Genomic DNA, 57,070 nt, shown 5'->3' on the forward strand with positions numbered 1-57,070 from the left:
CGAACTCACGCTGCCGGCACCGGCGGACCCCGCCGACCTCTACGCCGCACTGTGCGACGCGATGAGCAGACGCCGCGGCCGTCCCGTCCAGTACCGCACGGCCGCGTTCCCGCCCGGGACCGCGAGCGGGCTGTGGCTCGACATGACCGAGCAGGACCTCGTCGTCATCGAGGAACGCACCGCCCCCGACCACCAGCTGGTGATACTCGGCCACGAACTCTGGCACATGCAGGCCGGGCACTGCGGGCACCACGTCGAGGGTGCCGCCGTCGCCGCCCGCTTATTGAACGACGACGCGGATCTCCGGGCGACCGTACGGAAGGTCGCCGCGCGCACCCGGTTCGACCTGGCGGACGAGATGGACGCCGAGAGCTTCGGACTGCTGCTGGCGAGCAAGTGCCGTACCTGGCTGGCGGGTTCGTCGCTGCGCGGTCCCGTACGGCGCGACCATCTCGCGGGCCGGATGCAGGCCTCCCTGGGCTATCGCGGGCCCCAGGGCTGACCGGCGCCGTATGGACGGGTCCAGCTACTACGTGCCGGCCGTCGCGATGGCGGTCGCCCTCGCCCTCAAGACCCCCGCGCTGCTGCGCAACTGGCGTGACCCGCTGCTGCGTTCGGTGTGCGCGCTGCTCGCGCTCGCCAGCCTGGTCTTCGGCTTCGCCGCCCCGCCGACGATCTCGGCGGTCAACCGTTTCACCGATGTCACGAACCTCTCGGCGCCCCTGGTCTACGTCCTGCTGTGCGCCTTCAGTGCCTCCTGTCTTGTGCTCATCGTCAACTGGCGCGGCGGTTCGCCCGAGGTGACGCGCAGGCTGTCCCTGCGCTGGGTCGTCGGGTACGGCGCGGTCAGCGTGGCGATCGTGGTGCTGTTCGTCCTCGGGGACGCGCCGGACGAGCGGCTGCGGGACTTCGACACGTACTACGCCAACACGCCGTACATCCGCTCGATGGTCGTGCTCTACATCGCCGCGTTCACCTTCGCGGGCGTCGCGATGAACGTCATGTGCCTGCGCTGGGCGATGCAGGTGCGCGGCTGGCTGCGCGCCGGGCTGATGATCATCGCGCTCGGCTTCCTCGTGAACGTCCCGTACGCCGCGTCCAAGCTGATCGCCGTGGCCGCCCGCTGGAACGGCCGCGACCTGGACGACCTGAGCACCTATGTGGCCCCCGCGCTGGCCTCCGCCGGCGCCCTGGTCAGCGCGATCGGCTTCTGCCTGCCACTGGCCGGCCAGCGCATCGGCGACGCCTGGTCCTCGTGGACGACGTACCGACAGCTCGGGCCGCTGTGGCGGGAGCTGAGGCCCGTGTCCGTCCCCGCCGACCGCGCGGTGCGGATGTCCTGGTGGTCGCCGGCCGAACTGCAGGTGACCCAGCGGGAGTCCGACATCCACGACGGCATGCTCAACCTGTTTCCCTACTTCGACTCCGAGATACGGGCGACGGCCTACGACGCGGCCGTCCAGGCGGGCTCGCAGCCCCTCCAGGCTCGGGCCGAGGCCGACGCGGCGATGGTGACGGCGGCGGTGCGGGCCAGGGTCGCCGACCCGGAGGGCAGGGTTGTCGGCGACTCGGCGGAGTCCGACGCCACCCCGACCACCTCGTCGGACGGCCCACGTCACCTCGTGCGCATGTCCATCGCGCTACGTGAGTCCCCGGTCGTCGCGGCGGCCAGGGAGCGGGCCGCGAACGGGGTGGAGAGTGAGTTCCACGAGCGGATCCGCTGATCGCTCCGCGGGGGCCGCGACGGGTCGTCGATCCTCTGCGGGCCCGTCGTGACTGGGCGCGCCCACGCGGCGGAGCCGCACGATGTCACAGCCCCGCGCCCCTTCGGGGGCGCGTGCCCTCACGTAGCGCTGCGTTCGCCGGCCTCTCTCGCCCGAAGCGTGCGGATGAAGGCGCCGCGGGAAGTGTGGTCGGGCAGCGCGTCCACGAGGGTCAGCAGCTCCGGGGCGTCCTGGCCGAGATCGGTGTCCAGGAACCTCATCAGACGGGCGAACAGGCCCACTTGGAGTCGCATGCCGGGCAGGCGCACCGTGGACAGCATCCGTCAGGTGGGCGCGGCGCCCCGCCGAACGAGTGCCCGAGCGGGGAGAACTGCCTCAGAGCCCTCGCCGACCTTGCGGTAGGCACGCCGTTGGCGTCCTCCCCGGCCCGAGGACAGGAGATTCCGGTCCGTACCGCTATGCGGTACCACCATGGGTTCCTGCTTCGCTGACCCCTGCCGATCGGTGAGGACCGGTCTTACGAAGTCTCCACAGGCTTCAGGTCCCGCCCGCCCGGCGGTAGGTCCGCCAACTGCCGTGGCGGACAAGGCGGCTTCAGCGATGACACTGCGCCCATACCGGCCACCGGGGGAAGATACCTCTCACCTCCACCCTGAAGGGTGGAGAGCTGGACAAGTGTGCGGTAGCCGTGCACGACGCGGTACTGCAACTCAGGTTCCCCGTCACCCACCGAGCGCACCTTGGCGCTGCGCGGGGGACGCCGGTGCGGGACGTCGGCCCACGGGCTCGCCTCCCGGTTCCACGGCCACCCGGACGGTGGCCGAAAGACCTTCACTCCAGCGTAGAAGGCGCTGCCCACAGGGCGTTTCCGTGAGGTTTCGCCTCCGCTGACCGGGCGAACCGGAACGCGCGGAAACCGGATTGTCAGTGGTGGACGGCAAGCTGGTGGTGTGTCACCGCCGTGCCGGTGGCGTACGTGCCGTTTCGCTCAGCCGACCAGGGGAGAGCCGTCCGATGCCGACCGCAGTACTGACCGACCACGAACGCGCCGCCGTGCAGGCCTATCTGCGGCTCCTCCAGACCGTACGAGCCGGCTTCGACGGCCCGCCGCACGGACGCCGACCACCCGTGGTGCCGACCGCCGCGCTCGCCGAGGCGGAGCGTGCCCTGGCGGCGGCCGGGCTCTCGGGCAACGAGGAGGCGTTCTTCCGGCTGCTGCGGAGCTGGTGTCCGGAGGTCTGAGGGACCCTGAAGGCCCTGAGGGTCCAAGGAGTGCTCCCCGGCGGCGGTTGGCCGCCAGGGAGCCGTCGGGAGCCGTCCGGCGGCTGGGAGCCGCGAGCGCCGTCCGGCGGCCTCAGAGAGCCTTGGAGGCGGCCTCCAGATGCATCCCGGCCGCCTGGTCCACCAGGTCCCGAAGCGCCGTCAGATAGGTCTCGTCGCCGCCCAGTTCGCCGAGCAGGCGATGGGCCTCGTCGCGGAAGGTCCCGAGGTCCTTCCGGTAGCGGCGGAGCACGGCCGGTGCCAGGAGCACCTTCGTGAGGTCCTGCCTCGCCCGCCCGGACGTCCGCGCGGCGGCGCACAGCGCGAGCACGTGCTCCGTCGCCCCGGACGCCGCCTCCTCCACGGCGCACGCGAGCAGATAGGTCACCGTGCCGTTCCGCAGATCCTCGTTGCGGCCGGACAGAATGTCTTCCTGGTCGTTGAACAACTGCCACAGAACGCCGAAGACATCGCCGAATTCACGCCACAGCTGAATGCGCCGGCCATCCGCACCCGCCCATATGGCGGCCATCGCCGTGATCATCCGGAACGGCGCTCCGGACTTTCTCCGGTACGCGTCGGCGACCGAATTCCGTCCGGCGCCCTCCAGGTCACCCCGCATGTCCCTCATCTGCCCTTCGACGGCGTCGATCCAGCCGCCTGCGATCTCGGCCGTCAGGGCGTTGCGCATGGTCTCCGGGAGCCGCTGGGACTGGACGACACGGAAGGCCAGCGACTGGCCCATGATGACGGCGGCCAGCAGCGCCGCGTTCCCGTCGAGGCCGTCGGGCGTGCGAACCTCCTGGCCGTCGGCCAGGTCGTCGAGGTAGCACGCCGAGGTCCACCAGAGCAGGTGCACGGCCGACAGCGGGGCGGCCGGTCCGGGATCTCCCCGGTCCACGGCGTGCACGAGCATCGGCAGGACGGACAGGGGGTACTTCATCTGCTGGTGCCGCAGGAGTCCGGACATCGCGTTCCGGACCGATTCCGACGACGGTCCGAGGCTTTCGAGAACGGCGTCCATCTCCGCGTCGATGTCCGTGACGAACTGTCTGTGCAGATCCACATAAGACATGGCATTCACGTGGCGACCTCATCCTGGGAAAAGAGTTCCTACGGGGAATGTCACACGCAAAGAAAGGCGCAATGAAGGCGGGAAGGAGACGGGGCGACAAGGGGGACCGTCACATGCGAAAGGGCACCGTGACCGCCGTCGCCACCAGCCCCTGGCGCACGGTCCAGCGCCCGTCGAACACCCCGGCCGGGCGGCCCTCCACCAGCGGTCCGGGGACGAGGAGTTCGGCCCGGAAGCCGCCGGAACGGGCGTCCGCGTCCACGGACACCTCGATGTCGGCCTCGGAGAAGTCCAGCCACTTCCCGGTGAGCGGGAACCACGCCTTGTAGACGGACTCCTTGGCGCTGAACAGCAGGCGGTCCCAGTGGACCGAGGGGTGGCCGGCAGCCAGGCGGCGCAGGCGGTCCTCCTCCGGGGGGAGGGCGATCGCGTCGAGGACGCCGTCCGGGAGCGGCAGATGGGGCTCGGCGTCGATGCCGAGGGAGGCCAGGTCGGTGGCGCGGACCAGCGCGGCCGCGCAGTAGGCCTCGCAGTGCGTCATGCTGCCGGCCACTCCGTCCGGCCAGACGGGCGCCCCGCGCTCACCGGGCAGGACGGCCCGCGGGGACACGCCGAGCTTCTCCATGGCCCGGCGGGCACAGCCGCGTACGGCGGTGAACTCGCGCCGCCGCTTGTGCACCGCCCTCGCTATGACCGCCTCTTCCTCGGGGTACAGCACGGTGCCCCCGGCCGCGCCGTCGACGCCGTCATCACCGTGCGCCTCCACGACCACGACCGACTCCGGGAGCAGCTCCTCGATCACCGACTCCGACCTCCATGGGCAGAATGCGGCGCAGCTTCCCCGGCGGTCCGGGGCGCGGGCGCCACTCGCGGGGGTAACCCACCGACACCTCTTCGAAGCGGACCCCCTCGTGCCAGGTGGTCCGGGGGATGTGCAGATGGCCGTAGACCATGACCTCGACGCGGAACCGGCGGTGCCAGTCGGCGGTCAGGCCGGTGCCGCACCACATCGCGAACTCGGGGTAGCGCAGGATGTCCGTCGGGTGCCGATCCAGCGGGTAGTGGTTCACCAGCACCGTGGGCAGGTCGGCGGGCAGCTCCGCGAGTCTGCGCTCGGTCTCGGCGACCCGGGCCCGGCACCAGGCGTCGCGGCTCGGGTACGGGTCGGGGTGCAGCAGCGCCTCGTCGCTGCACACGATCCCGGTCTCGTGGGCGTAGGCCAGCCCCTCTTCCTTGGTGGCGCAGCCGCGGGGCAGGAACGAGTAGTCGTAGAGCAGGAAGAGCGGGGCGACGGCGACGGGGCCGCCCGGGCCCTCCCACACCGGGTAGGGGTCCTCGGGGGTGGTCACGCCCAGTTCGCGGCAGACGGCGACGAGGTGCTCGTACCGCTCGACTCCGCGCAGGGTGACGGTGTCGCTCGGGTGGGTCCACTGCTCGTGGTTGCCGGGCACCCAGACGACCTTGCGGAAGCGGCCGGCGAGGGTTTCGAGGGCCCAGCGGATGTCGGCCACGGTCTCGGCGACGTCGCCGGCGACCAGGAGCCAGTCGTCGCCGGACTCGGGGTGCATCTTCTCGACGAGTTCGCGGTTCTCGGGATAGGCGATGTGCAGATCGCTGATGGCCAACAGGTTCCCGAAGCGGCCCTTCGACTCCACCCTCGCTCCTTCCGAGCACCCGAATGGAAACACGAGAACACACGTGTGTACCGCCGGACAAGAGCGATCCACCACGCTCTTGATCATCTTATCGGTAAATCTCTGTACATCATTAACATGCGCGTGACAGTGAGAGGGGCCACTCTGGCCTTATGATCGCCCCAACACCACCGCCACGCTCCTACGTCCGCGTACGGCGGTTCGGCGTACCTCCATCTTCCCTGGCCGGGCACGGCCTGCTCAGCCCTGCCCGCGAACCGTGAAAGGCGGCCTGCATGGTCTCTCGCGTACGCGTCTGGCTCAACCGCACGTACGCGGAGAACGTGTTCTTCCTGGATCAGCTGCGGAGTAATCCGCACGGTCGACCGGTCGAGGTCCATGCCACCCACGGCGACCCCGACTCCCCCGTACTCGCCGCCGCCGACACCGCCGATCTGGAGCCGGAGGGCCTGTCCCCGGCCGCGTACGTGGAGTACGCCCTCGACCAGTGCATGCGGCGCGGTATCGACGTGTTCGTGCCCCGGCTGCACCAGGCGGTCGTCGCCGCGCACCGCGAGGAGTTCGCCGCCGTCGGCACGGCCCTGCTGGCGCCGCCCGCCGAGGCCGTGCAGGTCTTCGAGGACAAGGTGACGGCGTACGAGGCCGTGGAGGCGCTCGGGGTGCCGGTGCCGCCGTACCGACGGGTGCGTGACGCGGATCAACTCGTCGCCGCGGTCGAGGAGTTGGAGGCGGGCGGCCACAGGGCGTGCTTCAAGCCGGCGGCGGGGGCGGGCGGGGTGGGCTTCCGCGTCGTCACGCGCGCCCCCTTCTCGCTCATGCACCTCAACGGATTCCCCACCCCCTACGTGCAGTTGGACCTGGTCGTGGAGGCGATGCGGGCCGCCGAGGAGCCCGTCGACTGGATGGTGATGCCGCGGCTGGAACAGCCCGAGGTGTCCGTGGACTGTCTCACCGGGCCCGACGGCCGGGTCCGTATGGCGGTGGGCCGCACCAAGAACGGCCGCCGCCGGGGCTTCACCCTGCACCCCTCCTGGATCGAGCCGGCACGCGTCATCGCGGAGGGCTTCGGGCTGCACTATCTGACGAACATTCAGTTCCGGATGTACGGCGACCAGCCGGTCCTCCTGGACGTCAACTCCCGTCCGGCAGGCGGTCTCCACCAGCTCGCCCTGTGCGGCCTCAACGCCCCGTGGGCGGCCGTGCAGCTGGCGCTCGGCGAGGACCCGGGCGACCTGGTGCCGCCGCGCCTCGGGCAGGACTACACGGTGGTGTCGGGCCCGCGTGCGGTACGGCCCGTCAACCTGCCGCCCCAGCGCGCGGAAGCACCCACGGTCGCACGGGAGCCGCAGGAGGCGCCCGCGGTCACCCTCACGCCGGTCGACGCACCCACAAGCCCCCGGGAGCCCGCCGAGACCCCGGCGATCACCCCGACCCCGACTACGGCTTCGGCTCCCGCTTCCGCCCCCGCCCTTCGGACGCAGCCCACGGACAGGCCCCTGACCGTCTGACCGGCCCACACGAACCGGAGGCGGATCCGGGACCGGGCGAACTCCCGCCGCCTCGCCCGTCCCGCCTTCCGGTCGGTCAACCGCGACCGGCCGTGCCCCGGTGAGGGGCACGGCCGGTTTCACCTGCGGACACCGACAGCGGCGTGGAGGTACCGGTCCGGACTAGTCCGTGTACCCCCACGACTCAGCGATCTCCTTGAGCCGCGGCGCGAGTTCGGCGTTCGGGTCGGCCGTGCGGGCGGCCTGGATGCGGCCGGACTTGATGTTGCTGGACCAGTCGCCGAGCTGCGGGCGGAAGGCGCCGTGGTCCTTCTCGCCGTAGTCGAGCATGCCGATCTCCCACGGGACGCCGAGGTAGTCGCAGATGGCCCGGGTGACCTTTTCGGGGTCGGCGGTGAGCTCCTCGTACTTGACCACGTGGGCGTTGGGGAGCTCGCGGCGGGCCTCGTCCAGCTTCTCGCTGTAGTTGAGGACCTCGTTGTAGATGGACTCGTGGTTGGGGTTCGCACGGCGGCTCGTGAGCGACTGGGTGATCGCACCGGGGTGGCGCAGCAGGATGAGGTACCGGGCGTTCGGCCAACAGCCGTGCAGCCGCTGCCAGATGAGGGTGTTCGCCGGGGTCTTGTCGACGATCACCTCCTTGCCGCTGCGCGTGAGTTCGAGGTGCAGCAGCCGGTCCCACAGGACATGCTCGAGTTCGGGCCGGTCCAGTTCGAGCGCCTGCATGGCCGCCGGGGTGAAGTCGCGGGACATGCGGACGTGAACGGTGCGCAGGTGCATCTCGTGCGGGGCGCGGATGAGGCTGTGGCTGTTCAGCAGGACACGCAGGAGCGTCGAGCCGGAGCGCACGGAGGACAGGACGAAGACCGGCGACTCCACCAGGCGCGGAGCGGGCGGCGCGACGTAGACGTCCTTCTGCTCCTTCTTCTTCTCTGCCTGCGGCTTCGGCTGCGGCTGCGGCTTCGGCTGCGGCTGTGTCTCCGGCTGCACCTTCTTCTCGCTGACCCGGGGCGTGGGCACGGCATCGAGGTTCCGGCGCGGCGGGCTCACCGCCTGGACCATCAGTCTGCCGCGACGCTTCAGCCCCTTGCCGAGCGCGGACATGCGCGGGTCTCGCACGGTGACACCTCTTCTTTCTCTTGCGTTGCCCCACATCACAAGGGCAGTGAGGGAATTTTAGGTGTCCTGGAAGTAGCCTGCCAGGGCCGCGGTGGGCCCTGAACCCGCCGCGACCAGGCAATTTACCGCTTTCTTAAATCTTGATGGGAACCAAGCCCCGGTGAAAGCGGAAACCTCGCACTGAGACCTCCGTCACTTCTGCCCCACGGCCAGCCGCAGGGTCCGCACCTCGAAGGGGCGCAGGCCCACGGAGACCGTGTTCCCGTCTGTCTCCGCCGTCTCCAGCGGACGCTCCAGCAGGTCGGTGACCTTGGCCCCGGCAAGCGGGAAACCAGTACGAAGAATACCGGTGCCGCGGCCTCCACGAGACTCGTACAGCCGTACGACCACATCGCCGGAGCCGTCATCGGCGAGCTTGACCGCCTCGACGGTCACGCCCTCGCCGTCCACCGACACGACCGGCTCCGGCGCACCCGCGGCCTCGGCCACCCGCAACGGCAGATTGAGCGCGTACCCCTCGGCCACCGCGTCCTCGATGCTCGCGCCCGGCAGCAGGGAGTAGGTGAACCGGTGCCTGCCCTGGTCGGCGCCCGGGTCCGGGATCCGCGGGGCGCGCACCAGGCTGAGGCGGACCGTGGTGGTCGTACCGCCGTCCTCGCGGACCGTGCGGGAGACGTCGTGGCCGTACGTCGAGTCGTTGATCACCGCGACTCCGTAGCCGGGCTCGGCGATGTGCACCCAGCGGTGACCGGAGACCTCGAAGCGGGCCGCCTCCCAGCTGGTGTTGGTGTGGGTGGGCCGCTGGACGTGGCCGAACGCGATTTCGGCGGACGAGTGCGGCGCCCTGATGTCGACCGGGAAGCCCGCCTTGAGGAACTTCTCGGCCTCGTGCCAGTCGATGTCCGTCTCGAAGTCGATGCGGGGGCTGCCGGCGCGGAGGCTGATCGTCTGGGTGATCCGCGAGCCCTTGCCGAAGGAGCGCTCCACCCGGATCGCGCCAAGGAGGGGGTCCTCCTCGACCACGGTGACGGACTCGGCGTCCAGCAGGTCCGTGTAGCGGTTCTTGTAGTGCTTGTCGACGTCCCAGGCGTCCCAGTAGTTCGGGAGGTCGGTGTGCAGGCGGAGCAGGTTGCCCTTGTCGGCGAGGACCTCGCGGCCACCGGCGCGCAGGTCGCGTACGGAGGCCAGGGTGCCGTCCTCGGCGACCTCGACGCGGACGAGGCCGTTGTCGAGGACGCGGCCGGTGACCGTCACCGGCTCGGTGACCTCGCCGGCGCCGAGCGGCGCGCTGCCGTTCGCGGGAACGACGGTGTGGACCAGGGCGCCGTCGGCGGTCCGTACGACTTCGCGGCGCTCCAGCGGGCTCGTGTTGAACACATGTGCGTCACCCCCGCCGAGTGCGGCGATCGCCTCGGTGGTGAGCGCCTCGACCTCCTTGGCGACCCGCGCGTACTCCGCCTCCGCCTCCCGGTGCACCCAGGCGATGGACGAGCCCGGCAGGATGTCGTGGAACTGGTGGAGCAAAACCGTCTTCCAGAGCCGGTCGAGCAACTCATGCGGGTAGGAGTAGCCCGGCGCGTGCAGCGCGGCCGTGGTGGCCCACAGCTCGGCCTCGCGGAGCTTGTGCTCGCTGCGGCGGTTGCCCTGCTTGGTGCGGGCCTGGGAGGTGTAGGTCGCGCGGTGGAGTTCGAGGTAGAGCTCGCCGACCCAGACCGGGGCGTCCGGGTACTCCTCGCGGGCGGCGGCGAAGAACGCGTCGGGGTGCTCGACGACGACCTTCGGTGAGCCCTCCAGGTCGGCCAGGCGCCGGGCCCGCTCCATGATCTCCCTGGTGGGGCCGCCACCGCCGTCGCCCCAGCCGAAGGGGGCGAGGGAGCGGGTGGCACCGCCCTTCTCCTGGTAGTTGCGGACCGCGCGGGACATCTCCGCGCCGCTGAAGCGGGCGTTGTAGGTGTCGACCGGCGGGAAGTGGGTGAAGATGCGGGTGCCGTCGATGCCCTCCCACCAGAAGGTGTGGTGGGGGAACTTGTTGGTCTGGTTCCAGGAGATCTTCTGGGTGAGGAACCACTCGTTGCCGGCGAGCTTGGCGAGCTGCGGGTAGGCGGCGTTGTAGCCGAAGGAGTCCGGCAGCCAGACGCCCTTGGTCTCGATGCCGAAGTGCTCGATGAAGAACCGCTTGCCGTGGATGAACTGGCGGGCGAGCGCCTCGCCGCCGGGCAGGTTGCCGTCGGCCTCGACCCACATGCCGCCGACCGGCGCCCACTGGCCCTTCTTCACGGACTCCTGGATGCGGGCCCACACCTGCGGGTAGTTGTCGCGCACCCACTCGTACTGCTGGGCCTGCGAGCAGGCGAAGATGAAGTCGTCGTACTCGTCGGCCAGCGACGTCACGTTGGAGAAGGTGCGGGACGTCTTGCGCTTGGTCTCGCGGATCGGCCACAGCCATGCCGAGTCGATGTGCGCGTGGCCGACGCCGGAGATCACATGCGCGCTCGCGTTCGCGGGCTTCGACACCACCGGCCGCAGCGCGGCGCGGACCTCGGCCGCCGAGCCGGAGACGTCATCCAGGTCCAGCAGGTCCATGGCCCGGTCGAGGGCGTGCATGATCTCGTGCCGGCGCGGGTCGTGCTCACCGAGCTCCAGCATCAGCTCGCGCAACACCTGGACGTCGAGGTCGAGGTGGAAAACCTCCTCGTCGAGGACGGCGAGGTCGGCGCGCTGGAAGGTGTACAGGGGCTTGTCGCCCGCCGTGAGGACATCACCCATCGGAGTGATCCTGGAGAAGTTGTCAGCGAGGATGTCCGGGTTCGAGGCCGCCTCGACGAGGTAGTCGATCCGCTCGCCGCCCGTCGCGGGGTTGGCGATCGGCACGTACTGGTTGAGCGGGTTGACCGCCTTCAGGGGCGTCCCGTCGGTGAGGTGGACCAGCGCCTCGGCCTGGTTGCCGGGCCAGTCCCCGATGAAACCGAGGTCGATCACCGCCTCGACGCGCTTCCCGGCCCACTCGGCGGGCACCTGCCCGCGCATCCGGAACCAGGTCGTGCCCCAGGGCGGGCCCCAGGGGGTGTCCATCGCGAAAGGCTCGTACGGGGCGGCCGCGGCCTCCTCGAAGGGGACGGGCTCACCCGGTGCCTGCCATGCCTCGACCTCGAAGGGCACGGTGGCGGCATAGATCGCGGTCTTGATGCGCTGGTCGTGAAGGCGCTGGACGCGCTCCTCGATCCGCCTGCGTTCGTCGTGCATGAAGAGTCTCCAGGAAGGGAGGGGGAAGCGCTTACTTAAGGTACGCCAGACCAGGGTGGACCGCCGTGTAACCATCGACCAGTCTGCGGGCCACGTTCACGGAGTCCACCAGCGGGTGCAGGGCGAAGGCCTTCACCGCGGTCGTGCGCGCGCCCGACTCGGCGGCGGCCAGGACCTCCCGCTCGACGGCCTTCACCGCGCACACCAGGCCGGTGGCGTGGTCGGGCAGCGGGTCGACGGCGACCGGGTGGGCGCCGTTGGCGTCGACGAGGCACGGCACCTCGATGACGGCGTCGGTGTCGAGGACCGAGAGGGTGGCGCGGTTGCGGACATTGAGGATCAGGGTGGTGCGCTCGTCGCGGGCGATGGCCCGCATCAGGGCGAGGGCGACCTCCTCGTAGCCGCCGGAGAGGTCGTCGGCGTCACGCGCACCGGCGCCCGCCGTCTCCCGGTTCTCGGACATGTACGTGGCCTCGCGCTCGGCGCGGGTGCGGTCCCAGGCGGTGAGCGCGGAGGCGTCGGGGCGCTTCATCTCCTCGTAGAACGTGGCCTGCTGGTCGCGCAGGAAGGCGCCCCGGGTCTTCTCGGCCGCCTGGTAGGCGCGTACGGCTTCCCGGTTGAAGTAGTAGTAGTGCAGGTACTCGTTGGGGACCGCGCCCAGCGACTGGAGCCAGTCGACGCCGAAGAGCTTGCCCTCCTCGAAGGAGCCGAGCAGGCCGGGGTCGGCGAGCAGGCGCGGGAGTTCGTCGCGGCCGGCCACGCGCAGGCCGCGGACCCAGCCGAGGTGGTTGAGGCCGACGTAGTCGATCCACGCCTGGCTCGGGTTCTCCACGCCGAGGACACGGGCGATACGGCGGCCGAGGCCGACCGGGGAGTCGCAGATGCCGATGACGCGGTCGCCGAGGTGGCGGGACATGGCCTCGGTGACCAGTCCGGCCGGGTTGGTGAAGTTGATGACCCAGGCGTCGGGGGCGAGCCGGGCCACGCGCCGCGCGATGTCGACGGCGACGGGGACCGTGCGCAGGCCGTACGCGATACCGCCCGCGCCGACCGTCTCCTGGCCCAGCACGCCTTCGGCCAGCGCCACGCGCTCGTCGTTCGCGCGGCCCTCCAGGCCGCCGACCCGGATCGCGGAGAAGACGAAGTCGGCGCCGCGCAGGGCCTCGTCGAGGTCGGTGGTGGCCGTCACCCCGGGTGCGTCGGGGACGCCCGCCGCCTGCTCGGCCAGGACACGGGTGACGGCCGACAGGCGCTCCGCGTCCAGGTCGTGCAGCACGACGTGGGTGACGCGGCCCTCGGCGTGGTCCCCGAGGAGTGCCCCGTACACGAGCGGCACGCGGAACCCGCCACCGCCCAGAATCGTCAGCTTCACGCCGTTCCCGCCTCTCCTGCCGTGATCAACTCGACGCCCGCCTCCTGAAGCGGGGAGGCCGTCGCCGCGTCCACCGGCCCGTTCGTCACCACCACGTCCAGCTCCTGCGGACCGCAGACCCTCGCCATCCCTGTACCCGGGAACTTCGCCGCGTCCGCGAGCAGGACCACTGTGCGGCTCGCCCTGATCATGGCGCGCTTGACCGGCACCTCGACGACGGTCGTGTCCATCACCTGCCCACCCGGCCGCACCCCGCTGGTGCCCAGGAACAGCCAGTCGGCGTGCAGCTGGCGCAGATTGTCCTCGGTGAGGAAGCCCACGAGGGAGCGGTACTCACGGCGGACCATGCCGCCGAGCAGCACCAGTTCGATGTCCTCGTCGTCCGCGAGCTCCTCGTAGACCACCAGATTGCTGGTGATCACGGTGAGCCGGCGGCCGTGCAGATGCCGGGCCAGCCGGTAGGCGGTGGTGCCGATGTCGAGCAGAACCGACTGGCCGTCCCGGACCATCGACGCGGCCCGCGCGGCTATCGCGTCCTTCTCGGCCACGCGCACCTCGGCGACCTCGGCGAAGGGCTGGTCCCCCTCCTCCACGACCGCGCCGCCGTGCACGCGCGTGAGCAGCCCGTCCTCCTCCAGCTTGACCAGGTCGCGCCGGACGGTGGCGGGGCTCACCCCCAGTTGCTCGGAGAGATCGGTCACGGCGGCCGGTCCGCCCGAGCGCAGGGCCCGCAGGATGAGTCGGTGTCGTCGTTCTGCCAGCACGACGTGAACAGTACTCGTCATTCGCAATCATTTCTATGCTCACTTCTGCTCGACTCTTGCCAAACTTCCGGGATGGGCGCACGATTCCGTGCACAGAATTTGAGAGATTTTGACGAGAGGATGTGCGCGTGGACGACGACCGGCCGGATGTGCTGCTGACCGGGCTGCTCTTCTACGACCTCGTCCTCACCGGGCTGGGCAGGCCTCCGACGCCCGGCGAGGAGATCTGGACCTCCGGGATGGGCTGCGGCCCCGGCGGCATCGCCAACCTGGCGGTGGCCGCGTCCCGGTTCGGCCTCAAGACCTCTCTCGCCACGGTCCTGGGCGACGACTTCTACGGCGCCTACTGCCGTAATGTCCTCGCCGACCAGGAGGGCGTCGACCTCTCCCTGTCCCGCACCGCGGAAGGCTGGCACACCCCGGTCACCGTCTCCCTCGCGCACGCCCACGACCGTGCCCTGATCACCCACGGCCAGGAGCCCCCGTACTCGCAGGACGAGCTGATGGGCGACCCGCCCGAGTCCCGCACGGCCCTCGTACACATCGAGGCCGAGCCCCGCGCCTGGCTCGCCAAGGCGGCCGCGAACGGCACCCGCATCTACGCGGACGTCGGCTGGGACCCCACCCAGAAGTGGTCCCGTGACCTCCTCGACCAGCTCTCCCTGTGCCACGCCTTCCTCCCCAACGAGACCGAGGCGATGGCGTACACCCGCACCGACAGCGCGGTCGCGGCGCTCGGCACCCTCTCCGAGCTGGTGCCGGTGGCCGTGGTCACCCGTGGTGGCGAGGGCGCGGTCGCGGTGGACCAGACCACGGGCGAGTACGCCGACGTGCCCGCCCTCGACGTGGACGTCCTGGACGCGACCGGTGCCGGGGACGTCTTCGGGGCGAGCTTCGTCGCCGCCTGTCTCGGCGGCTGGCCGCTGGCGGAGCGGCTGCGCTTCGCCGTCCTGTCCGCCGGGCTGTCCGTACGCCATCACGGCGGAGCCCTGGCGGCGCCCGGCTGGTACGGCATCGACCGGTGGTGGCGCTCGGTCACCGATCCCGAGCTGCGGCGCGCGTACGGCTTCCTGGCCGACCGTCTGCCGAAGGACCCCGGGCCGCCGGTCGCCCACGCCCCCGTCACTCCTCCTGGCACCACCCCCCGCTGACCCCACTGACCCCCCACTGATCGCTCGCACTTGAGACATCCGAAAGGCGGTGGGAGCTGTGCGGCTCTCACGAAGGGGCCTGCTGCGCGCGGGCCTGGCCGGTACGGCCGCCACGGCGCTCGGCGGCCTGGCGTCCGGCTGTACCGTTCCGACCGGGTCGACCGGCCGGAACATGGTCCTTTGGTACTGGAGCGGCGGCCTGAGCGACACGGTCATCGAGAAGGCCGAGGCACGGTACGGCAGCGGCGGCGTCCGGCTGCGGCCGACCCAGATCGGCGGTTACTACCGCTCCAAGCTGATCACCACCATGACCGCCCGCGCCCACATCCCCGACATCGCGGGGCTCAAGGGCGAGGACATGGCGTCGTACCTGCCGAACTCCGCCCAGTTCGTGGATCTGCGGACGCTCGGTGCCGACCGGTACAAGGACCAGTACCTGGACTGGAAGTGGGAGCAGGGTCTCGCCCCGGACGGGAGCCTCATCGGCTTCCCCATCGACGTGGGTCCGGTCGTGCAGTACTACCAGCCCGCCGTCTACGAGAGGGCCGGGCTGCCGTACGAACCCGACGACGTGTCCGCGGAGATGGACACCTGGGACAAGTTCTTCGCGGCGGGCGAACAGCTCAGGCAGCGGGTTGCCGGGGCGTTCATCCTCACCGACGTCGGCAGCGTCTTCGAGATGTCGATCGGCCAGGGCACCCAGCGGTTCGTCGACGAGGACGAGCACTTCATCGGCGACCAGGAGCATGTGCGCGTCGCCTGGGACCGCGCCGTGGAGGCCAAGCGGCGCGGGCTCGTGTCGAGCATCGTGAGCGGGACGCCCGACGCGATCTCGGCCACCGAGAAGGGGCTGCTGCCCAGTCAGATCAACGCCTCCTGGGCAGCCGGCGATCTGAAGCTGGAGGTGCCGAAGACCAAGGGCGAGTGGCGGGTGGCGAACTGTCCCGGCGGGCCCTCCAACGTGGGCGGCTCGTTCCTGTCGATCACCCACGCGTGCCGGGAGCCCGAGAATGCCTTCGAGATCATCACCTGGCTGCTCAACGCGGACAACCAGGCCCAGGGCTTCGTCGACGCCGGTCTCTTCCCGTCGACGCCCGCCTCGTACGAGATGAAGCAGCTGCGCGAGCCCGACCCCTTCTTCGGCGGCCAGATCACCATGGACGTCTTCGGACCCGCCGCCGAGAACATCCCGGTCGCCTTCAACAGCCCGTACGACGTGGCACTCGGGCAGCCCGTCCGGGACGAGATCAAGAACGTCGGCGTCCTCGGCAAGGACCCGGACGACGCCTGGAGGGACGCCATGAGCAAGTGCCGGCGTATCGCGGACCACCTGGGGGTGAGCGTCTGATGGCCACCGCACCCGTGGTCGACAAGCCGCCGGCGGCCGTGATCGAGCCCCCCGCCGAGCAGCCCAGGAAGGGCATCCTCAGCCACTGGCGGCTCTACGTCGCGATCTCGCCGTTCTATCTGCTGTTCCTCGCCTTCGGCCTGATCCCGGTCGGCTTCTCCCTCTACCTGTCCTTCCACCGCTGGGACGGCCTCGGCTCGATGGAGTGGGCTGGCCTGTCGCAGTACCGCTATCTGCTGAGCGACAGCGACTTCTGGAGCTCGATCGGGAACACGCTCGTCATCTGGGCGCTGGCCACCTTCCCCATGATCTTCCTGGCGATGGTCACGGCCGTGATGCTCAACTCGGCGGTCCGCTTCAGGAACGTCTACCGCTTCGCGTACTTCCTGCCGAACGTCACCTCGGTCGTCGCGGTCGCGATCATCTTCGGCTCGGTGTTCTCCACCAACTTCGGCCTGATCAACGCCCTGTTGCAGGCGGTCGGCCTGGATCAGGTGGCCTGGCTGAACACACCGTGGGGCATCAAGGTCGCCGTCGCCACACTGATGACGTGGCAGTGGACCGGCTACAACGCGATCATCTTCCTCGCCGGGCTCCAGACGATCCCGGGCGAGCTGTACGAGGCCGCGCGCGTCGACGGGGCCGGGCCCGTGCAGACCTTCTTCCGGGTCACGCTGCCGCTGTTGCGGCCGGTGCTGCTGTTCGTGCTGGTCGTCTCGACGGTCACCGGACTGCAGAGCTTCTCCGAGCCGCAGGTGCTGCTGCAGACCACGGCGAACGAGTCGACGTTCTCGGGCGGACCCGACCACGCCGGCCGGACGATGGTCCTCTACTTCTTCCAGCAGACCTTCGACAACAACGACTTCGGCTACGGCGCCGCCGTGGCCTGGGGCATCTTCCTCGTCGTCGTCCTCTTCTCGATCATCAACTGGCGCCTGGTGCGGCGCCGGGGCGAAGAACAGTGAGGCCGGTCATCATGGCATCCACCAAGCTCAAGCCCCAGCGCATCGAGGGCACACAGCGCAGGGGCATCGCCCTCCACGCCACCCTGATCGCCGGCCTGCTGCTGTCGGCCTTCCCGTTCTACTGGGCCGTGATCATGGCGACGCACACGTCGACCGAGATCTTCTCCTACCCGCCGAAGCTGCTGCCCGGCCCGCACTTCCTGGAGAACGCCCGCAACCTCTTCGACAGCATCGACTTCTTCGGGTCGATGTTCAACTCCGTGCTCGTCGCGACCACCGTGACGTTCCTCGTCCTGTTCTTCGACTCGCTGGCCGCGTTCGTGTTCGCCAAGTTCCGGTTCCCGGGACGGCGGATGCTGTTCGCGCTGATGATGGCGATCTTCATGGTGCCGATGCAGCTCCAGGCGATCCCACAGTTCGTGATCATGGCGAACCTCGGCTGGATCGGCACGATGACCTCGCTGATCGTCCCGGCGGCGGCCAACGCGTTCGGCATCTTCTGGATGCGCCAGTACATGAAGTCGGCCATCCACGACGAGCTGCTCGACGCCTCGAAGCTGGACGGCTGCGGCTTTATGCGCCAGTACTGGCATGTGGCGCTGCCCGTCGTACGGCCCGGTCTCGCGTTCCTCGGCATCTTCACGTTCATGGGCCAGTGGAACGACTACGCCTGGCCGTTGATCGCCCTCACCAACCCCGACAACGTGACCCTCCAGGTCGCCCTGTCCCAGCTCAACGGCGTCCACGGCACGACCGACTACGGGATGGTCATGACCGGCGCGGTCCTGGCCCTCATCCCCCTGCTGATCGTCTTCGCGATCGGCGCCAAGCAGATCATCGCAGACCTCGGCAAGGGAGCCATTCGCTGATGCCTCGCGATCCACTGATCGCCCTGCGCCCCTGGGAAGCGCCCGAGGTGACCTCGTGGGGGCGGCTGCCCATGAACGCGGTGGACCGGCGCGCCGGGGCGCTGTCCCTCGACGGCCGGTGGCGCTTCCAGCTCCTGCCGTCGCCCGGCCTGGAACCCGGACCCGCGTGGTCCTGGTCCTCCGTCCCCGGCTCCTGGACCCTTGAGGCCACGGACGACCTGCCGCAGTACACCAACGTCCGTATGCCCTGGGACGAGTTCCCGCCGCAGTCCCCGCCCGCGAACCCGACCGGCGTGTACGAGCGCGACGTCGACGTACCCGCCGACTGGGCCGGCCGCCGGATCGTGCTCCAGGTCGGCGCCGCCGAGAGCGTGCTGCTCATGCATGTGAACGGGCGGCCCGTCGGCATCTCCAAGGACTCCCACCTCGCGGCCGAGTTCGACCTCTCCGACGCCGTACGCCCCGGGGAGCGGGCCACCGTGCGGCTCACCGTGGTGAAGTGGTCCGACGCCTCGCACATCGAGGACCAGGACCAGTGGTGGCTCGGCGGCATCACCCGCCCGGTGCTGCTGTACGCCACCGACCCGCTGTATCTCGCCGACGTGACCGTGCGGGCCCGGTGCGACGGGGAGCTGCGCGTGGACTGCCGGGTGCGGTGCGCGTCGGGTGCGCTGCCCGACGGGTGGTACGTCACCGGGGAGCTGGACGGCCGGCTCCTCGCCCGGGACACCGAGTTCGACCGGATCAACGCCGAGGACGAGCGGGTGTCCGACTTCCTCGGCGAGGCGCGCCTCTCGGCCACCGTGGCCGACGTGCGCACCTGGAGCGCCGAGACGCCCGAGCTGTACGACCTCACCGTCCGTCTGCACCGCGCGGACGGTTCGGTCGCCGACACGTCGTCGCAGAGGGTCGGCTTCCGCGAGGTCGAGATCCGCGGGCGGGACCTGCTCGTCAACGGCGAGCGGATCTACATCCGGGGCGTCAACCGGCACGACTTCCATCCGCTGACGGGCCGGACGGTGACGCACGAGGACATGCGCGCGGACCTGGTGACGCTGAAACGCTTCGGCTTCAACGCCGTCCGCACCTCCCACTACCCGAACGACCCCGCGTTGTACGACCTCGCCGACGAGCTCGGCTTCTACGTCGTCGACGAGGCGGACATCGAGTCGCACGACCACGCCCACGAGATCGCCGACGACCCCCGCTACCTCAACGCCTTCGTGGACCGGGTCTCCCGCATGGTGCTGCGGGACAAGAACCACCCCTCGGTGATCATCTGGTCGCTGGGCAACGAGTCGGACTACGGCGCGAACCACGACGCGGCGGCGGGCTGGGTCCGGCGCCACGACCCGACCCGGCCGGTCCAGTACGAGGGCGCGGCCAAGCTCGACTGGGCGGCCACGGACGACGCGTCCGACATCGCCTGCCCGATGTACGCGCCGATCGAGGACTGTGTCGCGCACGCTCTGTCCGGTGAACAGACCAGGCCGCTGATCCAGTGCGAGTACTCGCACGCCATGGGCAACAGCAACGGCACGCTCGCCGACCATTGGGCGGCCATCGAGTCCACCCCGGGGCTTCAGGGCGGGTTCATCTGGGAGTTCTGGGACCACGGCATTCTCCAGCGGGTGAGCGACGGAAGACCGGCCGGACGCGATGGCGTCGGGCTGTACGGCAACGGTGTCGCCGCGCCCGGCCATCGCTGGGCGTACGGCGGCGACTTCGGCGAGGCGGTCCACGACGGCGCGTTCATCGCCGACGGGATCGTGTTCCCCGACCGCACGCCCAAGCCCGTGATGTACGAGCACCGGGAGATCGCCGCGCCGGTGCGGCTGTCCGTGGAGGGCGAGGGCACCTGGCGGGTGCTGCGCGTGCACAACAAGCAGCACTTCCGCGATCTGTCGTGGCTGGCCGCCGAGTGGGAGTTCGCCGCGGCGGACGGCGGCACCTGGACGGTGCCCGCCGTGCTGCCCGACGTGCCGCCCGGCGGTTCGGCCGTCATCGACCGGCCCGAGGTGCTCGACGGGGCGGGCGAGATATGGCTGACGCTGCGGGTCACCACGGCCGCCGACGAGCCATGGGCGCCGCGCGGCACCGAGGTGTGCTGCCCGCAGACGCGCTGGTACGAGGCGGACGAGACGGACGGCGCGGAGCCGGTGGTGGGCGCCGACGCCGGGGCGGACGTGGGGGACGAGCTCGCGGACGACTTGCTCGGGGACGGCTTGGACGACACCGTCCGGGACAGCTTCGGCCGGGTCGTCCCCGGGGCGCGGGGACCGGGTGCCCGGGGCCTGCCCGAGACCGACCCCGACGGCCTGCTCCGGCACCCGTTGCTCGCCGCCCCGCCCGTGCTGAGCCTGTGGCGCGCCCCCACCGACAACGACGTCCTGGGCGGCATGGCCGAGCGCTGGCGGGAACTGGGCCTGCACCGCCCGGAGCGCGAACCGGTCTCCGTGGAGCGCAAGGGCCCCCGGGTCCAGGTGCGCTCCCGCTGGGCGACGGCCGTGGGGCCGGTCGAGCACGAGCAGACGTTCACGGTACTGACCGACGGCCGCACCCTCGTCGAGGAGACCGCGGTGCTGCCGGAGGAGCTGACGGACGTGGCCCGGGTCGGCACCGTCTTCGAGACCGTCCCCGGCCTCGACCGCTTCGCCTGGTACGGCCAGGGCCCCTGGGAGAGCTACCCGGACCGCGCCTCCGGGGCTCCCGTGGGCCACCACTCGGCCGCCGTGGACGAGCTGTTCACGCCCTACCTGCGCCCGCAGGAGAGCGGCGGCCGCCACGGCGTACGGCACTTCTCGCTCACCGGGGGCGGCCACACCCTGGCCGTACGGCTGGACCGGCCCCGCCAGGTCTCGGTGACCCGCTACCGCGCCGAGGACCTGGCCGCCGCCGCGCACCACGACGAGCTGGTGCCCCGGCCGGGCTGCGTGGTGCACATCGACGCGGCGCACCGGGGGCTCGGCACGGCCTCCTGCGGCCCGGACACCTCACCGTCGTACCTCATCGCGCCGGGCATCCACCGCTGGAGCTGGACGCTGCGAGCGCTCTGAACCACGAGCCTTTCCCACGCCTTCCTACGCCTTTCTACGCCTTCCTACGCCTTCCTACGCCTTCCTACGGAGACACTGTGTGCACCTCGCACGAACCGGGGCAGGAGTCCGCCCACGCCCACGCGGGCAGACGTCACTTCCTCCGCGCCACGGCCCTCATGGGCGCGACGGCGGCCGCGCTGCCCGTGGCCGCCGCACAGGCCGCGCCCGCCGAAGCCGTTACCGCACGCCGGCGCCCCGACCCCGACAGCCGCCGTTTCACTCTCGCCGTGATGCCCGACACCCAGTACCTCTTCGACGGGCCGAGCATCGACAAGGCGCCTGTGGAGGCGTCCCTGCGCTATCTGCTGGAGGACGGGCGGGACGAGAACATCGTCTTCCTGTCCCACCTCGGAGACCTCACCCAGAACGGCACCGAGGACGAAGTCGCGGCGATCGGCGAGGCGTTCCGGCTGCTCGACCGGCGGGGCGTGGGCTACAGCGTCCTCGCCGGCAACCACGACGTCCGCTCGTCCACCGACGACCAGCGGGGCGCGTCCCCGTACCTGGACGTCTTCGGGCCGGACCGTTTCGAGGGGAAGGCCACGTTCGGCGGCGCCTCCCCGGACGGCTACAACTCCTTCCACCTGTTCCGCGCGGCCGGGCGGGAGTGGATGGTGCTCGCGCTGGACTGGCGGCTGTCGGCGAAGGGGGTCGCGTGGGCCGAGGAGGTCATGGCCCGGCACCCTCAGGCGCCCGTCATCCTCACCACGCACGAGCTGGTCCACGAGGACGACGCGCTCTCCTCGTACGGGCAGAAGCTGTGGGACCGGCTGATCAAGGACCACGACCAGATCTTCCTCACCCTCAACGGGCACTACTGGCCCGCCGCCCGCGCGACGCGCGAGAACGCGGCGGGACATGAGGCCCACCTGCATCTGACGAACTATCAGAACCGTTACTTCGGCGGCGCGGCGATGATCCGCCTCTACCGCTTCGACCTCGACCGGAACACCATCGACGTGGAGACGATCTCCCCGTGGATCCTGGGCCGGGCCGCCAAGGGGCTCAACGAGCTGGAGCGGCAGGAGATCGAACTCACGGGTGACGCCGACCGGTTCTCGGTCCCGATCGACTTCGAGGACCGCTTCTCGGGCTTCGCGCCGGTGCCCGCGCGCCCGTCCCGGCCCGCCTCTCAGATGCTCGTGCGCGGCACGGTGGCGTACTGGCGCTTCGACGGCGGGCAGGACGGGGCCGTGGTCGACGGCACCGTCCGGGACCTGTCCGGGCACGGCAACGACCTCGCCCTGGTCACGGTCGGCGGCTCCAGCCTGACCTGGTCGGCGGACCACCACCCGGACCAACCCGGCCACGGCAGCCTGGAGTTCCACGGCGGCAAGCCTCCGCTGCGGGGCGCGTACCTGCGGACGGTCGACGGGGCGCCTCTCAACTCGGCCACGTTCGGGGCCGGTTACACCATCGAGGCCTTCTACCGCCTCCCCGCCGACTGGAACCCCTCACGCCACGCCTGGGCGGGACTGATCAGCCGCACCGGCACCGGCGGCGGCGCGGGCAAAACCGAGGACGACCCCGACGAGCCGCTCGCCACGCTGTCGCTCTCGAACGACCGCGAGCCCCAGTGGGCCGTGCGCCCGCTCAACCAGCAGGGCATCGCGACCAACTGGGGACAGGAGACCCCGCTGGAGACCTGGTGGCACCTCGCGGTCGTCAACGACGGCCGGCGGACCACGCTGTACGTCCAGGGCTGCCCCGTCGTACGGAACCCGAAGGCGGCGGCCGTCGGGCTGACCTCGCTCGGGCTGCCGTGGCTGCTGGGCGGCTACGAGTACGGGGGCCGGATCGACCAGATCCTGCACGGACGGCTCGGCGACGTCCGGATCGTCGAACGGGCGCTGCCCGTCACGTCCTTCATGACCCACTGAGCCCGGAGAGCCATGAGTCAGCAGCTGCCCACCTGGGCCGACCCGTCCGTCTCCCCCGCCGCCCTGGACGCCCAGGGCGTGTCGAGACGCCAACTCCTGTGCCGCGCGGGCCTGTTCGGAGCCGCCTTCGCGCTCGGCCCCGCGGCCACCCCCGCCACTGCCGCCGGCCGGCGCTACGGCGGCAACGACCCCCGCCTCGCCTATCTCGTCGGCGACCACCACATCCACACCGTCTACAGCCACGACGCCAAGTACACGTTCTCCCAACTCGCCGAAGCGGGCGCGAAGTACGGCCTCGACTGGATGGTGTTCACCGAGCACTCCAACATCGGGCACGCCAAGTACGGGGCCCCACTGGAGCACGAGGAGATCCTCAGGGCCCGTGCCGAGAACCCGCGTCAGCTGATCTTCCAGGGCCTGGAGTGGTACATCCCGGCCGCCGAGCACTGCACGGTCTTCGTGGCGCCCGGCCCGCACGAGGTCGACGTCCTCACGAGGTTCGAGAACGCCTACGACGGCAAGCTGCTGGGCTACGACAAGGGCGGCCCCGGCGACGCGGACACCGCACGCAACGAGGCACACGCCGTCAAGGCCATCCGGTGGCTGGCCGAGCAGCGCCGCTCCGGGTACGTCGACGACGTACTGGTGCTCGCCAACCACCCCATGCGCCTGGGCATCGACTCCCCGCACGAGATGCGGGCCTGGCGAGACGCCGGGCGGGGTGGAGGGAAAAATGCGGCCCCCGAGATCATGATCGGCATGGAGGGCGCGCCGGGTGCCCAGGGCGCGGCCATACCCGGCTGGCGCGGAACGACCTCGATCCGGGGCGAGTACGAGAACAAGCCGTCCGCCCAGTCCTGGCCCGGCTACCCGGCGGAGGCGTACCTCACGTACGGCGGCTTCGACTGGGCGACCGCGACGGTCGGTGGCCTGTGGGACTCGATGCTGGCAGAAGGCAGCCTGTTCTCGATCACCACGAACTCCGACGCGCACCGCATCGTGTTCGACACCTGGCGGAACGGCGACTGGCCGCCCGGCCAGAACTTCGACAACACCGGCCGACTGCCCGACCCGGTGAACACCGACACCCCGCAGCCGGGCAGCGACTTCTGGCCGGGCCAGTTCAGCCGCACCCACGTCGGCGTCACGCGCTACGGCTACCGCGCGGTCATGGCGGGCCTGCGCGCGGGCCGGGTCTGGCTCGATCACGGGCATCTGCTCGACGGCCTCGACGTCCGCCTGAAGCGGGACTGCGACCGGGGGCGCGGAGTCACGCTGGGCGGGCGGCTGCGCGTCCGCCGGGGCGAGAAGCTCACCCTGTACATCACCGTGACGAGCGCCTCCCGCCCCAACCCCTGGGGAATCCTCCCCGAGCTGGCCCACGTGGACGTGATCCGCGGCACGGTACACGGCCCGGCGGCCGACCAGGACACGTGGCAGGCACCCGACACCCGGGTCGTCCGCGCCTTGGACGTGAGCGGCCGGAAGGGGACGTACACCCTACGCATCCCACTGGAAGCGGGCGACGACCCCTTCTACGTCCGCCTACGCGGCAGCGACGGCAACCACAACGGAACGGGATATCTGGGGGCCACGGTCGACCCCCATGGCCCGCTCCCCCACGAGCCGGGCAACGGCGACCCGTGGGCGGACACATGGTTCTACTCGAATCCGGTGTTCGTGGACGTTGCCTGACTGTTCACATCCCGGCGCAGTACCGCGCCCCTCAAGGGGCGCGGGGCTGTGACATCGTGCGGCTCCGCCGCGTGGGCGCGACAAGCCACAGACGGCCCGCACCCGCCATACGACATTGCAGCCGAGCTCTCAGGCGTAGAACCGCGACAGACTCTGAAGCACCGCCGCCGGCTTCGCACCCCCCTCGATCTCAATCGTGCCGTCAACAGCGATCTGCACCCCACCGGGCACATCCTCGACCGACGCCAGCTTCCCGACCAGCCGAATCCGCGACCCGACCTTCACCGGCGAGGGGAACCGCACCTTGTTCAGCCCGTAGTTGACCTTGGTCGTGACCCCCTGAACATCCAGCAGCTCGGTGAACAGCGGGATGAAGAGGGCAAGCGTCAGATACCCGTGCGCGATAGGGGCACCGAACGGCCCCTCCTTGGCCCGCTCGGGATCAACGTGGATCCACTGGTGATCCCCGGTGGCGTCTGCGAACGTGTTGATCCGCTCCTGGGTGATCTCGATCCACTCACTGGTACCGAGATCGCTGCCGGCCAGCTTCTTCAGCTCGTCGAGGCCGTTCACGGTGATGCTCATATGGCGTTCCTTAACTAAGAGTTGTTGCCGAAGCGCTTACGCACCCGGGACTTCAGAAGCTTGCCGGAGGCGGTCCGCGGGAGTTCGTCCGCGATCACCACCGACTTGGGGATCTTGTACTTGGCGAGCCGTCCGGCCAGGGACGCGAGGACCTCGTCCGGGTCCAGCTCGGCGCCCTCGCGGGGGACGACGACCGCGCGCGGTACCTCGCCCCACTTGTCGTCGGGCACGCCGATGACCGCGCACTCGACGACGCCGGGGTGGGAGAGGAGCTGGTCCTCGATCTCGGCGGGGTAGATGTTCTCGCCACCCGAGATGATCATGTCCTTGATGCGGTCGACGATGTAGACGTAGCCGTCCTCGTCGACCCGCGCGGCGTCCCCGCTGCGGAACCAGCCGTCCACGAACACGGCGGCCGTCTCCTCGGGCAGCCCCCAGTAGCCGGGCATGACGTGCGGCCCGCGCACGGCCACCTCGCCCGTCTCGTCGACGTCGACCGGTGTCATGTCCGGCCGGACGACGCGTACGTCGCTGAAGAAGTGGGGTACGCCCGCCGAACCCGCCTTGCCGATCGCGTGCTCGGCGTCCAGGAAGAGCGTGCCGGGGGCCGCCTCGGTCATGCCGTAGCCCTGGAGGAAGGTGAGCCCCCGCTCCTGGTACCTGGCGATCAGCGGCGTCGGGACCGGTGAACCGCCGCACGTCAGGATGCGCAGCGACGACAGGTCCGCGTCGGCCCAGCGCTCGTGCCGGGCCACCTGGTCGAACATGGTGGGCACCCCGAACATGAAGGTGATCCGGTGCCGTTCGATCAGGTCGAAGGTGGCCGACGGGTCGAAGGCCTCGACGAGGACGCAGGTGCCGCCCTTGAGCAGCACGGGCAGGGTGAGCATGTTCAGCCCGGCCGTGTGGAACAACGGGGCGGAGACCAGGGCGCGTTCGTCGGTGATCAGGTCGGTGTCGACGAGGACGTTGACCGCGTTCCAGGTCAGGTTGCCATGGGTGAGCATGGCGCCCTTGGGGCGGCCGGTGGTCCCCGAGGTGTACATGACGATGCAGGTGTCGTCGGGGGTGACGGGCTGGTCGATCGGCTCGTCCTCGGCTCCGGCGAGCAACCCCTCGTACTCCCCGCCGACCTCGACGTACGTACGGACGTCCGTGCTGCCCGGCAGGCCCGCGACGAGCCCCGCGTGCGAGGGCGCGTAGACGAGGATCCTGGCGCCCGAGTCGGCGAGCTGGTAGGCGATCTCGGGTCCGGCGAGGCGGGTGTTGAGCGGGACGAAGACCGCGCCGAGGGTGCCCGCGGCGAACAGTGTCTCCAGGTAGGAGGGGTGGTTGGGGCCCAGGTAGGCGATCCGGTCACCGCGGCGCAGGCCGGCGGCGCGCAGGGCGTGGGCGAGGCGCGTGGTGCGCTCGTACAGCTCCGCGTACGTGATGCTGGTGCCCCCGTGGATCAGGGCGGTGCGTCCGGGGGTCTTGCGGGCCCGGCGTGCGGGCCATGACCCCAGTCCCTCATTGCGCATCTGTCCGCCCCTGTCCGTCTTTGCACATGGGGTGCCCCTTACGGTTTCGTCAGCCCGAGCAGGCGGGCCGCGTTCTCCTTGAGGATCTTCGGCTTGACCTCGTCCTTGATGGACAGCTTGTCGAAGTCCGCGAGCCAGCGGTCGGGCGTGAGCACCGGGTAGTCGGAACCGAACAGCACCTTGTCCTTGAGCAGCGTGTTCGCGTACTGCACGAGCTGCGGCGGGAAGTACTTCGGCGACCACCCGGACAGGTCGATATGAACGCCCGGCTTGTGCGTGGCCACGGCGAGCGCCTCGTCCTGCCAGGGGAAGGACGGGTGCGCCAGGATGATCTTCAGGTGCGGGAAGTCGGCGGCCACATCGTCCACGTGCAGGGGGTTGGAGTACTTCAGACGGATGCCTCCGCCGCCGGGCACGCCGGCGCCGATGCCCGTCTGGCCCGTGTGGAAGAGGGCGATGGTGCCGGTCTCCTCGATGACCTCGTACAGGTCGTACGCCACCGACCTGTCGTTGGGGAAGAAGGCCTGGATGCTGGGGTGGAACTTGAAGCCCTTCACCCCGTACTCCTCGACCAGGCGCCGGGCCTGCTTCACTCCGGCCTTGCCGCGGAACGGGTCGATGGAGGCGAAGGGGATCAGTACGTCCGGGTTGGCAGCCGCGGCCTCGGCGACCTCCTCGTTGGCGATGGGCTCGGTGCCGGTGGCGGACTCGGCGTCGACCGTGAAGATCACGGCGGCCATCTTCCGCTCGCGGTAGTAGGCGGCCGTCTCCTGAAGGGTGGGCTTCCGCTTGCCCTCGACCTTGAAGTAGGCGGACGACGCGTCGTGCAGGTCGTCGTCCAGCGAGGACTTGCCCTTGGAGGAGACCTCGGCGTGGGTGTGGACGTCGATGGCCACCAGGTCGTCGGGGTTCATCACGCCTCCGGGAACTTCGGGGCGGGCACTCCCACGGTCTGCGGCTCGGCGCCCAGCGAGTTCGGCCAGACGTCGGCGAGCGCCTGAGGGGTCCAGCCGCCGTCCGCGTACGCCGCCTTGATCTCCTGCGGATGAGACCAGAGTGACACCTTGTCGCCGCCGATGCCGATGGCCTGGCCGGTGATGCCGCGGGCGGCCTCGGAGGCGAGGAACGGGATCAGGCCCGCGCAGTCCTCGGGGGTGCCGAAGCCCTCGCCCTTGCGGAGGAAGTCGGGGAACGGCTTGCCCTCGCGCAGGGCCTCCACGTACGGGGCGAAGACCGGGATGGTCTCGGTCATGGCGGTGGCCGCGATCGGCACGATCGCGTTGACGGTGATGTTCGCCCGGCCCAGCTCCATCGACCAGGTGCGGGCCATGGCGGCGATGCCCGCCTTGGCTGCGGAGTAGTTCGTCTGGCCGAAGTTGCCGCGCTGTCCGGCCGGGGAGCCGACCAGGATCAGGGTGCCGCCCTCGCCCTGCTCGCGCATGCGGACGGCGGCGGCGCGGGCGCAGGTGAAGGTGCCCTTGAGGTGGGTGGTGATCACCGCGTCGAAGTCGTCGTCGGACATCTTCCACAGGACCTTGTCGCGGAGGATGCCCGCGTTGGTGACCAGGATGTCGAGGCGCCCGAACTCGCTCACGGCGCGCTCGACCAGCCGGTCCGCGGCCTCGGACGTGCCGACGGCGACCACCTCGGCCACGGCCTTGCCGCCCGCCTCGGTGATGGACTTCACGGCCTGCTCGGCCACGGCCTCGTCGATGTCGTTGACGACGACCGAGGCGCCGTGGGCGGCCAGGGCCTGAGCGTAGGCCAGTCCGAGACCACGGCCGCTGCCGGTGACGACGGCGACCTTGCCGGTGAGATCAGTGCTGGGCACGAGGGGTCCCTTCGGTGCGACTTCGTGTGCGGGGGTGACGTCGGGTCCGTCTGCGGCCACGATGTCGAGATAGAAGTTAAGAGCAATAATTGTTGACGTCAATAGTTGTTGCCGACTCGCCCGTGCGTCATGCTGGGGGCAGTACGTCCGCACCGCCCCGCCCGGGGCCTCGACCAGGGAGCCCGCCATCGCCAGCCGGCCGACCACCCACCATGCCGCAGGCCCTGCCCCCATCGACGCGCACGAGCCGTGGATGCGCGGGCTGCACGCGGACACGGGCTATCTGCTCTACCGCCTCGGCCTGCGCTCCGGCCAGCTGTTCAACGCCTCCCTCCAGGAGTCGGGGCTGCGCCTGCGCCACTACGCCCTGCTGCGCTTCCTCACCACCTCCCCGGGCGCGCTCCAGCGCGAGCTGAGCGCCTCGCTCGGCTACGACCCGAGCGCGATCGTCGGTCTGGTCGACGACCTGGAGAAGCTGGGGTTCGTCGAGCGCCGCCCCTCCCCCGACGACCGGCGCAGCCGGATCATCGTCCTGACCGAGGACGGCCGGGCCTTCCTGCGCGACTCGGACGAGGCCGGGCAGCGCGCCACGAACGAACTGCTCCAGCCCCTCGACGCCACGGAGCGCGGCATGCTCCACTCGCTGCTGCAGAAACTCGCCGAGAGCGGGCTCGGGTGACGCCATGCCGATGACCGCCGACGCCGTGCCGCCCCGGGCGGCTCCGGCGGCGCGCTCCGCGCCGGACCGGCTGCTCGCCGTGCTCGCCGCCTTCGACCACGACCACCCGGCGCTCACCCTCACCGACATCAGCCGCCGGGCCGGGCTCACGCTCACCACCACGCACCGGCTGGCCGGCGCGCTCACCGAGTGGGGCGCGCTGGAACGGGACGCGTCCGGCCTCTACCACGTGGGGCTGCGGCTGTGGGAAGTGGCGGCCCTCGCCCCGCGCGGGCTGGCGCTGCGGCAGATCGCGCTGCCGTACCTGGAGGACCTGTACGAGGCGACGCACGAGAACGTGCAGTTGGCGGTCCGTGACGGCGGCGAGGTCGTCTACATCGAGTGGCTCTCCGGGCGTTCGGCCGTCGGCGTGCACATCCGGGTCGGCGCCCGCTGGCCGCTGCACGCGACCGGCGTGGGTCTCGCGCTGCTCGCGCACAGCGAGCCCGGCTTCCAGGAGGCGTACTGCGAGGGGCCGTTGGCCTCCTTCACGCCGTACACCATCACCGAGGAGGCGCGCCTGCGGCGGGTGCTGGCCGAAGTGCGGCGCACGGGGGCGGCGGTGAGCAGCCGTCAGGTCACCGACGACGCCCTGTCGGTAGCGGCCCCCGTACGCGGCCAGAGCGGGGAGGTCGTCGCGGCCGTGTCGGTGGTCGTGCCCCAACGCGGCGCCCAGGTCCCGGCGTTGGTCCCGGCCGTGCGGCTGGCGGGGCTCGGGATCTCCCGGGCCCTGGGCTGGCAGCCGGACGCTACGGGATGAGGCGCTTGGCGCCCACGGTCGTCCGCGTCGCGTACGTCACCATGGAGCCCGCGTGCGTGGCCGTCCCCCGGCAGATCAGCCGGCCGCGCCCCGCGTCCTTGGCGGGCAGGACCATCCAGCGGGCGGTGAGCCGGCCGCCCACGGGGATGCGGTCCGCGGTCACGGTGTCGAGGGCGCGTACCTGCCACCGGACGGGTGCCTGAAGGGCGAGCCGGGCGCCGGTCCAGGGCCGGGAGGAGCCGTTGGCGAAGGTGGCGGTCACGAGGAACTGCCCGTTCCGCCGGGTCACCTGGAGGGTGACGCCGAACGGCTCGCGCTCGTAGGTGTCGGACCACGAGGACCGCATGAGCCGCACCATCGCGTCGGCCTCGGCGGGCCGCGCCGCCGCGAGGTCGTCCTGCTCGCCGGGGTCCTTGGCGAGGTCGTACAGCTCGACATCCCACAGGTCGTCGGGCACGCTCCGGCTCCGGCCCGGCGCGAACCGCACCGCCTTCAGATCGCCCCGCCGCACCGCCTCGGCCAGGCTTCGCTGCCGGCCGCCGTCCTCGGCGGCGGCGGTCGGGGTGAACCCGCTGTGGTTGCGGTAGAAGTACAGGTGGTCGTGGCGGGCGGCATGAGCGCCGCCCTGCAGCAACGGGGCGATCGAGAGGCCGTCGATGTCCGACGGGGCGGGCGCGCCCGCGAGTTCGGCCAGGGTCGGCAGCAGGTCGGTCAGCGGGGTCGGCCGGTCGCTGACGCCGACCGGGACGCGCCCCGGCGACCAGGCGATGAGCGGTACGCGGATGCCGCCCTCGTAGAGATTGCGCTTCAGGCCGCGCAACGGGCCGCTCGCGTCGAAGAACCCGGGATCGGTGCCGCCCTCCTCGTGCGGGCCGTTGTCGCTGGTGACCAGGACCACGGTGTACTCGGCGATGTCGAGGTCGGTGAGCCGGTCGACGACACTGCCGACGAGGTTGTCGAAGGAGCTGACCTGGGCGGCGTGGGCCTTGTTGGGTCCGGTCCAGGGCTGGGCCGCGTACGTGCCGAGGTGCGGGTCGGTGCTGGGGGCGTGCGGGACGGTCGGCGCGAGGTAGAGCAGGAACGACTCGTCCTGGTGCGCGTCGATGAAGTCCAGCGAACGCTGCTGGATGAGGTCCGGCGCGTACACCTTGCGGGCCCCGCGCCGGTTCTGGGGGATCTGCCGCCGGGTGCCGTTGTCCCACAGGAACTTCGGGTAGTAGTCGTGCGCGTGGTGGTGCCCGAGGTAGCCGTAGAACTCCTCGAAACCACGGGCGTTGGGGTGGCTCGGCTGGTCCGGCCGCTCGGGCCCGAAGCCCCACTTGCCGATCAGGCCGGTCCGGTAGCCGCGGGCTCGCAGCACCTCCGCGAAGGTGAAGTCACGGTCGCTGAGGCTGGCCTGGCCCCCCGGGCCCCACGGGTTCTCACGCACGGTCGCGTGGCCGCTGTGCAGGCCGGTGAGCAGGGAGCAGCGCGCGGGCGCGCAGACCGGGGCGTTGGCGTAGGCGTCGGTGAAGCGCAGGCCCTCGGCGGCCAGGGCGTCCAGGCGCGGGGTCTGGATCAACTTCTGCCCGTACGAGCCGAGTTCGCCGTAGCCGAGGTCGTCCGCGAGGATCACCACGAAGTTCAGCGGGCGGTTCGGGGACTGGGCGGCGGGCACGACCGAGGCCGACGGACGGGCCGCCTCCGGGCCCTTGCCCCCCTTGCGGCTCTCGTGCGCGGTGCATCCGGCCACCGCTCCGGTCACGCCAACGGCGGCGGATCCGGCGAGGAATCGGCGGCGGCTGGGCATACGGGCTCCTGTTGTGGTTCGGCCGCGGGTGGTCAGGTCCGCGGCGGGTGGTCGTGCACGGTCGTGAAGAGGGCACTTGGGTGCACGACCCTGCACAGGGTACGAACACCGGGTTGCGGCAGTTCACCGGGGTGCCCTTGGGGCTCCGTACGACTCTGGACGGCGCCCGACCCTAGAGAGGGACAATCCAGCGATCCGGTTCCATCGGGCGAGGGCGAGCTTCGTCATCCGGCCCTGGAAATCCCTCGCACCGGTGAGGTCTTGGCCGTTCGCGCCCCGGATACTGAAACGGCCCTGGCCCCGAGGAGCCGCCGATGCCCGCCCAGTCATGGATCACACCCGTCGCCACACGGCTGCGGACGACGAACCCGTACGTCGACACCGCGCTCGCCGCGCTGGTGCTGTTCGCCGCCTCCCTGCAGTGGATCTTCCCTGACGAGAGCGACGACCGGCTCTCCTGGCAGGGGTTCCTCCTGGGGGCCGCCACCGCCGTGCCGCTCGTGTGGCGGCGCCGGGCGCCGTTCACCTCGGCCGTAGCCGTGTCCGCGGCCACGGTCGCCATGGCGCTCTACCACGCGCCACCGCCGGACGTGGCGTACGGCGGTCTGGTCGTCCTCTACACGATGGCCGCGCTCTCCCCGCCCCGGCAGCGGCGGTTCATGCTGGTGGGCTGGCTGATCGGTGCCTCGCTGACCATCCTCCACAAGGAGGACGCCCACCCCTTCGCGTACGCCTTCCAGTTGCTGACCTTCGTCGCCGCGTACGCGGTGGGCATGCTCAGCCGGGTCCAGCGCGCGTACGCCGGTGAGCTGGAGGACCGGGCCCGCCGTCTGGAGCGGGAGCGGGCCGCCGACACCGCCCGGGCCATGGCGCAGGAACGCGCCCGTATCGCCCGGGACATGCACGACATCCTCGCCCACGCGGTGAGCCTGATGGTGGTCCAGGCCGAGGCCGGGCCGGTGGTCGTACGCAGCGATCCGGCGCGCGCCGAGGCCGCGTTCGACGCGATCGCGGCAAGCGGACGCGACGCGATGACCCAACTGCGGCGCATCCTCGGCGTCCTCAAGGAGGAGCAGGTGAACGGGACGTCGGTCGCGGCCCTGCTCCCGCAGCCCGGCGTCGCCGCCCTGCCCGAACTGGTCCGCCAGGTCGAGGAGTCCACGGGACTGCGGATCGAGCTGCGCGGGTCCGGGGAGCCCCGCCCGCTGCACCCCGACACCGAGGTCGCCGCCTACCGCGTGGTCCAGGAAGCCCTGACCAACACGGTGAAGCACGCGTACGCTTCCTCTGCCCGGGTGAAACTGGACTGGACGGAGCACGAATTGACCCTCACGGTGACGGACGACGGTCGCGGCCCGGCGGAGGCCGGCCAGGGCGGCGGCCACGGTCTGATCGGGCTGCGTGAACGGGCCGCCGCATGCGGGGGCACCGCGTCCGCGGGCCGTGGGTCCGACGGCGGTTTCCGGGTCCTCGTCCACCTCCCGGCCGCCGTGGACCGGCAGACGGCGCTGGGGTGAGCATCCGGGTGGTCGTCGCCGACGACCAGGAACTGGTCCGCAGCGGCTTCAGCATGATCCTGGAGGCGCAGGACGACATCGAGGTGGTGGCGGAGGCCGGGGACGGCGAGGAGGCCGTCGCGGCGGTCCGGCGACACGCCCCCGACGTCCTGCTGCTCGACATCCGCATGCCCCGCATGGACGGCCTGGAGGCCGCCCGGCTGGTGTGCGCGCGGTCCGGCTGCCGGGTCGTCATGCTGACCACGTTCGACCTCGACGAGTACGTGTACGAGGCGCTCTACGCGGGCGCGAGCGGCTTTCTTCTGAAGGACGTCCGCCGGGACGACCTGGTCCACGCGGTCCGTGTCGTCGCGGCCGGCGATTCGCTCCTCGCGCCCTCCGTGACGCGCCGTCTGGTCGCCGACATCATCCGGCGCCGCCGCGCCGAGGCCGCCGTGGAGCCCCCGCCCCGCCGCCTCGACGCGCTCACCGCCCGCGAGGAGGAGACCCTGCGGCTGCTGGCCCGCGGGCTGTCCAACGCGGAGATCGCGACCACGCTGTTCGTCAGCGAACACACCGTCAAGACGCACGTCAGCAACGTGCTGAGCAAGCTGGGGCTCAGGGACCGCGTGCAGGCGGTGATCTGCGCGTACGAGACCGGGCTGGTGACACCGGGCTCGCCGTGAGGGACTGCGTCATGTCCCGGCCCTCAGGGCCGGTCAGCCGGAGAGCCCTTCGTAGACGGCCGCGAGGAGGAGGAAGCCCCGCTCGTCGCCGAGACCTCCCTCGTCGATCATCTGGTTCATGACGTACGACACGGCCATGCGGGCGTCGAGGTCGACCACGATGAGCGAGCCGCCCCAGCCGCCCCAGAAGCAGGTGCGGGGGTTGGGCAGCTGACCCGCGTTCAGGCCGTAGCCCATGCCATACCGCATGGGCACGCCCAGCACCCGGTCCGTGCCGTGGAACTGCTCCTCAAGGACCCGCTCACAGCCCTCCGCCGACAGCAGCCGCACCCCACGCGCCGCTCCGCCGCAGGCCAGCACCGGCTGCACGGCGGCCGCTGTTCGATCGTTGGTTCGCCTCCGGGGCGCCAAAGCCTGTGTCGAGAGGCCGAACGTGCTCAACCCTCCTTCCGTCGGGCCTGCGCGCTCCCCCACGCTCGGCTTCGCTCGCGCGGGGGGACCCCCATGGCCTCTCGACACAGGCGCGCCCCTTCGGCTCACGCGGGCATTGCCGTGGCCGTTCGCGGCCGGGATCTCGGCGCGCCGCCAGGCGGGGGTGTTGGCGACGCCGGGCGGGACGGTCGGACTGCCGGGGCCGTCGCGCGGCGGGAACACGGGCGGGGCGTCCTTCGGCGCGGGCGGCGGCAGCAGGATCGGGGCCACCCGGTGGTCGTGCTCGGCGGCCAGCCCGATGTGGAAGTCGGCGCACAGCGGGCCGGTCACCTCTTCGGCGAGGAAGGTGCCCGTGCTGCGGCCGGTGACCCGGCGGACGACCTCTCCGATCAGGTGCCCGTAGGTGACGGAGTGATAGCCGGCCTCGGTTCCCGGCTTCCAGGCCGGTTCCTGCGCGGCGAGCCGGGCGGTGGCGGTCGGCCAGTCGTACAGGTCCTCGACCGTCATCGGTCCGCTCCAGGCCGGCAGGCCCGCCGTGTGCGACAGCAGATGCCGTACCCGTACGTCCTCCTTGCCCGCCGCGGCGAACTCGGGCCGGTACGCGGCGACCGGCGCGGCCAGGTCGAGGGCGCCGCGGTCGGCGAGGACGAGCGCGCACAGCGCCGCCATGGTCTTGGTGGTGGACCAGACGTTGGTGATGGTGTCCCGCTCCCAGGGGACCGTGCGGGCCGCGTCCGCGTAGCCGCCCCACAGGTCGACCACCGGCTCGCCGTCCACGTACACCGCCACCGAGGCGCCCACGTCGCGGTCGTCCGGGGAGGCCGCCAACGCCTCGCGCACCGGGGCGAATTGGTCCGTACACGTGCCGTGTGTGTCCGGCATGGGCGGAATCCAGCGCGGTTGCCCGGCGGAGCCACCGAAAATGCGCACCCGTTGCTCGCGCGCCGGACACCAAGCGGGTCCGGCGAAGTCCAGTGCGGTTCGGCAGCGCCCCAGAGAGGCGCGGGGCGGTGACATCAGCGGCTCCGCCGCGGGGCGCGACCGGCCATGACGGACCCGCGGGTGATGCACCGAACCTCCAGCGGAGCGCTCGGCCGAGTACGGGCCCCTCGCTCCGAGGAGTGAGACGGCCACTCGTATCCGTCGTACGGGGGAGTCCCCAAGACCGCTCCCACCGGCGATCCGGTGACCACCCGCCCGGCAGCACGCTGTGAGCCATGACAACCGAACCGCCGGGAGGCACCTCGTGCTAGAGACCATCGCCCGGACGGCGACCCGCCGTCCGCTCACCGTGATCTTCGTCTGGCTGCTCATGCTGGTGATCGGCTTCGGTCTCGGCACGGGTGTGTTCGGGCGGCTCGTCGACTCCGTGGCCGACGTCCCGGGCACCGAGTCGGAACGGGCCGCCCAGTACCTCGACGACACCGACCCGGCCGGTGAGTCGATCACCGCCGTCGTCGCGGGCGCCGCGGTCTCCGACCCGGGCCTCAGGTCCCAGGTCGAGACCGCCGTCGCCGACGTGAGGGAGATCGCCGGAGTGGCCGCCGTCCCCGATCCCTACACCACGCCGGGTCTGACCGCCGAGGACGGGCAGGCCCTGATCATCCCGGTGAGGCTCGACGGCGGCCTGGACGACGACGCCGAGGAGACAGTCCTCGACACCGCGGTCGACCGCATCCACCGGATCGACGCACCCGACGTCCACGTCAGCGGCGGCCCGTTGCTCGGCCTGCAGATCGGCGAACGGGCCCAGGGCGACGTGGCACGCGCCGAGATCATCTCCCTGCCCGTCGTCCTCGTCCTCCTGCTCGTCATCTTCGGCGGGCTGCGCGCCGCCGGGCTCCCGCTGGTCATCGCGGTCAGCGGCATCGCGGGCGCGTTCCTGGCGCTGTTCGCCTTCAGCCAGGTCACCGACATCTCCGTGTACGCGATCCAGGTCACCACGATGCTCGGCCTCGGACTCGCCGTGGACTACGCCCTGTTGATGGTGGTCCGCTTCCGCGAGGAACGGCGGCACACCGACGACGTGATCGAGGCCGTGCACCGCACCGTGGCCCGGGCCGGGCGGACCGTCCTGTTCTCCGGGCTCACCGTCGCCGTCAGCCTGACCGGGCTGCTGGTCTTCCCCAGCCCGTTCCTGCGCAGCATGGGCCTGGCCGTGGCCGCCGTGGTCGTCGTCGACATGCTCGCCGCGCTCACCCTGCTGCCCGCGCTGCTCGCGAAGTTCGGCGGGAAGATCACCCCCGCGCGCCCGAAACCCGGCGTCGAGGAGGGCCGCGTCTTCGCCCGCCTCGCCCGCTTCTCCGCCCGGCGCCCGGCCGTGATCCTGGCCACGGTCGTCCCCGCCCTGCTCGTCCTCGCCCTGCCGGCCGCCGACATAAAGATCAACATCGGGGACGCGCAGCAACTCCCGTCCAGCACCGAGGCACGGCAGCTCTACGACACGGTCGACGCCCACTTCCCGCCGGGAACCGGGGTCAGCACCATCACCGTCGTCCTCCGCCCCGGCACCGAACCGGCCACGGCCGACCGGATCCGGGCCCTCTCCGACACGACCGAGTCCCGTACCGTGCCCGGCGGCACCACGGTGCTCAGCATCCGGCCGCCCGGCAGCGTCGACGGCGAAGAGGCCACCGGCCTGGTCAAGCAGGTACGGGAGATCCGGGGCGACGATCCCGTCGAGGTCACCGGGGTCGCGGCCCGCCTGGTCGACTTCCGCGAGATGCTCGCCGAGCGCGCGCCCTGGGGCGTCGCCATCGTCCTCGTCGGCATTTTCACCCTCCTGTTCGCCTTCACCGGATCGGTCCTGATCCCGCTCCGTACGATCCTCACCACCCTGCTCAGCCTGGGCGCGGCGCTCGGCGCGGTGGTCTGGGTCTTCCAGGACGGTCATCTGGCCGGGCTGCTGGGCACCCAGGGCCTGGGCTCGCTGAGCCTGACCGCGCCGCCGCTGATCGTCGCGATCGCCTTCGGGCTCGCCATGGACTACGAGTTGTTCATCCTGGCCCGCATGCGCGAGGTCCGGCGGCAGACCGGCGACGACCGCGAGGCCGTCGTCGAGGGCCTGCGCCGCTCCGGCCGCGTCGTCAGCTGCGCCGCGCTCCTGCTCGCCGTCGTCTTCGCCGCCTTCATGACCGGCGGCTTCTCCCCCATCCTCCAGATCGGCCTCGGGCTCACGATGGCCGTCCTCATCGACGCCACCGTCGTCCGCATGCTCCTCGTCCCGGCGACCATGACCCTGCTCGGCCGGCACGCCTGGTGGGCCCCGGGTCCGCTGCGGCGGGCGCACGACCGGTTCGGGCTGCGGGAGGAGGACGAGACACCCCAGCCCAGCCCGCAGGAACTCACTCCGAGCGCCTGACGACGCCGAAGAGCGTCACCAGAGACAGTCCGTCCCCGCCGCCCGGCGGGTGACGGACTTCTCCGCGAGGTCGGCACGGAACTCGTGACAGCCTTCATACCGCACCCCCTCCAGCGGCCTGACCCTGGCGACGACGATGACCTCGGCGGACGACCGCTCCGTACGCACGGGCTCGGCGACCGGGTCGTCGACCGCCGGCTGGCCCATGGCGTCGGTCCTCGGCAACGCGAAGGCCTGCCGCAGTTCGGTGTCCGTGAGAGTGCCGTCCGTGAGGGCTTGTTCGAGGCGTTGCTCGATCCTCCGTGCGCTCGCGTCGAGTCGGTCCCGCTTGTCGGCCTCCTGCCGCGCGTCCCGCTCCCGGTCGATGCGATAACAGCCGTCCGGCTCCAGCTTCTCGGCGGTCACCGCGCGTGGCGCCCGCACCCGGAACTCGTAGCAGTCCTTGCCTTGCGGGCCCGTGCCCCCGGACAGCCAGGCCAGCGCGGTGAACCGGCCGCCCTCGGTATCGGTGGCCTGGATGCCGACGCCCCACGTGCCCCAGACGGGGGCGCCGGCAGCGGCCTCGGTACCGCCCCCGGCCACCGCCGCGCGGAGTTCGACGGTGATGTCCTCGACGACGTCCGCGGGATCGCGGTAGAGCCTGCGCGAGCTGAACCGGCATGCCTCGGACGGGACTTCGCGCACGGAGACCGGCGGCGGGGCGTCGGCCGGGACCACCTCGAAGCGGTAGCAGCCTGCGGCGTGACCGGAAGGGCCGAACCCGCCGCCCACCTGCCCCATGAAAGGCGCGGTCACCGTCACCCGCCGGCCGTCCCGTCGGACGTCGCTCCGGCTCTTCCCCAGAGTCCGTACCGCCCGCTCGATCTCCGTACCCAGCAGCGCTCCGTCCCCGGCGGCGTCCGAGAGCCTGTCCCGCGTCCCGTTCACGGACGACGTCACCTGGTCATGTGCCTCGTCGTCGGCCTGCCCGTCCTCGATCCGCATCCACACCAATGAGCCCACGACCAGCACCAGGGCAAGCGCCAGCACGGTCAGACACCCGTCGGTCACACATCCCCCGCGTCTCGCCATGCCCCCACGCTGCCCGAGACCCGCACCCGGCACCGCACACGTGTCCGACACGTGACCGAAGGGGCGTTCATGCGAGACCGACGAGCCAGGGTGCCGTTCGTGGAGACGGATCCGGCGCGTCACCTCGCAGCGCCGCTCGCAACCGAGAAGGTGACTGCTTCACCTCTTGACGGTGTGAGTGACAGAGAGCACATTGGCCGCGCACTCCCTTTTGAGAGCGCTCTCAGAACGGAACAGGACCGGGCCCACGGGTCGACCACCGGGCCCGGGGCGAGCGCTCCGCACCCGCGCACCCCCACCCCGTACACCTGAAGAGGTACCCATGAGGGAAACTTCCGGCATACCCGGACGCGGCCGCCTGAGGCGCGTACTCGTCGCCGTCGTCAGCGCGTTGAGCCTGGCGGCGGCCGGGGCGACGGCCGCGCAGGGGGCCGCTCCCCCGCCGCCCAGCGGCTGGACCGAGGTCTTCGTCGACGACTTCGACGGCGCCGCGGGCACCGGCGTCAACACCTCCAACTGGCAGTACGCCACCGGCACCGGCTACCCCGGCGGCCCCGCCAACTGGGGCACGGGCGAGATCGAGACCATGACCTCCAGCACCGACAACGTGGCGCTGGACGGCAACGGCAACCTCCGGATCACCCCACGGCGCGACGCCGCCGGCAACTGGACGTCGGGCCGCATCGAGACCAACCGCACCGACTTCCAGCCGCCGTCGGGCGGAAAGCTGCGCGTCGAGTCCCGCATCCAGATGCCGAACGTCACCGGGGACGCCGCCCGCGGCTACTGGCCCGCGTTCTGGATGCTGGGCGCGCCCTACCGCGGCGACTACTGGAACTGGCCGAGCGTCGGCGAGCTGGACATCCTGGAGAACGTCCAGGGTCTCAACACCGTGTGGGCGACGATGCACTGCGGCACCAGCCCGGGCGGCCCCTGCAACGAGACGGTCGGCCTCGGCGGCTCCACCGCCTGCCCCGGCGCGACATGCCAGGCCGGCTTCCACACGTACGCCCTGGAGTGGGACCGCTCGACGAGCCCGGAGGAGATCCGCTTCTACGTCGACGGCACCAACTACCACACGGTACGGGCGAACCAGGTCGACGCGACGACCTGGGCCGACGCCACGAACCACGGCTTCTTCATCATCCTGAACGTGGCGATCGGCGGCGCCTTCGTGGACGCGTTCGGCGGCGGCCCGGACGGCGCGACGGTGCCCGGCCACGCGATGGTCGTCGACTACGTCCAGGTGCTGTCGGCCAGTGGGAGCGGTACCACGCCTCCGCCGACCGGCAACCGTGACGCGTACAGCGCGATCCGGGCCGAGTCGTTCGACGGCCAGAGCGGGGTGGCCACCGAGTCCACCACCGACTCCGGCGGCGGCCAGAACATCGGCTCGCTCGCCCATGGCGACTGGGCGCTCTACCGGGGCGTCGACTTCGGCTCCACAGCGGCCACTCAGTTCTACGGCCGGGTCGCGAGCGGTGCCGCCCCGGGTGTGAGCGGTCTGGTCGAGGTGCGCCTCGACAGCCGTACGAGCGCGCCCATCGGGAGTTTCGCGGTGGGCAACACGGGCGGCTGGCAGTCGTGGCGGACGGTTCCGGCGAACATCAGCGGGGTCACCGGGACCCATGACGTGTATCTGACCTTCACCAGCGGCCAGGCGCAGGACTTCGTGAACGTGAACTGGTTCGACTTCGGCCGCTGAAGCCACTGAAGCCGGCTGACCGGCACCTTGCTCGAAACGGGGCTCCACGCGCGCGTGGAGCCCCGTTTCGGACAACCGCCGCCGGGCGGGCGTCCCCTTCTGCCTGCGCACCGGCAAGCGTCTCGGCCACCGGGTCACCGAGATCGCGATCGTCATCCGCGTGCAGCCGGACGAGGGCATGACGGTGCGCTTCGGTTCGAAGGTGCCGGGTACGTCGATGGAGATCCGGGACGTCACGATGGACTTCGTCTACGGCGAGTCGTTCACCGAGTCCAGCCCGGAGGCGTACGAACGGCTGATCCTGGACGTACTACTCGGTGACGCCAACCTCTTCCCCCGCCATCAGGAGGTGGAGGAGTCCTGGAAGATCCTCGACCCGATCGAGGAGTACTGGGACGTACACGGCAGGCCCGCGCGGTACGCGTCGGGCAGCTGGGGTCCAGAGGAAGCCGACGAGATGCTCGCACGAGATGGACGGAGCTGGCGCAGGCCATGAAGATCGACCTGACCGACACCACGGCAAGCAAGATCAACAAAGCGCTCGTGCAGGGGCGCCGGGCCATCGGCACCCCCGCCGTGGGCATGGTCCTGACGATGGTGATCGTCACGGACGAGGAGAACGCGTACGACTCGATCAAGGCCGCCGAGGAGGCCTCGCACGAGCACCCCTCGCGCACCCTGGTCGTCGTCAAGCGGCACGCCCGCACCCCGCGCGACCGCACCAAGTCGCACCTGGACGCGGAGATCCGGGTGGGCTCCGACGCGGGCACCGGCGAGACGGTCGTGCTGCGGCTGTACGGCGAAGTGTCCGACCACGCCGACTCCGTGGTCCTGCCGCTGCTGCTGCCGGACGCGCCCGTTGTCGTGTGGTGGCCGGTGGACGCGCCCGACATCCCCGCCAAGGACCCGCTCGGGGCCCTCGCCCAGCGCCGGATCACCGACATGTACGCCGTCGAGCACCCGCTCGTCGCGCTGGAGCAGCGGGTCGTCTCCTACGCGCCCGGCGACACCGACCTCGCCTGGACGCGTCTGACGCCGTGGCGCTCCATGCTGGCCGCGGCCCTCGACCAGGCCCGCACGGAGATCGTCTCGGCCGCCGTCGAGAGCGAGGCGGAGAACCCGAGCGCCGAACTCCTGGCCCGCTGGCTGGAGGCACGGCTGAACGTCACGGCCGAGCGGGTGGAGACCCCCGGTCCGGTCGTCACCGCCGTACGGCTCGGCACCGAGAAGGGCGAGATCCTCATCGACCGCCCCGAGGGCCCGCTGGCCACGCTCCACCTCCCCGGCCAGCCCTCCCGCACCCTCGCCCTGAAGGTGCGCCCCACCTCCGAGCTGATCGCCGAGGAGCTGCGCCGCCTGGACGCGGACGAGATGTACGCGGTGGCGCTCCGCGGTGACAACGGCAGCGTCCAGTTGGATTAGCGATCCGTAGCGATCCCGTGGCAGAACGTCACGCGCACGCCCGGCGCCCAGGCGACGTCGGGCACCCTCCTCGGTGAGGTCGCGAGAGCTCACCGACCAGCGTCCGGAGGGACGTGCCACGAGGACTGACGGCTTCCGCTGTTCAGCACCAGGGCACGAAGACGACTGGCTCACATCCCTGAGCAACACGGGGGATCCCTAAGCCAATCAGAGACGCTCGACGGGCCGCGTGTGGTGTGGGTGATGGTCCCCGCCGGAGCCCCCACCCAGGCGGTCGTCGACGAGCTGGCGGGCCTGCTCGACGCCGGCGACGTCGTCGGTGACAACTCCCGGTGGACGGACGACGAGAAGCACGCGGAGGAGCCGGGCGCGAAGGGGATCGGTTTCGCCCCCGCCGCCCCTACCCGTCCCACATCCCCCAGGAGCTGCCGCCACTTCGACCCCGCTCGGGGGCTGCGCCTCCGGGTCCCCGCTGGGGAGGACCGACCGCGGCGCGGCCCCGCAAACAGCGTCCGAAGATCCTTCTGCGGATTTCCGCGTACGAGTGCCGCGCTTCGCGGAATTGGCCGAATCTCGTACGTAGTCATCGAGTTGAGAGCGCGCGCGGGCTCGGTCGGCTGATCTAGGTTGTTGATCAGCCAATCGAAACAACGTTCCCAGGAGGCGCACTCGTGTCCGAGCCCGACCCCCGGCTTGTCGCCGCCGAGCAGATACGTGCCCGGATCGACACGACCAAGCCGCACTCCGCGCGCTTCTGGAACTACTTCGTCGGAGGCAAGGACAACTACGAGGTCGACCGGGAGATCGGCGACCACATCAAGGAGATCTTCCCCGGGCTGGTGGACGTGGCGCGCACCAGCCGTCAGTTCCTCGGGCGCGCGGTGCGGTATCTGGCCGTCGAACAGGGCGTACGGCAGTTTCTGGACATCGGCACCGGGCTGCCGACCGCCGACAACACCCACGAGGTGGCCCAGCGTGTGGCACCGGACGCGCGCATCGTCTACGTCGACAACGACCCCATGGTCCTCGCCCATGCCCGTGCCCTGCTCGGCAGCACCTCCGAGGGGGCGACGGCGTACCTCGACGCCGACCTGTACCAGCCCGAGTCGATCCTTCAGGCCGCCGCCGGCACGCTCGACTTCGACCGGCCGATCGCGCTGATGATCCTCAACACGCTGGGGCACGTCGCCGACTACGAGCAGGCCCGGTCGCTGGTCGCCCGCCTCATGGCCGGCCTGCCGGCCGGCAGCCACCTCGTGATCAGTGACAGCACCGCTACGAGTGAGGGCATGATCGCGGCGTCGGAGGCGTACAACTCGAGTGGGGCCGTGCCGTATTACGTGCGCAGCGTCTCGGAGATCGGCGGGTTCTTCGACGGGCTCCAGCTGGTCGATCCGGGGATCGTTCAGGTGACGAAGTGGCGGGCGGGGGATGGGGTTTCGGACGTGTACGTGGACGCGTACGGGGGCGTGGGCCGCAAGCCGTAACGCCGCCCTACCCGTCCCATCCTCCAAGGGCTGCCGCCCCTTCGACCCCACCAAGGGGGCTCCGCCCCGGTGCACCTTGCTGGTGCCGCATCAGACAACGTTCGCCTTGTTCGACTGCGGCTTTGGTTCGAAGGGGCGCGACCGCGGCACGGCGGCGGATGAGGACGTCGGCCAACAAAGCCCGCGCCAAGTCGAGAATCCCTGGACGGGCGGGCTGCTCTTCCGCCTAGAGTCTCGATCATGTTCAAGTCAGGGGTGGGGTTCCTCGCGTTGTTCGGGCTCGGCTGGTGGCTGCTGGGCTCTAGCGCATTCGACGGGTTGATGCGGCAGGTCCTGGTCGTAGTTGGCTGTGCCGTCATGGTGGGGCTGATGCTCGCCGCGCGCCGTTTCCTTCCCTCGTCGGCAGGGGGACCATTCCCCGCTGGCCGACGTCGGCGGTTCAACCAGATCAACGGGCTCCAGTGGCTGCTGATCATCGCCATCGCCGGGGTCTGCCGTCACGTCGGGATGCCGGTGCTCATTCCCCCGCTGATCGCGGTTGTCGTCGGGCTCCACTTCCTGCCGTTGGCGGCGGTGTTCGAGCAGCCCCGACTGCGAATACCGGCGGCCCTGTTGATCGCTTCCGGGGCGGCGGGCATGACCGTCTGGCTCACGAACGGCCCGGACGAGACCGTTCGCCTCGTGGTGGGCCTTATTTCTGCGCTCTCCCTGTGGGGCATGGCGATATGGACAGTCGCAGGGACGGCATCCGCTGCCGAGCAAGGGGCAGCAAGCGAGAGATCTGGCGGCGCGTGACAGCCACCCTGTCTTGGTGGCAGAGCGAGTACGCGTGCGTGAGATCGATGACGAGGGGCGGCGGCTGCTGCGGATCATCCGCAGGGGCATCGGGTCGGTGGTGACCTGGCGGCGGGCCCAGATGGTCCTGCTGTCTGCGCAGGGCATGCCAGTGGCGAAGATCGCCGAGGTCACGTTCACCAACGACGACCGGGTTCGCGACGTGACCCACAACTTCAACGCCGACGGCTTCGCCTCGCTCTACCTGAAGTACAAGGGGCGGACGAAGTACAAGGGGCGAACGGCCGAAGACGTTCACACTGCCTGAGCGCCGCGAGGCCAAAAGATCGCCAAGTTCAAGCCGACCGACCACGACCTCGCGTTTTCCACCTGGAGCCTGACCAAACTGGCCGACTTCCTGGTCGCCGAGGAGGTGGTCGACGACATCAGCCACGAGGGCCTGCGCATCCTGCTCCACGAGGAAGGCGTCACCCGCCCCCCCCCGGAAGAACTCGGCACCGTGCGCGGGTGGGTGCGGACGCCTGCTGTGGGGTGGCCGGACATCGCTCCCGCCGGGAAGTCGGACGTGCCGCGTATGCCGGTCCGTACGGCGAGAGACAGGCGCCTGACCGTCGTACGCGGCCCCGGCAGCACAAGGGGGCGCCGTCGGCAAGCCGAACACGCTGACCTGCCGCTGATGAAGCAGGCTCTGACCCGCTACCAACTCCAGGCGTCCGACGTGCCGCCCGAGTCCCCCGAAGTGCTCGCCGCCCGTCTGCGCAAGGCTTGGAAGCTGTGGCACGCCCACGGCGACCACCGCAGTGGCATCGTCGCCCTCCTGCCCGGCCTGCTCGCCGACACCCAGCGCGCCACCCGCATCCTCGAAGGGACGGACCGGCGGCGGGCCCTCGTCACCATCGGGCCCCGGCCGCTCGTCCTCCCCGAGACAGCGACCGGGCTCTCTCGTACCCGCGCGCGTACGGCGAAGACCAACCCCTCCGCAGCCCTACGCGTCGCACGTGCCCGGGCTCAGCTCCGCGGGATCCCGTACGCCCGCTCCACGCGCAGCCTCAGCACAAGCCGCTGGTCCCGGACCATCGCCGCGCGGTAGTCGTCCCAGTCGGGGTGCTCTCCCTGCACGTCCCGGTAGAGCCGGACCAGTTCCTCGACCGTCGAGTCATGCGGATCCCGGGCCACGGGAGTCAGGTCGGCGACGCCTTCGACGACGGTGTACGCCCAGCGGTCCGGGCTGGTCACGTGGTAGGAGACCCGCGGATCCCGGCGCATGTTGCGGGTCTTGGCCCGGGGATCGGTGATCGAGACCCGGACGGTGCGTTCGTCGGGGTAGTAGGCGTGGTTGACGTTGGAGAGCTGGGGACGGCCGTCGGCCTTGAGCGTGACGAGCACCCCACCGTCGTACTCGGAGAGGAGCTTGAGCAGTGCGTCCTGCGTGGTGTCGTGTGGGGCGTCCTGAGTCATGCCCGGTCAACGCCTCGGGGAGCGTGGCCCATTCCGGGCGGGCCCCGCCCATTCCGGGCGGGCTCCATCGACGGCCTGACACGGTTGCGGCCCCGTCGGCCGGGGTCGCGCCGGGGCCCGCGTTGCGGGTCCTGGCGGTCGTGGCGGCGCTCGGCGCCCCGCTGTGCATCAGGCCGCCCGGACTCGGTGCCCCGCGGAGGGTTGGTGCGCGGTCCGTAAGGGACGATGAAGGGGAGGACGTGCGAGTGCCGTGGCCCGGGTCGGACCGGTGACCTGAGGTGAGGCAGCGGTCCGGGGGCGGGTCGGTGCCCCGGGTGAACCGGAGGAGAAGATGGGACGACTGCGACAAGAGGCCGAGCCGGTCGAGGCCGGGCTCGATCCGAAGGCGCTGGCCCGGCTGGACCAGCACTTCGCGCACGAGGTGGAGGACGGCCGGCTGCCCGGTTTCCTGGTGTCCGTCGCCCGCCACGGCCGCGTCGCCCACCTGACGACGTACGGCCATCGCGACCGCGAGGCGCGGCTGCCCGTCGAGCCGGACACGGTGTGGCGGATCTACTCGATGACGAAGCCGGTGACGTCGGTGGCCGCGCTGATCCTGATGGAGAAGGGACGGCTCGGCCTGGACGACCCGCTCTCCCGCTATCTGCCGTCCTTCGCCGAACCCCGGGTGTACGTGTCCGGCTCGGGCTCGGAGACCCGCACGCGCCCGGCCGGGCAGCCGATCCTGATCAGGCATCTCCTGACCCACACGGCGGGGCTGACCTTCAGCTTCTACCACTCCCACCCCGTCGACGCCCTCTACCGGGACGCGGGCCTGGAGAACTCCTCCCCCGCGGGCGCGGACCTGGAGCGGACGTGCGAGGCGTACGCGGAGCTGCCCCTGCAGTTCGAGCCGGGCACGGAGTGGAACTACTCGGTCGCCACGATCGTCCTGGGACGAGTCATCGAGGTCGTGTCCGGCCAGTCGCTCGACAAGTTCTTCGCCGAGCGGATCTTCGCACCGCTCGGGATGGCGGACGCGGGCTTCCACGTCACGGACGAACAGGCCACGCGGCTGGCCCAGTTGTACGCGGAGACCAAGGAGGGCGGGATCACGCCGGTGCCCGGGCTGCCGTTGCGCGGCCGTCCGCGGTTCCTCTCCGGCAGCGGCGGACTGGCCGCCACGGCCCACGACTACCACCGGTTCATGGAGTTCCTGCGCCGCCGCGGTGAACTCGACGGCGTCCGGCTGCTCTCCCCCGAGACCGTCGACGCGATGACCACGAACCAGCTCCCGGGCAACGCCGACCTGCACACGTACGGCAGCCCCTCCCACCGGCTGCCGGGGAACGTGGGCGTCGGCTTCGGCCTCGGCGTCTCGGTCGTCATCGACCCCGCGGTGACCGAAGCCCCGTCCTCCACGGGCATGTTCGGCTGGGCCGGTGCCGCCACCACGACCTTCTGGGTCGACCCGCGCCGGGACCTGACCGTCCAGTTCATGACCCAGGTACGCCCGGCGTCGTCCAACACGGTCTTCCCCGAGCTGAAGCGGCTGATGCACGAGGCGGTGACCGGCTGAGGGCGCCGAGCATGTGATGACCGGCGACCAGCCAATACGCTGAGCCCCGCACGGACGGGCGAGGAGTTGCTGAGAAAGGGAACCGGTGGACAACCTCGGGAGCGGGGACGGCGGGCGGACGGTGCACAACTCGGTGTCGGGTGACGCCGTGATACACGGCCATGTCGTCCAGGCGGACGTGATCCAGTCCCTCACGATCGCCGCCCGGTCCCCCAGGCCCCGGCCACGGCAACTCCCCCCGTGCATCGAGCTGTTCGTCAACCGCACCGACGAGGTCGCCGAGCTGACCCGGGCCATGGCGACCCACCGGGTGATCTCGGTGTGCGGTCTCGGCGGGGTCGGCAAGACGCAGCTCGTGCTCCATTGACATCCTCCCCCTCTTTTAAAAGAGGGGGATTCCAGCCCGGGTGGGTTGGGGTTCACGGGTGCTCGAACGGCCGTTGGCCGCTGTCACCCCTCCGGCACCGGCTGAGCGCCGGGGGCGGGGGATCCCGCCCTGTCCTGCCGCGACGTTGACTGCTGCGTTCTCGTCGGCGTTGCAGGTGAACCCGCAGGACACGCAGACGAAGTCGGCTTGGCTCTTGCGCGACTTCTTCTCGATCCATCCGCAGGCGCTGCACCGCAGAGACGTGAAGGGGGCGGGTACGTCCTCGACCCGGCCGGGGGCTTTGTGCTCGGTGCGCTGCCGGAGCAGGCCCCAGCCCTGGGCGAGGATGGCCCGGTTCAGCCCGGCCTTCTGCCTGACCTTCTTGCCGGGCTGTTCGGCCGTCCCCTTGGCGGAGGCGGTCATGTTCTTGATGTTCAACTTCTCGAACCACACCAGGTCGTGTGACTTGGCGAGCATGGTGCTGGTCTTCTCGCACCAGTCCTTGCGCCGGTCGACTTCGCGGGCCTTGAGCTTGGCTGCCTTGGCGTACTCGGCGGTCTTCCTCTCGCTGCCCTTGGGTGCGCGGGCGGCCCGCCGCTGGTGCTTGCGGATCTGCGCGCGTTCCCTGGCGGTGAGCTGCGGGCAGTTCAGCTTCCGGCCGTCCGACAGTGCGGCCGTGATGGTCACGCCCCGGTCGATGCCGATGACCTCGCCCGTACCAGGCGCCGGGATCGGTTCGGGGACGACCGCGAACGCGATGTGCCACTGCCCGTTCTTCAGCGTGACGCGGAACGTCTTCGCTGACGGGAGCCCGGTGCGGGTGAGGCGGAAGCGCACCCAGCCGCAGCCGGGCACCTTCACCTGCGCCCACTTGCGGTTGAGCTTCTGCACCATCACGGACCGGCCCATCACCTGCTTGCCCGTCTTGACGTTGAGCTTCGGCGTGCCGTCGTCGTCGAACTCCGGGACGCGGTCAGTGCCGATGACACGGAAGCCCTCGTGCACGAACTTCTTCCGCCAGGTCGGCTCACCGAAGCCGGAGGTGAACTTGGCGTTCCTGGCCTTGGCAAAGTCCTTCAGGGCCTGCTGCTGCACATCCGCGTTGCCCTGACGAAGCCATTCGTTATCGCGCCGGGCCTCGGTGAGCTGGCGGCACTGCTCAGCGAAACCGGGCGCGGACTTGCGGCCCTTGTACCAGTGCGAGTGCTGCTCGACGGCGAGGTTCCACACGTACCGGGCGTGCGCGCAGTGCAGGAGCATCTACTCTTCCTGCGCACGCGTCGGGTACATACGGAACCTCGCCTTGGGTTGATTATGGGTCTATTCTGGGTTCATGGTCAACTTCAATCTTCGGCTCCCCGACGAGTTGCACGAAGCCATCAAGGCTGCGGCGGTCCGTGAGGGACGCTCCCAACACGGTCAGATCCTGTGGTACTTGCGCCTTGCGACCGGCCTGAGCGAGACGCCGAATCGCCCGGACGGCGATTCGGCTTTCCCCGCCCCGCTACGCGGGAGCGGGCATTCACCCCGGCCCTGAAGGGGAGTCCTGAAGGACCGGGCACCCTGCCCGGAAGTCAGGTGGACCGGCAGCTCGGCGAACGCGGCAGGTCCGGCGAGATCCTGCAGCGGTGGTTCTACGCTCACCTGGGCCTGACCGCCCCCGACCGGCCGCCCCTGCCCTCGCCCGTCCCACCGCCCGCCCCGAAGCACCGGTCCACCCCGTCGACGTACGACGTGACGGGCGGCCCGCTCCCCGACGGCACGGTCGAGGTGCTGCGCCGCCCGGTGGTCACGGGAGTCGACCCGCACGAGGCGCGCGGTTTCTACGCCCTGACCGACCGGGAGACCCACGCCATGCACCCAAGAGCGCGGAGGTCATGGCCCGTACCGTCGTCGACGCCGAGCTCCCGCCCGCCGAGTGGGTCCACCGCACGGCCGGGCGGCTCCCCGATCTGAACGTCGTCGTCGCACCGCTCGCCGACGACCGCTGTCTGCTCCGGCTGCGCGGCGGCACCCTCCTGGAGGCCCACGCCCACCGCCCCTGGGGCACCCCGCGCCCCCGCCTCGACCCCCTGCTCCTCGGCTCCGCCTTCAACCTCTGGTGGCTCGCCGAGCCGACGCGGGACGCGGCCGCCGACGCCGTCGCCTCGGGGCTGCGGATCCGGACGGGCGAGCGGGTGGTCGAGGTGTCGTTCACGGACGAGGACGGCGCAGGACGCCGTCCGGGTGCGGCTTCCTAGGCCTCTCCCTCCTGGAACGTGAACTCCACCCCGTCCTCGGCCAGTTCACGCAACCACTGCTCCGACCGCTCCGCCGTCTGAGCCGCTCGGGCGAGGCCCGCCGGGAGGGAGCCGTCGAGGATGTGACGGACACCGAGTGCCAGGGGCCGGGACACGCAGCGGGCCATGGCGCTCTCCTCAGGGGTGCCGACCAGGTCGAGGAGGTAGCGGCCGGACCAGGTCCGGCCCGAGCCGCCGTGCACGTCGAGGGAGACGGCGAGGACGACCCGGTCGCGGTCGGCCTCCGTGGTCGGGTAGCGCGCCGCCAGTTCCTGGGCCAGCGCGGCGATGCGCTGGTCGTCGCCGCGCTTCAGCTCCTCGAAGACCGGGGCCCAGGCGGTCAGCCAGCCGTCCAGGCGGAGGGTGCCGCGGACGAAGGTGCGGGGCTTCCAGGCGGGCGGCAGGGCGTACTGGTCGACGAAGGGGACACTGTCGCGGTTGGGGTAGGCCTCGAAGGTCTCGCCGTCGATCACCTCGGGACGCGTGGCCTCCCAGGGGCGCCGTGCCGTGGTCTCGGCGCCGTCCTCGATGTAGCGGGCCGGTGAGCGCAGGGCGTTGAGGACACCGGCGGGTGCCCAGCTGAAGCGGTACTTGAAGTCGTTGGGTACGGCCGGGATGCCGCCGCAGTACGAGGTCAGGCTGTACGAGGCGGCGGTCTCCGGCCCGATCGCCCGCTCCGCCCGCGCGATCAGGCTGTGCGCGAAGAGGTGGTCGATGCCCGGGTCGAGACCGGCCTCGGTGAGGACGACGAGACCGGCCGCCCTGGCCGCGGGCACCAGTTCCAGCACCGCGTCGGACACATAGCTGGAGCAGGTGAAGTGGGCCCGCGCCTCGACGCAGGCGCCGAGGAGTGAGGCGTGTTCCGGGGCCGGGAGCATGGAGACCACCACGTCCCCGGGGGCCAGCTCGGCCGCGAGCGCCGGGAGCGTGTACGCGCGGGGCTCGGCGCGGCCCGCGAGCCCCCGTGCCGCCAGGCTCCGCGCGGCGCGCTCCTCGGTGCGGTGCCACAGGCGTACACGCCCGGCGGTGTCGCACAGCGCGGCGAGCCCGCTGCCAGTGGACAGACCGGCCCCGACCCAGTGGACGGTGCCGCTCGCGGGGACGACTTCAGTCATCACCGAACTCCTTTTCTGCGCTGCTTCTACTGTGCTTCTACGCTGCTTCGCCGATGCCGAGTTCACGGCCCGCCTCGTGGAACCGTTCCAGACAGCGCCCCCACGGTCCGCCGGTCTCGAAGTCGAGCAGCTGGGGCAGCAGGGCGGCCGAGAAGTCGGTGCTCGCCTCGCGGGGCAGCAGGGACGGCAGGTTGTCGATGGCGATGAGGTCGAGCGGGGGCCGCTCGCGCAGTCGCCGTACGGGGTGGTCCCAGTCGGTGGTCGTGTCGTAGACCGGCAGGACGTTCATGGGCGAGCCGACGTCGACGGTGACATCGGCGAGGGTGCGCAGCCTGCGGTCCGGTCCGTCGAGGTCCTTGTCCGTCAGGAAGGGCGGGACCGGGCTGGTGGTGAGCACCGTGTTGACCATCAGCTCGTGGTCCAGCAGGGCCCCTCGGTCCAGATCCCGGGTCTCGGCCAGGTCCCAGCAGGTGGGTTCGACCCCGGCCTCGCCGAGCGCCACCCGCGCACCGCGACCGCTGCGGCCCAGGGCGCCGATCACCAGGGCGCTCATCTCGCCCCGGGAGGCGCGGAGTTCGGCCTCCAGCTCCTCCTTCGAGGTGGGCGTGAGCGGGGTACCGAGGACGCCCCGGTGGTGGAGCACGGCGAGGGCGGCGCCCATGTACCCGGCCCAGAAGCCGAAGGCGGCGAGCCTGCGCCCGTGGTCGTCCACCAGGTATTCGAGGTCGAGCAGGGTCCCTCCGCCGGCGGCGAAGCGGCGCAGCAGGGCCTCGGCCCCGGGCTGCCGCTTGTACGCGTGCCCGAAGAAGATGTGCCGGTGCTTCAGCTCACGCGGTTCGTCCGGGAGCTCCTTGAGCCCGACGATCACCGCGTCCGGCGGCGCCTGCGACCTCCACGCTCCCGCCGCCGCGATCCGGCACCCGGCCTCCTCGTACGCCTCGACCGGGAAGACGCGCTGCGGCGACTCCTCGACGGTCAGCGTCACCCCGCTCTCCACGAGCCGCCGGGCGTCGGACGGCACGACCGGGGTGCGGCGTTCGGTGGTGCGGGTCTCGTGGCGGAGCCACAAGTGGAGCCGAGTCATACGAGGTGGACCTCCGGGCGCAGGGCGTCGGCGGAGAACCGGTCGACGCTCAGGGGGCTTACGTCGACGAAGGGTACGCGGCCCAGGTACAGGTCACGCACCACCTCCCCGACCGCCGGTCCCTGCAGGAAGCCGTGCTCGGAGAATCCGGTCGCGTACAGGAAGCGCGAGCACGAGGCCGCCTCGCCGATCAGGGCGTTGTGGTCCGGGGTGATCTCGTACAGGCCCGCCCAGCCGCCCGTCCGGCGCAGGTCCAGCAGGGCCGGGGCGCGCCGCTCCATGGCCTCGTACAGGCGCGGCATCCAGCGGTCATGGGTCTCGGTGGCGAAGCCAGTGGCCTCGTCGGGGTCGGACATGCCGATCAGGAGGCCGGGGCCCTCGGTGTGGAAGTACAGGCTGGAGGTGAAGTCGATCGTCATGGGGAGCCCGGGCGGCAGGTCCGGCACGGGTTCCGTCACGGCGATCTGGCGGCGCAGCGGCTCCACCGGCAGGTCCACGCCGACCATGGCCCCTATCGCCCGGGACCAGGCGCCGGCCGCGCACACGAGCGTGTCGGTGGCGATACGGCCCTTGCCGGTGACCACCGCCGTGATGGTGTCGCCGCGCGTCTCGATCCCCGTGACCTCGCAGTGCCGCAGCACGGTCGCGCCGTGGCGGCGGGCCCCGGCCGCGTAGCCGTGGACCATGGACTCGGGCGCGCAGTGGCCGTCGTCGGGCGAGTAGGCGGCGGCCACCAGTCCGTCCGCGCTGATCGGCGGGGAGAGCCGCTGTGCCTCGGCCGGGTCGAGCATGCGGCTGGGGACGCCGAGGGAGTTCTGCAGCCGTACGCTCGCCTCGAACCGCTCGGCCACCTCCGGCGTCGACAGCAGGAACAGATGGCCGACCCGGTGCAGCCCGATGTCGTGCCCCGGCTCCTCACCGAAGCGTGCGAACGCCTCCAGGCTGCGGGCGCCGAGCTGGATGTTGAGCTCGTCCGAGAACTGCGCCCGCACCCCGCCCGCGAGGTCGACCCGGAGGCGAGTTCGTCCCGCTCGACGAGCACCACGTCGGGCACGCCCGCGCGGGCGAGGTGGTAGGCGACGCCGGCGCCCACCACTCCACCACCGACCACGACGACACGCGCGCTACGGATCATGGGAACAGGTCTTCCACACCGAGCACGTGTTCATGCGACTGAGGTTCAGTGCAGCGCCCCTTGAGGGGCGCGGCGAACTGCGCGCTCAGCCACTGACGACCCGCAGCATCGCAGCATCAGGACGACCGCACCACCGCATCCAAGTGCGGCAGATAGTGATCCAACCGCTCTCTCTTCGTCCGCAGATACGTGATGTTGTCCTCACAGGGCGGAATCAGCAGCGGCACCTGCTCGGCCACCTTGATCCCGTGCCGCAGCAGCGCCTCCCGCTTGCGTGGATTGTTCGACATCAGCCGAACCGACCGCACACCCAGGTCGTGCAGCATCTCCGCGGCCACCCGATAGTCCCGCGCGTCGACGGGCAGGCCGAGCGCGAGGTTGGCTTCAACGGTGTCGAGTCCCTCCGACTGGAGCTTCATCGCCTGGAGCTTGGCGAGCAGACCGATGCCCCGGCCCTCGTGTCCCCGGAGGTAGACGAGGATGCCGCGGCCCTCCGCGGCGATCGCCCGGAGCGCGCTGGCGAGTTGCTCGCCGCACTCGCAGTGCTGGGAGCCGAAGGCGTCACCGGTCAGGCACTCCGAGTGCAGCCGGATGAGAATGCCCTCTCCGCCGACGGCGTCGATGTCGCCGTACACCAGCGCCACTTGTTCCTCGCCGCGGTCCTGGTCCAGGTAACCGACGGCCTCGAAGTCGCCGTACACGGTGGGCAGGGGCGCATTCACCACGCGTACGGCACCGGCGGACTGGGCATTGGCACCGAGTACGCCAACATTTTCTGTCATGATCTGGTTCCTATCTGGTAAGCCCTGGCGTCATGCGAAAATGCCGGAGCATCAGCAGAGACGAAAGGCCGTGAAAACATGAGCAGTTCGGGAACGCAGCCGACGCCGCAGGGGGCGCTGCCGACGGTATCCGCTCTGGTACCGGCGGACACCACCGAGGACGTACGGACGCGGGGAGCGGACGCGGCGCGGCAGGTCGCCGTACTGCCCGTCGGCAGCTTCGAGCAGCACGGCCCGTATCTGCCGCTGGCCACCGACACGCTCGTGGCCTGCGCGATCGCCCGGGAGGTCGCCGCTGCGTATCCCGTGCGTCTGCTGCCGCCGGTGACGATGTCCTGCTCGCACGAGCACGCGGCCTGGCCGGGCACGGTCAGCATCTCCTCGGTGACCCTCCACGCGGTGGTACGGGACATTGCGGCGTCCCTGCGCCGGTCGGGCGTCGACGCGCTGGTCGTCGTCAACGGGCACGGCGGGAATTACGTCCTGGGTAATCTCGTCCAGGAATCCACGGCCGAAGGACAACGCATGGCTCTTTTCCCGGCCCTGGAGGACTGGGACGCCGCGCGCGAACGGGCGGGCGTGCAGACCTCGTTGCTCAGTGATATGCATGCGGGAGAAATAGAGACCTCCATACTTCTGCATTGCCATCCCGAATTGGTCCGGCCCGGTTACGAGTCCACCGATTTCCTTGCCGACGACCGCCGTCATCTGCTCTCCCTCGGTATGTCGGCCTACACCGAGTCCGGTGTCATCGGCCGTCCTTCGATGGCGTCCGCCGCGAAGGGGAAGGAGCTGCTGGCGGGGCTGGTCGACGCCTTCGGGGCGTACCTGTCGGTGGTCACCTCGGACGCCCCGGCGAATCCCTCGGGGGTGTCCGGGGTTTCCTCGGAGGGTTCTTCGGTGGATTCCCCGCACGCTGTCTGACGCGACCGGGGCTCCTGGGGCGTCGCCCGCAGCGACGCGTACCAGCGTCCGACGAGTACGAGGACACCGGGCAGCGCGGCCACGAAGCTGAGCACCCCGTACACCACGGCCACGGTCAGCCCCTGGGAGGCGCCCAGGCCCGCCGCGCCGAAGGACCAGGCGGTGACGCCTTCCCGGGGGCCCCAGCCGCCGACGTTCAGCGGGAGTCCCATGGCCAGCAGGGCCAGCAGGGCGAGGGGCACCAGCTCGACCGCGGACGCGGCCGATCCGGCGACCCGGGCGGCGAGCAGGAACATCGCCACGTGTCCCGCGAGCACCACGACGGACGAGATGAGGACGCCCGGCCGGCTGTCGCGCGAGAGCAGCGCCTCGCGTGCCTCGGCGAGCAGGGCGCGCACGGCACGGCCCCGGCGTGATGTGCCGCTCGGCGTCCGGCCCATGCGGACCGCCGCCACGATGGCGAGCCCGCCCAGCGCGGCGAGCGCCAGCACGGCGCCGACGTTGCGGGTCTGGGCCAGTACCGGCGAGGGCAGCGTCAGCAGGACCACCGTGCCGACCGCGGCCAGCGCCACCTGGCCCGCGGTCCGCTCCAGCACCACCGCGCGGACACCCCGCCCGAGGTCGCCCTCGCTCTGCCCGTGGCGTACCGCGCGGTGCACATCGCCGAGGACACCGCCGGGCAGCGCGGCGTTCAGGAAGAGTGCCCTGTAGTAGTCCGCCACGGCCGGGCCGAAGGGCAGCCGGATCCGCAGCGCGCGGGCCACCACGCACCAGCGCCAGGCGCTGAACACCGTGGTGATCACGCCGATCCCGACCGCCACGAGCATGGCCCCGCCGTCGATCCGCCGCAGCCCGTCGAGGAACACGCCCGTGCCGAGCCGCCAGACCAGTACGGCGATGATGGCGGTGCCGGCGAGGGTGCCGAGGTGGGTGCGCAGGGAACGGGCCAAGCGGGCCGGTCGTGAGGTGGCGGAGGGTCCGAGGGCCGGCGAGGCGGGCTGAAGCTGGATGGCCGGGGCCGGGGGCGCCGTACTCGTGTGTACGTGTACGTCACCCGGCATCGTGCGGGTACGCACGGCATGGGGCCGCCGTACCCGCTCCCCGTTCGCCCGCCGGTGCCCCTCGACCAACTCCTCCACCGGCGCCGTCATGAGATCCCGCCTGTCGGCCGGGGCAGGGCGAGGACGTCGCTGTGGTGGACCACCACCCGCACCTCACCTGCCGCGCACGCTGCCAGCCGCTCCGCCAGATACGTTTGTGCACGCGCCGCGAGTTCCGGGCGCTGCTCGCACGCCGCGCCGACCCACCCGCGCAGCCACTGCGCCGTCAACTCGGCGTGTTCGGGGCCGAGTTGCCAGGGGCTCGGATGCACTCTCACGGTCGCGCCCCGCTGGGCGAAGGCCTCGCAGGCCACGGTGATCGCCTCCGGGCCGATCAGCTCGCCGCGCCGCTGGTGGGCGTTGAAGGCCTCGGCGATCTCGTCGTCCAGGGGGTGGGCCGGGGTGAGTTCCACGCGGCCCGCCACGGACAGCGTCAGCAGGGCCGGGCATCCGGCGTCCACGCAGGCCGTGGCGAGCGCCTCGATCTCGTCCGGCGTGAGGACGTCGAGGAGTGCGGAGGCGGTGACCAGCGAGGCGCCGGCCAGGTCGTCCGCCGTCAGGTCCCCGATGGCTCCGCGCCGGGTCGTGACCGTGACGGGGCTGCCGTCGGCGGCCGTGCGGGGCGCCCGCACGGTGGCCAGGTGCAGCAGGTCGGGGTCGTGGTCGTGCAGCACCCACTGCTGGGCGCCGTCGAGCAGGGGCGCGAGCCAGCGGCCCATGGAGCCGGTGCCGCAGCCGAGGTCGTGGACGACCAGGCCGGCGGCCCGCCGAGGCAGGTTCGCGAGGCGGAGCCGCAGCGGGTCGAGGAGTTCGGTCGCCCGGGCCTCGGCATCGGCGCTCTCGCGCAACTCCAGCCACTGGGGCGCGTACTGGTGCACCTCGGG

The 57,070-nt window shown here is 71.1% G+C and carries 45 protein-coding genes and 6 pseudogenes (2 of these 51 running past the window's edge); 28 read left to right on the top strand and 23 right to left on the bottom strand.

The genetic code is table 11. The features are described from left to right. On the top strand, positions 1-502 hold the 3' portion of the coding sequence (locus ACWD3C_RS18640) for a toxin-antitoxin system, toxin component (RefSeq protein WP_451145270.1). It extends 29 nt beyond the left edge of the window; the window shows 502 of its 531 coding nt (coding positions 30-531); its start codon lies beyond the left edge, outside the window; the stop codon is at positions 500-502. Positions 503-512: 10 nt separating this feature from the next. After that, a complete protein-coding gene (locus tag ACWD3C_RS18645; RefSeq protein ID WP_451145167.1) occupies positions 513-1,724 on the top strand; it encodes an MAB_1171c family putative transporter in 1,212 nt (403 codons plus the stop codon). 149 nt (positions 1,725-1,873) lie between these two features. Here the strand turns inward: ACWD3C_RS18645 and ACWD3C_RS18650 are convergent. Next, positions 1,874-2,044, bottom strand: a pseudogene (locus tag ACWD3C_RS18650) (alpha/beta hydrolase); the annotation flags it as partial. Between the two features lie 694 nt (positions 2,045-2,738). Here ACWD3C_RS18650 and ACWD3C_RS18655 point away from each other — a divergent pair. Continuing rightward, positions 2,739-2,966, top strand: coding sequence for a hypothetical protein (locus tag ACWD3C_RS18655; protein WP_451145169.1), 228 nt, complete (start codon positions 2,739-2,741; stop codon positions 2,964-2,966). A 112-nt stretch (positions 2,967-3,078) separates the two neighbouring features. Here the strand turns inward: ACWD3C_RS18655 and ACWD3C_RS18660 are convergent, their stop codons facing one another. The 3 genes from ACWD3C_RS18660 to ACWD3C_RS18670 form a co-directional block, all read right to left on the bottom strand. Continuing rightward, positions 3,079-4,059, bottom strand: a complete 981-nt coding sequence (locus tag ACWD3C_RS18660; RefSeq protein ID WP_451145272.1) for a polyprenyl synthetase family protein — start codon at positions 4,057-4,059, stop codon at positions 3,079-3,081. Positions 4,060-4,168: 109 nt separating this feature from the next. Beyond that, positions 4,169-4,861: a 4'-phosphopantetheinyl transferase family protein gene (locus ACWD3C_RS18665; RefSeq protein ID WP_451145171.1), complete on the bottom strand. Its 693-nt coding sequence runs from the start codon at positions 4,859-4,861 to the stop codon at positions 4,169-4,171. Next, the gene (locus ACWD3C_RS18670) at positions 4,809-5,714 is read right to left on the bottom strand and encodes a metallophosphoesterase family protein (RefSeq protein WP_451145173.1); all 906 of its coding nucleotides are present in this window, start codon (positions 5,712-5,714) and stop codon (positions 4,809-4,811) included. The genes ACWD3C_RS18665 and ACWD3C_RS18670 overlap by 53 nt, the downstream gene beginning before the upstream one ends. Before the next feature lie 275 nt (positions 5,715-5,989). Here ACWD3C_RS18670 and ACWD3C_RS18675 point away from each other — a divergent pair, with 275 nt between their 5' ends. Then, the gene (locus ACWD3C_RS18675; protein WP_451145175.1) at positions 5,990-7,222 is read left to right on the top strand and encodes an ATP-grasp domain-containing protein; all 1,233 of its coding nucleotides are present in this window, start codon (positions 5,990-5,992) and stop codon (positions 7,220-7,222) included. A 162-nt stretch (positions 7,223-7,384) separates the two neighbouring features. Here the strand turns inward: ACWD3C_RS18675 and ACWD3C_RS18680 are convergent, their stop codons facing one another. The 4 genes from ACWD3C_RS18680 to ACWD3C_RS18695 form a co-directional block, all read right to left on the bottom strand. After that, positions 7,385-8,341: a sulfotransferase family protein gene (locus tag ACWD3C_RS18680; protein ID WP_451145177.1), complete on the bottom strand. Its 957-nt coding sequence runs from the start codon at positions 8,339-8,341 to the stop codon at positions 7,385-7,387. Positions 8,342-8,533: 192 nt separating this feature from the next. Next, positions 8,534-11,584 (bottom strand): alpha-mannosidase, encoded by a 3,051-nt coding sequence (locus ACWD3C_RS18685; protein WP_451145179.1) that lies wholly within the window; start codon positions 11,582-11,584, stop codon positions 8,534-8,536. A gap of 31 nt (positions 11,585-11,615) precedes the next feature. Then, positions 11,616-12,956 carry a 6-phospho-beta-glucosidase gene (locus ACWD3C_RS18690; protein WP_451145181.1) on the bottom strand — a complete coding sequence of 447 codons (1,341 nt, stop codon included), beginning with the start codon at positions 12,954-12,956 and terminating at the stop codon, positions 11,616-11,618. Continuing rightward, the gene (locus ACWD3C_RS18695; protein WP_451145183.1) at positions 12,953-13,720 is read right to left on the bottom strand and encodes a DeoR/GlpR family DNA-binding transcription regulator; all 768 of its coding nucleotides are present in this window, start codon (positions 13,718-13,720) and stop codon (positions 12,953-12,955) included. Before ACWD3C_RS18695 ends, ACWD3C_RS18690 begins: the two co-directional genes overlap by 4 nt. A gap of 128 nt (positions 13,721-13,848) precedes the next feature. Here ACWD3C_RS18695 and ACWD3C_RS18700 point away from each other — a divergent pair, with 128 nt between their 5' ends. The 7 genes from ACWD3C_RS18700 to ACWD3C_RS18730 all read left to right on the top strand — a co-directional run bounded on the left by ACWD3C_RS18700 (position 13,849) and on the right by ACWD3C_RS18730 (position 24,726). Beyond that, the gene (locus ACWD3C_RS18700) at positions 13,849-14,871 is read left to right on the top strand and encodes a carbohydrate kinase family protein (protein ID WP_451145185.1); all 1,023 of its coding nucleotides are present in this window, start codon (positions 13,849-13,851) and stop codon (positions 14,869-14,871) included. Between the two features lie 58 nt (positions 14,872-14,929). Continuing rightward, positions 14,930-16,219 carry an ABC transporter substrate-binding protein gene (locus ACWD3C_RS18705; RefSeq protein ID WP_451145187.1) on the top strand — a complete coding sequence of 430 codons (1,290 nt, stop codon included), beginning with the start codon at positions 14,930-14,932 and terminating at the stop codon, positions 16,217-16,219. Next, a complete protein-coding gene (locus tag ACWD3C_RS18710) occupies positions 16,219-17,184 on the top strand; it encodes a carbohydrate ABC transporter permease (RefSeq protein WP_451145188.1) in 966 nt (321 codons plus the stop codon). Before ACWD3C_RS18705 ends, ACWD3C_RS18710 begins: the two co-directional genes overlap by 1 nt. Before the next feature lie 11 nt (positions 17,185-17,195). Beyond that, the gene (locus ACWD3C_RS18715) at positions 17,196-18,053 is read left to right on the top strand and encodes a carbohydrate ABC transporter permease (RefSeq protein WP_451145190.1); all 858 of its coding nucleotides are present in this window, start codon (positions 17,196-17,198) and stop codon (positions 18,051-18,053) included. Then, complete coding sequence (locus tag ACWD3C_RS18720; RefSeq protein ID WP_451145192.1) at positions 18,053-21,109, top strand: glycoside hydrolase family 2 TIM barrel-domain containing protein; 3,057 nt, start codon at positions 18,053-18,055, stop codon at positions 21,107-21,109. The genes ACWD3C_RS18715 and ACWD3C_RS18720 overlap by 1 nt, the downstream gene beginning before the upstream one ends. Before the next feature lie 77 nt (positions 21,110-21,186). Beyond that, on the top strand, positions 21,187-23,031 hold the full coding sequence (locus ACWD3C_RS18725) for a LamG-like jellyroll fold domain-containing protein (protein WP_451145194.1): 1,845 nt from the start codon (positions 21,187-21,189) through the stop codon (positions 23,029-23,031). A 12-nt stretch (positions 23,032-23,043) separates the two neighbouring features. Next, on the top strand, positions 23,044-24,726 hold the full coding sequence (locus ACWD3C_RS18730) for a PHP domain-containing protein (protein ID WP_451145196.1): 1,683 nt from the start codon (positions 23,044-23,046) through the stop codon (positions 24,724-24,726). A gap of 129 nt (positions 24,727-24,855) precedes the next feature. Here the strand turns inward: ACWD3C_RS18730 and ACWD3C_RS18735 are convergent, their stop codons facing one another. Genes ACWD3C_RS18735 through ACWD3C_RS18750 form a run of 4 tightly spaced genes read right to left on the bottom strand, consistent with a single transcriptional unit; the run spans position 24,856 to position 28,662 of the window. Beyond that, positions 24,856-25,311 carry a MaoC family dehydratase gene (locus tag ACWD3C_RS18735; RefSeq protein ID WP_451145198.1) on the bottom strand — a complete coding sequence of 152 codons (456 nt, stop codon included), beginning with the start codon at positions 25,309-25,311 and terminating at the stop codon, positions 24,856-24,858. A 14-nt stretch (positions 25,312-25,325) separates the two neighbouring features. Beyond that, entirely contained in the window at positions 25,326-26,831 is a 1,506-nt protein-coding gene (gene menE, locus ACWD3C_RS18740; RefSeq protein ID WP_451145200.1) for an o-succinylbenzoate--CoA ligase, read from the bottom strand. A 38-nt stretch (positions 26,832-26,869) separates the two neighbouring features. Next, positions 26,870-27,745 (bottom strand): amidohydrolase family protein, encoded by an 876-nt coding sequence (locus ACWD3C_RS18745; RefSeq protein ID WP_451145202.1) that lies wholly within the window; start codon positions 27,743-27,745, stop codon positions 26,870-26,872. Continuing rightward, on the bottom strand, positions 27,745-28,662 hold the full coding sequence (locus ACWD3C_RS18750; protein WP_451145204.1) for an SDR family NAD(P)-dependent oxidoreductase: 918 nt from the start codon (positions 28,660-28,662) through the stop codon (positions 27,745-27,747). The genes ACWD3C_RS18745 and ACWD3C_RS18750 overlap by 1 nt, the downstream gene beginning before the upstream one ends. A gap of 253 nt (positions 28,663-28,915) precedes the next feature. On the opposite strand from ACWD3C_RS18750, the gene ACWD3C_RS18755 reads away from it, so the two are divergent. Together ACWD3C_RS18755 and ACWD3C_RS18760 are read left to right on the top strand one after the other, a co-directional pair. Beyond that, a complete protein-coding gene (locus tag ACWD3C_RS18755; RefSeq protein WP_451145206.1) occupies positions 28,916-29,341 on the top strand; it encodes a MarR family winged helix-turn-helix transcriptional regulator in 426 nt (141 codons plus the stop codon). Positions 29,342-29,345: 4 nt separating this feature from the next. After that, positions 29,346-30,140 carry an IclR family transcriptional regulator gene (locus tag ACWD3C_RS18760; RefSeq protein ID WP_451145208.1) on the top strand — a complete coding sequence of 265 codons (795 nt, stop codon included), beginning with the start codon at positions 29,346-29,348 and terminating at the stop codon, positions 30,138-30,140. Here the strand turns inward: ACWD3C_RS18760 and ACWD3C_RS18765 are convergent. Further along, entirely contained in the window at positions 30,130-31,929 is a 1,800-nt protein-coding gene (locus ACWD3C_RS18765) for a sulfatase-like hydrolase/transferase (RefSeq protein WP_451145210.1), read from the bottom strand. The two genes, ACWD3C_RS18760 and ACWD3C_RS18765, sit on opposite strands and share 11 nt — an antisense overlap. A gap of 314 nt (positions 31,930-32,243) precedes the next feature. Between ACWD3C_RS18765 and ACWD3C_RS18770 the strand changes: the two genes are divergently transcribed. Continuing rightward, on the top strand, positions 32,244-33,446 hold the full coding sequence (locus ACWD3C_RS18770; RefSeq protein ID WP_451145212.1) for a sensor histidine kinase: 1,203 nt from the start codon (positions 32,244-32,246) through the stop codon (positions 33,444-33,446). Then, positions 33,443-34,111 (top strand): response regulator, encoded by a 669-nt coding sequence (locus ACWD3C_RS18775; RefSeq protein ID WP_451145214.1) that lies wholly within the window; start codon positions 33,443-33,445, stop codon positions 34,109-34,111. The genes ACWD3C_RS18770 and ACWD3C_RS18775 overlap by 4 nt, the downstream gene beginning before the upstream one ends. Before the next feature lie 33 nt (positions 34,112-34,144). Here the strand turns inward: ACWD3C_RS18775 and ACWD3C_RS18780 are convergent, their stop codons facing one another. Then, positions 34,145-35,425 (bottom strand): serine hydrolase domain-containing protein, encoded by a 1,281-nt coding sequence (locus tag ACWD3C_RS18780; protein WP_451145216.1) that lies wholly within the window; start codon positions 35,423-35,425, stop codon positions 34,145-34,147. 364 nt (positions 35,426-35,789) lie between these two features. On the opposite strand from ACWD3C_RS18780, the gene ACWD3C_RS18785 reads away from it, so the two are divergent. Then, positions 35,790-37,904: an MMPL family transporter gene (locus ACWD3C_RS18785; protein ID WP_451145218.1), complete on the top strand. Its 2,115-nt coding sequence runs from the start codon at positions 35,790-35,792 to the stop codon at positions 37,902-37,904. A 15-nt stretch (positions 37,905-37,919) separates the two neighbouring features. On the opposite strand, the gene ACWD3C_RS18790 is transcribed toward ACWD3C_RS18785, so the two are convergent. Further along, positions 37,920-38,975: a hypothetical protein gene (locus ACWD3C_RS18790; RefSeq protein WP_451145220.1), complete on the bottom strand. Its 1,056-nt coding sequence runs from the start codon at positions 38,973-38,975 to the stop codon at positions 37,920-37,922. 322 nt (positions 38,976-39,297) lie between these two features. On the opposite strand from ACWD3C_RS18790, the gene ACWD3C_RS18795 reads away from it, so the two are divergent. From ACWD3C_RS18795 to ACWD3C_RS18825, 7 genes and pseudogenes are all read left to right on the top strand, one after another. Next, complete coding sequence (locus ACWD3C_RS18795) at positions 39,298-40,680, top strand: glycoside hydrolase family 16 protein (RefSeq protein WP_451145222.1); 1,383 nt, start codon at positions 39,298-39,300, stop codon at positions 40,678-40,680. Between the two features lie 70 nt (positions 40,681-40,750). Then, positions 40,751-41,176: pseudogene (locus ACWD3C_RS18800) on the top strand (glucose-6-phosphate dehydrogenase); the annotation flags it as partial. After that, entirely contained in the window at positions 41,173-42,102 is a 930-nt protein-coding gene (gene opcA / locus ACWD3C_RS18805) for a glucose-6-phosphate dehydrogenase assembly protein OpcA (protein WP_451145224.1), read from the top strand. The pseudogene ACWD3C_RS18800 and the gene opcA, both read left to right, overlap by 4 nt. A 210-nt stretch (positions 42,103-42,312) precedes the next feature. Further along, a pseudogene (locus ACWD3C_RS18810) lies at positions 42,313-42,489 on the top strand (6-phosphogluconate dehydrogenase); the annotation flags it as partial. 284 nt (positions 42,490-42,773) lie between these two features. Next, positions 42,774-43,589, top strand: coding sequence for an SAM-dependent methyltransferase (locus ACWD3C_RS18815; protein ID WP_451145226.1), 816 nt, complete (start codon positions 42,774-42,776; stop codon positions 43,587-43,589). 240 nt (positions 43,590-43,829) lie between these two features. Then, positions 43,830-44,384 (top strand): hypothetical protein, encoded by a 555-nt coding sequence (locus ACWD3C_RS18820; RefSeq protein WP_451145228.1) that lies wholly within the window; start codon positions 43,830-43,832, stop codon positions 44,382-44,384. 16 nt (positions 44,385-44,400) lie between these two features. Next, positions 44,401-44,856, top strand: a pseudogene (locus ACWD3C_RS18825) (helix-turn-helix domain-containing protein); the annotation flags it as partial. Positions 44,857-45,392: 536 nt separating this feature from the next. On the opposite strand, the gene ACWD3C_RS18830 reads toward ACWD3C_RS18825, so the two are convergent. After that, positions 45,393-45,842, bottom strand: coding sequence for a PPOX class F420-dependent oxidoreductase (locus ACWD3C_RS18830; protein WP_451145230.1), 450 nt, complete (start codon positions 45,840-45,842; stop codon positions 45,393-45,395). 331 nt (positions 45,843-46,173) lie between these two features. On the opposite strand from ACWD3C_RS18830, the gene ACWD3C_RS18835 reads away from it, so the two are divergent. Both ACWD3C_RS18835 and ACWD3C_RS18840 read left to right on the top strand, forming a co-directional pair. Continuing rightward, positions 46,174-47,400 carry a serine hydrolase domain-containing protein gene (locus ACWD3C_RS18835; RefSeq protein ID WP_451145232.1) on the top strand — a complete coding sequence of 409 codons (1,227 nt, stop codon included), beginning with the start codon at positions 46,174-46,176 and terminating at the stop codon, positions 47,398-47,400. Positions 47,401-47,485: 85 nt separating this feature from the next. Further along, complete coding sequence (locus tag ACWD3C_RS18840) at positions 47,486-47,767, top strand: hypothetical protein (RefSeq protein ID WP_451145234.1); 282 nt, start codon at positions 47,486-47,488, stop codon at positions 47,765-47,767. 15 nt (positions 47,768-47,782) lie between these two features. On the opposite strand, the gene ACWD3C_RS18845 is transcribed toward ACWD3C_RS18840, so the two are convergent. Then, entirely contained in the window at positions 47,783-49,027 is a 1,245-nt protein-coding gene (locus ACWD3C_RS18845) for an RNA-guided endonuclease InsQ/TnpB family protein (protein ID WP_451145236.1), read from the bottom strand. 73 nt (positions 49,028-49,100) lie between these two features. Between ACWD3C_RS18845 and ACWD3C_RS18850 the strand changes: the two genes are divergently transcribed. Then, positions 49,101-49,304 (top strand): Arc family DNA-binding protein, encoded by a 204-nt coding sequence (locus ACWD3C_RS18850; protein ID WP_451145238.1) that lies wholly within the window; start codon positions 49,101-49,103, stop codon positions 49,302-49,304. Between the two features lie 340 nt (positions 49,305-49,644). After that, on the top strand, positions 49,645-50,007 hold the full coding sequence (locus ACWD3C_RS18855; protein ID WP_451145240.1) for a hypothetical protein: 363 nt from the start codon (positions 49,645-49,647) through the stop codon (positions 50,005-50,007). On the opposite strand, the gene ACWD3C_RS18860 is transcribed toward ACWD3C_RS18855, so the two are convergent. The 4 genes and pseudogenes from ACWD3C_RS18860 to ribA form a co-directional block, all read right to left on the bottom strand. After that, on the bottom strand, positions 50,004-51,161 hold the full coding sequence (locus ACWD3C_RS18860; RefSeq protein ID WP_451145242.1) for a saccharopine dehydrogenase family protein: 1,158 nt from the start codon (positions 51,159-51,161) through the stop codon (positions 50,004-50,006). The two genes, ACWD3C_RS18855 and ACWD3C_RS18860, sit on opposite strands and share 4 nt — an antisense overlap. A 37-nt stretch (positions 51,162-51,198) precedes the next feature. Then, positions 51,199-52,245, bottom strand: coding sequence for a saccharopine dehydrogenase (locus tag ACWD3C_RS18865; protein ID WP_451145244.1), 1,047 nt, complete (start codon positions 52,243-52,245; stop codon positions 51,199-51,201). After that, positions 52,242-53,380, bottom strand: a pseudogene (locus tag ACWD3C_RS18870) (NAD(P)/FAD-dependent oxidoreductase). The gene ACWD3C_RS18865 and the pseudogene ACWD3C_RS18870 overlap by 4 nt, the downstream one beginning before the upstream one ends. A gap of 116 nt (positions 53,381-53,496) precedes the next feature. After that, positions 53,497-54,162, bottom strand: coding sequence for a GTP cyclohydrolase II (gene ribA, locus ACWD3C_RS18875; RefSeq protein ID WP_451145246.1), 666 nt, complete (start codon positions 54,160-54,162; stop codon positions 53,497-53,499). Positions 54,163-54,240: 78 nt separating this feature from the next. Between ribA and ACWD3C_RS18880 the strand changes: the two genes are divergently transcribed. Then, on the top strand, positions 54,241-55,086 hold the full coding sequence (locus tag ACWD3C_RS18880; RefSeq protein WP_451145248.1) for a creatininase family protein: 846 nt from the start codon (positions 54,241-54,243) through the stop codon (positions 55,084-55,086). Positions 55,087-55,163: 77 nt separating this feature from the next. Here ACWD3C_RS18880 and ACWD3C_RS18885 read toward each other — a convergent pair. Further along, a pseudogene (locus ACWD3C_RS18885) lies at positions 55,164-56,237 on the bottom strand (lysylphosphatidylglycerol synthase transmembrane domain-containing protein); the annotation flags it as partial. Then, on the bottom strand, positions 56,234-57,070 hold the 3' portion of the coding sequence (locus tag ACWD3C_RS18890; RefSeq protein WP_451145250.1) for a class I SAM-dependent methyltransferase. 69 nt of this gene lie beyond the right edge of the window; the window shows 837 of its 906 coding nt (coding positions 70-906); its start codon lies beyond the right edge, outside the window; the stop codon is at positions 56,234-56,236. The gene ACWD3C_RS18890 and the pseudogene ACWD3C_RS18885, both read right to left, overlap by 4 nt.

Source organism: Streptomyces sp. NPDC002845 (genome assembly GCF_053591955.1).

What these genes read in the sequence shown, in the direction of transcription:
- ACWD3C_RS18645 (WP_451145167.1), top strand. Translation starts at nt 513, where the DNA reads ATGGACGGGTCCAGCTACTACGTGCCGGCCGTCGCGATGGCGGTCGCC.
- ACWD3C_RS18655 (WP_451145169.1), top strand. Translation starts at nt 2,739, where the DNA reads ATGCCGACCGCAGTACTGACCGACCACGAACGCGCCGCCGTGCAGGCC.
- ACWD3C_RS18660 (WP_451145272.1), bottom strand. Translation starts at nt 4,059, where the DNA reads ATGTCTTATGTGGATCTGCACAGACAGTTCGTCACGGACATCGACGCG.
- ACWD3C_RS18675 (WP_451145175.1), top strand. Translation starts at nt 5,990, where the DNA reads ATGGTCTCTCGCGTACGCGTCTGGCTCAACCGCACGTACGCGGAGAAC.
- ACWD3C_RS18685 (WP_451145179.1), bottom strand. Translation starts at nt 11,584, where the DNA reads ATGCACGACGAACGCAGGCGGATCGAGGAGCGCGTCCAGCGCCTTCAC.
- ACWD3C_RS18710 (WP_451145188.1), top strand. Translation starts at nt 16,219, where the DNA reads ATGGCCACCGCACCCGTGGTCGACAAGCCGCCGGCGGCCGTGATCGAG.
- ACWD3C_RS18715 (WP_451145190.1), top strand. Translation starts at nt 17,196, where the DNA reads ATGGCATCCACCAAGCTCAAGCCCCAGCGCATCGAGGGCACACAGCGC.
- ACWD3C_RS18720 (WP_451145192.1), top strand. Translation starts at nt 18,053, where the DNA reads ATGCCTCGCGATCCACTGATCGCCCTGCGCCCCTGGGAAGCGCCCGAG.
- ACWD3C_RS18730 (WP_451145196.1), top strand. Translation starts at nt 23,044, where the DNA reads ATGAGTCAGCAGCTGCCCACCTGGGCCGACCCGTCCGTCTCCCCCGCC.
- ACWD3C_RS18735 (WP_451145198.1), bottom strand. Translation starts at nt 25,311, where the DNA reads ATGAGCATCACCGTGAACGGCCTCGACGAGCTGAAGAAGCTGGCCGGC.
- menE (WP_451145200.1), bottom strand. Translation starts at nt 26,831, where the DNA reads ATGCGCAATGAGGGACTGGGGTCATGGCCCGCACGCCGGGCCCGCAAG.
- ACWD3C_RS18745 (WP_451145202.1), bottom strand. Translation starts at nt 27,745, where the DNA reads ATGAACCCCGACGACCTGGTGGCCATCGACGTCCACACCCACGCCGAG.
- ACWD3C_RS18755 (WP_451145206.1), top strand. Translation starts at nt 28,916, where the DNA reads ATGCGCGGGCTGCACGCGGACACGGGCTATCTGCTCTACCGCCTCGGC.
- ACWD3C_RS18760 (WP_451145208.1), top strand. Translation starts at nt 29,346, where the DNA reads ATGCCGATGACCGCCGACGCCGTGCCGCCCCGGGCGGCTCCGGCGGCG.
- ACWD3C_RS18765 (WP_451145210.1), bottom strand. Translation starts at nt 31,929, where the DNA reads ATGCCCAGCCGCCGCCGATTCCTCGCCGGATCCGCCGCCGTTGGCGTG.
- ACWD3C_RS18770 (WP_451145212.1), top strand. Translation starts at nt 32,244, where the DNA reads ATGCCCGCCCAGTCATGGATCACACCCGTCGCCACACGGCTGCGGACG.
- ACWD3C_RS18780 (WP_451145216.1), bottom strand. Translation starts at nt 35,425, where the DNA reads ATGCCGGACACACACGGCACGTGTACGGACCAATTCGCCCCGGTGCGC.
- ACWD3C_RS18790 (WP_451145220.1), bottom strand. Translation starts at nt 38,975, where the DNA reads ATGGCGAGACGCGGGGGATGTGTGACCGACGGGTGTCTGACCGTGCTG.
- ACWD3C_RS18795 (WP_451145222.1), top strand. Translation starts at nt 39,298, where the DNA reads ATGAGGGAAACTTCCGGCATACCCGGACGCGGCCGCCTGAGGCGCGTA.
- opcA (WP_451145224.1), top strand. Translation starts at nt 41,173, where the DNA reads ATGAAGATCGACCTGACCGACACCACGGCAAGCAAGATCAACAAAGCG.
- ACWD3C_RS18820 (WP_451145228.1), top strand. Translation starts at nt 43,830, where the DNA reads ATGTTCAAGTCAGGGGTGGGGTTCCTCGCGTTGTTCGGGCTCGGCTGG.
- ACWD3C_RS18830 (WP_451145230.1), bottom strand. Translation starts at nt 45,842, where the DNA reads ATGACTCAGGACGCCCCACACGACACCACGCAGGACGCACTGCTCAAG.
- ACWD3C_RS18835 (WP_451145232.1), top strand. Translation starts at nt 46,174, where the DNA reads ATGGGACGACTGCGACAAGAGGCCGAGCCGGTCGAGGCCGGGCTCGAT.
- ACWD3C_RS18845 (WP_451145236.1), bottom strand. Translation starts at nt 49,027, where the DNA reads ATGCTCCTGCACTGCGCGCACGCCCGGTACGTGTGGAACCTCGCCGTC.
- ACWD3C_RS18850 (WP_451145238.1), top strand. Translation starts at nt 49,101, where the DNA reads ATGGTCAACTTCAATCTTCGGCTCCCCGACGAGTTGCACGAAGCCATC.
- ACWD3C_RS18855 (WP_451145240.1), top strand. Translation starts at nt 49,645, where the DNA reads ATGGCCCGTACCGTCGTCGACGCCGAGCTCCCGCCCGCCGAGTGGGTC.
- ACWD3C_RS18860 (WP_451145242.1), bottom strand. Translation starts at nt 51,161, where the DNA reads ATGACTGAAGTCGTCCCCGCGAGCGGCACCGTCCACTGGGTCGGGGCC.
- ACWD3C_RS18865 (WP_451145244.1), bottom strand. Translation starts at nt 52,245, where the DNA reads ATGACTCGGCTCCACTTGTGGCTCCGCCACGAGACCCGCACCACCGAA.
- ribA (WP_451145246.1), bottom strand. Translation starts at nt 54,162, where the DNA reads ATGACAGAAAATGTTGGCGTACTCGGTGCCAATGCCCAGTCCGCCGGT.
- ACWD3C_RS18880 (WP_451145248.1), top strand. Translation starts at nt 54,241, where the DNA reads ATGAGCAGTTCGGGAACGCAGCCGACGCCGCAGGGGGCGCTGCCGACG.